Source organism: Pseudoxanthomonas sp. SORGH_AS_0997 (assembly GCF_031453535.1).
Classification (GTDB): Bacteria; Pseudomonadota; Gammaproteobacteria; order Xanthomonadales; family Xanthomonadaceae; genus Pseudoxanthomonas_A; species Pseudoxanthomonas_A winnipegensis.
The window spans coordinates 4,261,989-4,319,047 of the sequence record NZ_JAVIZI010000001.1 but is presented as its reverse complement, the minus strand read 5'-3'; the positions used below and the strand labels follow the sequence as shown (position 1 = coordinate 4,319,047).

53 protein-coding genes and 1 pseudogene (1 of these 54 only partly in view) are annotated in these 57,059 nt (G+C 70.5%); 37 read left to right on the top strand and 17 right to left on the bottom strand.

Translation table 11 applies throughout. The annotated features are described in order from the left end of the window. Window positions 1–70 precede the first annotated feature (70 nt). The 11 genes and pseudogenes from glnE to QE438_RS18815 all read right to left on the bottom strand — a co-directional run bounded on the left by glnE (window position 71) and on the right by QE438_RS18815 (window position 14,209). Window positions 71–2,902 carry a bifunctional [glutamate--ammonia ligase]-adenylyl-L-tyrosine phosphorylase/[glutamate--ammonia-ligase] adenylyltransferase gene (gene glnE, locus QE438_RS18865; RefSeq protein ID WP_306993421.1) on the bottom strand — a complete coding sequence of 944 codons (2,832 nt, stop codon included), beginning with the start codon at window positions 2,900–2,902 and terminating at the stop codon, window positions 71–73. A 189-nt stretch (window positions 2,903–3,091) separates the two neighbouring features. After that, window positions 3,092–3,820 (bottom strand): lipoyl(octanoyl) transferase LipB, encoded by a 729-nt coding sequence (lipB, locus tag QE438_RS18860; RefSeq protein WP_306993423.1) that lies wholly within the window; start codon window positions 3,818–3,820, stop codon window positions 3,092–3,094. Beyond that, window positions 3,808–4,086, bottom strand: coding sequence for a DUF493 family protein (locus QE438_RS18855; protein WP_130515636.1), 279 nt, complete (start codon window positions 4,084–4,086; stop codon window positions 3,808–3,810). The genes lipB and QE438_RS18855 overlap by 13 nt, the downstream gene beginning before the upstream one ends. 175 nt (window positions 4,087–4,261) lie before the next feature. Next, complete coding sequence (locus QE438_RS18850; RefSeq protein WP_306993426.1) at window positions 4,262–5,461, bottom strand: D-alanyl-D-alanine carboxypeptidase family protein; 1,200 nt, start codon at window positions 5,459–5,461, stop codon at window positions 4,262–4,264. Between the two features lie 71 nt (window positions 5,462–5,532). After that, entirely contained in the window at window positions 5,533–6,966 is a 1,434-nt protein-coding gene (locus QE438_RS18845) for a septal ring lytic transglycosylase RlpA family protein (RefSeq protein ID WP_306993428.1), read from the bottom strand. Beyond that, the gene (mltB, locus tag QE438_RS18840) at window positions 6,963–8,126 is read right to left on the bottom strand and encodes a lytic murein transglycosylase B (protein WP_306993430.1); all 1,164 of its coding nucleotides are present in this window, start codon (window positions 8,124–8,126) and stop codon (window positions 6,963–6,965) included. Before mltB ends, QE438_RS18845 begins: the two co-directional genes overlap by 4 nt. 130 nt (window positions 8,127–8,256) lie before the next feature. Continuing rightward, entirely contained in the window at window positions 8,257–9,372 is a 1,116-nt protein-coding gene (gene rodA / locus QE438_RS18835) for a rod shape-determining protein RodA (RefSeq protein WP_130530844.1), read from the bottom strand. A 170-nt stretch (window positions 9,373–9,542) separates the two neighbouring features. Next, a pseudogene (gene mrdA, locus QE438_RS18830) lies at window positions 9,543–11,378 on the bottom strand (penicillin-binding protein 2); the annotation flags it as partial. A 16-nt stretch (window positions 11,379–11,394) separates the two neighbouring features. After that, complete coding sequence (gene mreD / locus QE438_RS18825; protein WP_306993434.1) at window positions 11,395–11,874, bottom strand: rod shape-determining protein MreD; 480 nt, start codon at window positions 11,872–11,874, stop codon at window positions 11,395–11,397. Continuing rightward, entirely contained in the window at window positions 11,871–13,019 is a 1,149-nt protein-coding gene (gene mreC / locus QE438_RS18820; protein WP_306993436.1) for a rod shape-determining protein MreC, read from the bottom strand. Before mreC ends, mreD begins: the two co-directional genes overlap by 4 nt. 143 nt (window positions 13,020–13,162) lie before the next feature. Further along, window positions 13,163–14,209 (bottom strand): rod shape-determining protein, encoded by a 1,047-nt coding sequence (locus tag QE438_RS18815; protein ID WP_130515619.1) that lies wholly within the window; start codon window positions 14,207–14,209, stop codon window positions 13,163–13,165. Between the two features lie 302 nt (window positions 14,210–14,511). Here QE438_RS18815 and QE438_RS18810 point away from each other — a divergent pair, with 302 nt between their 5' ends. From QE438_RS18810 to QE438_RS18800, 3 genes are all read left to right on the top strand, one after another. Continuing rightward, complete coding sequence (locus QE438_RS18810) at window positions 14,512–15,444, top strand: carbohydrate kinase family protein (protein WP_130523238.1); 933 nt, start codon at window positions 14,512–14,514, stop codon at window positions 15,442–15,444. 536 nt (window positions 15,445–15,980) lie between these two features. Then, window positions 15,981–17,504: an oligosaccharide flippase family protein gene (locus QE438_RS18805; protein ID WP_306993438.1), complete on the top strand. Its 1,524-nt coding sequence runs from the start codon at window positions 15,981–15,983 to the stop codon at window positions 17,502–17,504. A 13-nt stretch (window positions 17,505–17,517) separates the two neighbouring features. Continuing rightward, a complete protein-coding gene (locus QE438_RS18800) occupies window positions 17,518–18,507 on the top strand; it encodes a glycosyltransferase family 2 protein (protein ID WP_306993440.1) in 990 nt (329 codons plus the stop codon). A 608-nt stretch (window positions 18,508–19,115) separates the two neighbouring features. Here the strand turns inward: QE438_RS18800 and QE438_RS18795 are convergent. The 5 genes from QE438_RS18795 to flgA all read right to left on the bottom strand — a co-directional run bounded on the left by QE438_RS18795 (window position 19,116) and on the right by flgA (window position 23,177). Then, a complete protein-coding gene (locus tag QE438_RS18795) occupies window positions 19,116–20,237 on the bottom strand; it encodes a porin (protein WP_165403053.1) in 1,122 nt (373 codons plus the stop codon). A gap of 590 nt (window positions 20,238–20,827) precedes the next feature. Next, window positions 20,828–21,556, bottom strand: coding sequence for a hypothetical protein (locus QE438_RS18790; RefSeq protein ID WP_306993442.1), 729 nt, complete (start codon window positions 21,554–21,556; stop codon window positions 20,828–20,830). A 197-nt stretch (window positions 21,557–21,753) separates the two neighbouring features. Continuing rightward, window positions 21,754–22,101, bottom strand: a complete 348-nt coding sequence (locus tag QE438_RS18785; protein WP_130515608.1) for a flagellar protein FlgN — start codon at window positions 22,099–22,101, stop codon at window positions 21,754–21,756. A gap of 1 nt (window position 22,102) precedes the next feature. Then, a complete protein-coding gene (gene flgM, locus QE438_RS18780) occupies window positions 22,103–22,414 on the bottom strand; it encodes a flagellar biosynthesis anti-sigma factor FlgM (RefSeq protein ID WP_130515606.1) in 312 nt (103 codons plus the stop codon). Between the two features lie 97 nt (window positions 22,415–22,511). Next, on the bottom strand, window positions 22,512–23,177 hold the full coding sequence (gene flgA, locus QE438_RS18775; protein WP_306993445.1) for a flagellar basal body P-ring formation chaperone FlgA: 666 nt from the start codon (window positions 23,175–23,177) through the stop codon (window positions 22,512–22,514). 540 nt (window positions 23,178–23,717) lie between these two features. On the opposite strand from flgA, the gene flgB reads away from it, so the two are divergent. From flgB to fliP, 32 genes are all read left to right on the top strand, one after another. After that, a complete protein-coding gene (gene flgB, locus QE438_RS18770; protein ID WP_130515602.1) occupies window positions 23,718–24,092 on the top strand; it encodes a flagellar basal body rod protein FlgB in 375 nt (124 codons plus the stop codon). A gap of 13 nt (window positions 24,093–24,105) precedes the next feature. Next, window positions 24,106–24,513, top strand: coding sequence for a flagellar basal body rod protein FlgC (flgC, locus tag QE438_RS18765; protein WP_306993446.1), 408 nt, complete (start codon window positions 24,106–24,108; stop codon window positions 24,511–24,513). Between the two features lie 29 nt (window positions 24,514–24,542). Beyond that, entirely contained in the window at window positions 24,543–25,238 is a 696-nt protein-coding gene (locus tag QE438_RS18760; protein WP_306993448.1) for a flagellar hook capping FlgD N-terminal domain-containing protein, read from the top strand. A 36-nt stretch (window positions 25,239–25,274) separates the two neighbouring features. After that, window positions 25,275–26,495 (top strand): flagellar hook protein FlgE, encoded by a 1,221-nt coding sequence (gene flgE / locus QE438_RS18755; RefSeq protein WP_306993450.1) that lies wholly within the window; start codon window positions 25,275–25,277, stop codon window positions 26,493–26,495. 353 nt (window positions 26,496–26,848) lie between these two features. Then, a complete protein-coding gene (locus QE438_RS18750) occupies window positions 26,849–27,595 on the top strand; it encodes a flagellar basal body rod protein FlgF (RefSeq protein WP_130515594.1) in 747 nt (248 codons plus the stop codon). Window positions 27,596–27,626: 31 nt separating this feature from the next. Further along, window positions 27,627–28,412, top strand: coding sequence for a flagellar basal-body rod protein FlgG (flgG, locus tag QE438_RS18745; RefSeq protein ID WP_130515592.1), 786 nt, complete (start codon window positions 27,627–27,629; stop codon window positions 28,410–28,412). A gap of 8 nt (window positions 28,413–28,420) precedes the next feature. Further along, window positions 28,421–29,194, top strand: a complete 774-nt coding sequence (locus QE438_RS18740; RefSeq protein WP_306993453.1) for a flagellar basal body L-ring protein FlgH — start codon at window positions 28,421–28,423, stop codon at window positions 29,192–29,194. Between the two features lie 11 nt (window positions 29,195–29,205). Then, window positions 29,206–30,318, top strand: coding sequence for a flagellar basal body P-ring protein FlgI (locus QE438_RS18735; RefSeq protein WP_130530823.1), 1,113 nt, complete (start codon window positions 29,206–29,208; stop codon window positions 30,316–30,318). A 441-nt stretch (window positions 30,319–30,759) separates the two neighbouring features. Next, the gene (gene flgJ, locus QE438_RS18730; protein WP_306993455.1) at window positions 30,760–31,926 is read left to right on the top strand and encodes a flagellar assembly peptidoglycan hydrolase FlgJ; all 1,167 of its coding nucleotides are present in this window, start codon (window positions 30,760–30,762) and stop codon (window positions 31,924–31,926) included. 19 nt (window positions 31,927–31,945) lie between these two features. Next, a complete protein-coding gene (gene flgK, locus QE438_RS18725) occupies window positions 31,946–33,415 on the top strand; it encodes a flagellar hook-associated protein FlgK (protein WP_309736066.1) in 1,470 nt (489 codons plus the stop codon). Further along, window positions 33,315–33,839 (top strand): flagellar basal body rod C-terminal domain-containing protein, encoded by a 525-nt coding sequence (locus QE438_RS18720; RefSeq protein ID WP_309736062.1) that lies wholly within the window; start codon window positions 33,315–33,317, stop codon window positions 33,837–33,839. The genes flgK and QE438_RS18720 overlap by 101 nt, the downstream gene beginning before the upstream one ends. Before the next feature lie 15 nt (window positions 33,840–33,854). After that, entirely contained in the window at window positions 33,855–35,057 is a 1,203-nt protein-coding gene (gene flgL / locus QE438_RS18715) for a flagellar hook-associated protein FlgL (protein ID WP_130530815.1), read from the top strand. Window positions 35,058–35,521: 464 nt separating this feature from the next. Next, the gene (locus QE438_RS18710) at window positions 35,522–36,676 is read left to right on the top strand and encodes a flagellin (RefSeq protein ID WP_130515582.1); all 1,155 of its coding nucleotides are present in this window, start codon (window positions 35,522–35,524) and stop codon (window positions 36,674–36,676) included. 214 nt (window positions 36,677–36,890) lie between these two features. Next, complete coding sequence (fliD, locus tag QE438_RS18705; RefSeq protein WP_306993460.1) at window positions 36,891–38,249, top strand: flagellar filament capping protein FliD; 1,359 nt, start codon at window positions 36,891–36,893, stop codon at window positions 38,247–38,249. A gap of 15 nt (window positions 38,250–38,264) precedes the next feature. Next, the gene (gene fliS / locus QE438_RS18700) at window positions 38,265–38,654 is read left to right on the top strand and encodes a flagellar export chaperone FliS (RefSeq protein ID WP_130523223.1); all 390 of its coding nucleotides are present in this window, start codon (window positions 38,265–38,267) and stop codon (window positions 38,652–38,654) included. Next, window positions 38,654–38,971, top strand: coding sequence for a hypothetical protein (locus tag QE438_RS18695; protein ID WP_130515577.1), 318 nt, complete (start codon window positions 38,654–38,656; stop codon window positions 38,969–38,971). The genes fliS and QE438_RS18695 overlap by 1 nt, the downstream gene beginning before the upstream one ends. Before the next feature lie 98 nt (window positions 38,972–39,069). Next, window positions 39,070–39,651, top strand: coding sequence for a PilZ domain-containing protein (locus QE438_RS18690; RefSeq protein ID WP_306993462.1), 582 nt, complete (start codon window positions 39,070–39,072; stop codon window positions 39,649–39,651). Between the two features lie 103 nt (window positions 39,652–39,754). Then, complete coding sequence (locus tag QE438_RS18685; protein ID WP_131660195.1) at window positions 39,755–40,384, top strand: response regulator transcription factor; 630 nt, start codon at window positions 39,755–39,757, stop codon at window positions 40,382–40,384. Window positions 40,385–40,747: 363 nt separating this feature from the next. Continuing rightward, window positions 40,748–42,142 carry an RNA polymerase factor sigma-54 gene (rpoN, locus tag QE438_RS18680; protein ID WP_306993464.1) on the top strand — a complete coding sequence of 465 codons (1,395 nt, stop codon included), beginning with the start codon at window positions 40,748–40,750 and terminating at the stop codon, window positions 42,140–42,142. A gap of 1 nt (window position 42,143) precedes the next feature. Next, window positions 42,144–43,658, top strand: a complete 1,515-nt coding sequence (locus QE438_RS18675; protein ID WP_306993465.1) for a sigma-54 dependent transcriptional regulator — start codon at window positions 42,144–42,146, stop codon at window positions 43,656–43,658. A 58-nt stretch (window positions 43,659–43,716) separates the two neighbouring features. Further along, the gene (gene fliE / locus QE438_RS18670; protein ID WP_130515570.1) at window positions 43,717–44,085 is read left to right on the top strand and encodes a flagellar hook-basal body complex protein FliE; all 369 of its coding nucleotides are present in this window, start codon (window positions 43,717–43,719) and stop codon (window positions 44,083–44,085) included. A gap of 118 nt (window positions 44,086–44,203) precedes the next feature. Beyond that, a complete protein-coding gene (gene fliF / locus QE438_RS18665; RefSeq protein ID WP_130533499.1) occupies window positions 44,204–45,919 on the top strand; it encodes a flagellar basal-body MS-ring/collar protein FliF in 1,716 nt (571 codons plus the stop codon). A gap of 13 nt (window positions 45,920–45,932) precedes the next feature. Continuing rightward, on the top strand, window positions 45,933–46,916 hold the full coding sequence (fliG, locus tag QE438_RS18660; protein ID WP_165394586.1) for a flagellar motor switch protein FliG: 984 nt from the start codon (window positions 45,933–45,935) through the stop codon (window positions 46,914–46,916). Continuing rightward, window positions 46,913–47,527: a FliH/SctL family protein gene (locus QE438_RS18655; RefSeq protein ID WP_130523217.1), complete on the top strand. Its 615-nt coding sequence runs from the start codon at window positions 46,913–46,915 to the stop codon at window positions 47,525–47,527. Before fliG ends, QE438_RS18655 begins: the two co-directional genes overlap by 4 nt. Further along, window positions 47,524–48,927 carry a flagellar protein export ATPase FliI gene (gene fliI, locus QE438_RS18650; RefSeq protein ID WP_307184050.1) on the top strand — a complete coding sequence of 468 codons (1,404 nt, stop codon included), beginning with the start codon at window positions 47,524–47,526 and terminating at the stop codon, window positions 48,925–48,927. The genes QE438_RS18655 and fliI overlap by 4 nt, the downstream gene beginning before the upstream one ends. Before the next feature lie 41 nt (window positions 48,928–48,968). Continuing rightward, the gene (gene fliJ / locus QE438_RS18645) at window positions 48,969–49,427 is read left to right on the top strand and encodes a flagellar export protein FliJ (RefSeq protein WP_130515559.1); all 459 of its coding nucleotides are present in this window, start codon (window positions 48,969–48,971) and stop codon (window positions 49,425–49,427) included. Next, window positions 49,424–51,028: a flagellar hook-length control protein FliK gene (locus tag QE438_RS18640; protein ID WP_306993469.1), complete on the top strand. Its 1,605-nt coding sequence runs from the start codon at window positions 49,424–49,426 to the stop codon at window positions 51,026–51,028. Before fliJ ends, QE438_RS18640 begins: the two co-directional genes overlap by 4 nt. A gap of 921 nt (window positions 51,029–51,949) precedes the next feature. Continuing rightward, window positions 51,950–52,462: a flagellar basal body-associated FliL family protein gene (locus QE438_RS18635; protein WP_130523213.1), complete on the top strand. Its 513-nt coding sequence runs from the start codon at window positions 51,950–51,952 to the stop codon at window positions 52,460–52,462. Continuing rightward, entirely contained in the window at window positions 52,462–53,469 is a 1,008-nt protein-coding gene (fliM, locus tag QE438_RS18630) for a flagellar motor switch protein FliM (RefSeq protein WP_306993471.1), read from the top strand. Before QE438_RS18635 ends, fliM begins: the two co-directional genes overlap by 1 nt. Further along, window positions 53,466–53,795, top strand: coding sequence for a flagellar motor switch protein FliN (fliN, locus tag QE438_RS18625; protein ID WP_130515551.1), 330 nt, complete (start codon window positions 53,466–53,468; stop codon window positions 53,793–53,795). The genes fliM and fliN overlap by 4 nt, the downstream gene beginning before the upstream one ends. Further along, entirely contained in the window at window positions 53,792–54,451 is a 660-nt protein-coding gene (gene fliO, locus QE438_RS18620) for a flagellar biosynthetic protein FliO (RefSeq protein WP_286576639.1), read from the top strand. Before fliN ends, fliO begins: the two co-directional genes overlap by 4 nt. Then, on the top strand, window positions 54,448–55,293 hold the full coding sequence (fliP, locus tag QE438_RS18615) for a flagellar type III secretion system pore protein FliP (RefSeq protein ID WP_306993474.1): 846 nt from the start codon (window positions 54,448–54,450) through the stop codon (window positions 55,291–55,293). The genes fliO and fliP overlap by 4 nt, the downstream gene beginning before the upstream one ends. Before the next feature lie 319 nt (window positions 55,294–55,612). Here the strand turns inward: fliP and QE438_RS18610 are convergent, their stop codons facing one another. Beyond that, window positions 55,613–55,954, bottom strand: coding sequence for a DUF559 domain-containing protein (locus QE438_RS18610; protein ID WP_306993476.1), 342 nt, complete (start codon window positions 55,952–55,954; stop codon window positions 55,613–55,615). A 289-nt stretch (window positions 55,955–56,243) separates the two neighbouring features. Here QE438_RS18610 and QE438_RS18605 point away from each other — a divergent pair, with 289 nt between their 5' ends. Continuing rightward, the gene (locus QE438_RS18605) at window positions 56,244–56,513 is read left to right on the top strand and encodes a flagellar biosynthetic protein FliQ (RefSeq protein WP_130515545.1); all 270 of its coding nucleotides are present in this window, start codon (window positions 56,244–56,246) and stop codon (window positions 56,511–56,513) included. 19 nt (window positions 56,514–56,532) lie between these two features. Next, window positions 56,533–57,059: the 5' portion of a flagellar biosynthetic protein FliR gene (gene fliR, locus QE438_RS18600; protein ID WP_306993479.1), read on the top strand. The gene runs 262 nt beyond the window's last position; only the first 527 of its 789 coding nucleotides appear in the window; it begins with the start codon at window positions 56,533–56,535; its stop codon lies off the right edge, out of view.

Below are 57,059 nucleotides of genomic sequence, written 5' to 3'. Positions count from 1 at the left end.
CTGGACAGCCGGACATGCGTCCGCCGAACAGCCCTTCCCGCATGCGCGGGATGATCGAATCTTTGAGCTTTCAGACGTCCTTGCCCGGCGCGAACGCCAAGCCATGGGCCCGACAGGCCGCCGTCACCGCCTGCCGCGCGTGCTCCAGCGCCGGCGTCGGCGCGGTCAGGCGCGGGCGGCGGTCCAGCGTGCACGACAGCCCGGCGGCGAGCAGGGTCGCGTGCGCTTCCAGCAGCGCCGTGCGCTCGCCGGCCTCAAGCAGCCCGGCATCGGCCAGCGCGGCGATCAGGTCGCGGGTGTTGCGGGGGGCCAGCACGGCCGTGTGCGCGACAGCATGTTCGAGCACGCGCGCCTGCAGCAGGAATTCCAGATCCACCAGGCCGCCGGCACCCTGCTTCAGGTCGAACCGCCCCGGCGCACTGCGATCCAGCTCGGCGCGCATGCGGCCACGCATGTGCACCACGTCCTGTTGCAGCGCCTCCGCTTCGCGCGCCCGGCCCAGCGTCTCGGCGCGGATGCGTTCGAAGGCCTCGAGCAGCGCCGCATCGCCGACCACCGGCCGCGCGCGCACCAGCGCCTGATGTTCCCAGGTCCAGGCGCGCTGGCGCTGGTAGTCCTCATAGCTGGCGCGCGAGGTCACCAGCAGGCCCTTGGCGCCGTCCGGGCGCAGGCGCACGTCCACCGCGTAGAGACGGCCGGCGCCGGTCATGGTTTCCAGCAGCGCGACGACCTTCTGCGCCACGCGTGCGTAGTAGCGCCCCGGCTCCAGCGCGCGCCCGCTCCCTGCCTGCGCCGGCTCGGAGAGCGCATCGGCCGGCGCGTCGTAGAGGAACACCAGGTCCAGGTCCGAGCCGAAGCCCATCTCCAGCCCGCCCAGGCTGCCGTAGCCGATCAGCCCGAACTGGCCGCCGGCGACCCGGCCGTGCGCCGCCTCGACCGCGGCCCGCGCCATCGCCAGCACCTGCACGCACACCGCATCGGCCAGCCAAGCCAGCTGCCGCGCCGAATCCTGCGGCGGCTGGCGCGCGTCCAGCGCCGCCAGCGCGATGCGGAAGCTGAAGGCCAGGCGCGTCTCGTTGAGCCGGCGCAGCGCCTGTTCGGGGTCGGCGTGCTGGCCCGCGGCCGCGCAGGCGGCCTGCATCGCGGCGCGATCGGGCAAGGGCCCGGCGGCGCGCGCGTCGAGCAGTTCGTCCAGCAGCAGCGGGTACTGGGCCACGCGCTCGGCCAGCCAGGCGCTGCGCGCGACCACATCGACCAGGCGCGCCAGCGCGCTGGGCACCTCGTCCAGCAGCGCCAGATAGCTGGTGCGGCGCAGGATCGACTGCAGCAGCGCCAGGCAGCGCTGCAGGGCGGCATCGGGCAGGTCGGAAGCCGCCGCGGCCTGCAGCATGGCCGGCAGCACGCGCTCCAGCCGCGTGCGCGCGCTGTCGGACAGATGCGCCACGCCCGGCGAGGCGAGGAAATCCTGCAGCCGCGACGCCGACTGCGCGGCATCGGCGAAGCCGGCATCCTCCAGCGCCTGGCTCGCATTGGCGCCATCGAGCATGCGCTGGAACGGCGCCAGCGCCGCGCCGTCCTCGGCGTCCTCCGGCGCGGCCATCAGCGGCGCGAAGGCCGCGCTCACCACCGCGCGCTGCGCCGCCAGGGCGGCGCGCAGCGCGTCGCCGTCCGCATGGCCCAGCCCGCGCGCGATGCGCAGCGCGTCCTGCGCGTTGTCCGGCAGCACGTGGGTCTGCGCGTCGCGCAGCATCTGCAGGCGGTTCTCCAGCACGCGCAGGAAGCGGTAGGCCTCGCGCAGCGCGGCGCCGGTCTCCGGCGCGAGCAGGCGCGCCTGCACCAGCGCCTGCAGCGCCGCGCGCAGGCCGCGCTGGCGCAGGCGCGCATCGCGGCCGCCGTGCACCAGCTGCAGCGCCTGGGCCAGGAACTCGATCTCGCGGATGCCGCCCGGCCCGCGCTTGATGTCGTCGGCCAGCTCGCGACGCGCGACCTCGGCGGTGATCATCGCCTTCATCGCGCGCAGGCCATCGAGCGCGGTGAAGTCCAGGTAGCGCCGGTACACGAACGGCTGCAGGGTGCGCAGCCAGGCCTCGCCGGCGGCGATGTCGCCGGCCACCGCGCGCGCCTTGAGCCAGGCGTAGCGCTCCCAGTCGCGGCCCTCGGTCTGGAAATAGCGATCCATCGCCGCGAACGACAGCGCCACCCGCCCGGCGCTGCCGTACGGCCGCAGGCGCAGGTCGACGCGGTGGCTGAAGCCCTCGGCGGTGTTCTCGTCCAGCAACCGCGCCAGCCGCTGCCCCAGGCGGGAGAAGTACTCCTCGGCCGCCAGCGTGCGCGGCCTCCCCGCCTGCGCGGAGACAGGCTCGGACTCGCCGCCGCCGGCGAAGGCGTAGACCAGGTCGATGTCGGAGGAGAAGTTCAGCTCGCCACCGCCGAGCTTGCCCAGGCCGAAGACCACCAGCCGCACCGGCTGGCCCTGGGCATCGCGCACCACGCCGTGGCGCTGGGCGAATTCGTCCTCCAGCGCGTCCAGCGCGGCATGCAGGCAGGCCTCGGCCAGGGCCGTGCTGCCGGCCAGGATCTCGTCGACATCGGCGCCCTCGACCACGTCGCGCCAGATCAGCCGGGTGGATTCGGCCGCGCGGAAGCGGCGCAGCAGCGCCGGCCACTGCGCGGCCGGCGCCTGCCGCAGGTCCGGCGGCGCGAAGGCGGTGGCCGCATCGTCGAGCAGCTCCTCGAGCAGCGCCGGCTGCCGGCACAGCGTGTCGATGGCGAAGTCGCTGACCAGCGCCAGCGCTTGGACCGCGGCCCGCGTCTGCGGTTGGGCCAGCGTGGCCTCGAGCTCGGGTGCCGCGGCGATCAGGCGGCGCAGGGACGCGGCGACATGGGCTTGCACATCGATCATGGGCGGCAAGTGTGCATCAGCCTGCGTTGCGCATGGCGCGCTATGCCCTGTGGGAGCAACGGTCTCTCAGATCGAGTCGCCGCCTCCTTGTAGAGCGGAGCTTGCTCCGCTGAGGCCTTCCCGACAATCCGGACGAAACGCAGCGGAGCAAGCTCCGCTCTACAGGTGGCAGCCGCAGGGCGGGTCGCGCTAGGCGGCGTGCGGAGCGGGCACGCTAGGCGGCAAGCCGTCCGCACGCGTCAGCGCCAGCCCGAACAGCGCGCCGATCTTCTCCAGCAGCACCGCCTTGACCGCCTCCATCGAGGACGGGCCGCCCAGGTCGGACAGGGCCACGGTCTGCAGTCCCTCGTAGCCGCAGGGATTGATGCGGTGGAACGGCTCCAGGTCCATGGCGATGTTGAAGCTCAGGCCGTGGAAGGTGCAGCCGCGGCGCACGCGGATGCCCAGCGCGCCGATCTTGGCGCCGGCCACGTACACGCCGGGCGCGCCGTCCTTGCGCTCGGCATGGATGTTCCATTCGGCGCAGGTGTCGATGATCGCCTGCTCGATGCGGCACACGTAGTCGCGCACGCCGATCTTCAGCCGCTTCAGGTCCAGCAGCGGGTAGAGCACGATCTGGCCCGGCCCGTGGTAGGTCACCTGGCCGCCGCGGTCCACGTGTAGCACCGGGATGTCGCCCGGCGCCAGCACGTGCTCGGGCTTGCCGGCCTGGCCCAGGGTGAACACCGGTGCGTGCTCGACCAGCCACAGCGCGTCGGGCGTGGTCTCGTCGCGCGCATCGGTGAAGGCCTGCATCGCGCGCCAGACCGGTTCGTAGGGCTGGCGACCCAGTTCGTACACGCTGGCCGGCAGCGGCGCGCGCGCGGCGATGGCCGCATCGCCCTGCGGCGAGGGGCAGGCCGCGGCTAGAGCGTCCACTTCACTTCCGGGTGGCCGCGCAGGGCCCGGTGGGCCGCGTCGTACTGCTCGCGCGAATCGGCGCGGAAGGCGATGCGCACCGAGACGTACTTGCCGTTGGCCGAGTGCTTCCAGCTCACGCGCTCTTCGAGCACGTCCACACCGGCGCCGGCCAGCAGGCGCGGCAGTTCGCGCTCCAGTTCGATGCCGGCCCGGCCCATGGCGCTGAGCTCGAAGGTGCCGGGAAACTGGAAGCCGTGTTCGGGATTGTCCGAGGTGATGTCCATCGGCGGATTATCGGGTCGGACCCGCGCAAACCCAAGTCCACCGCGGCCCAGACGCGAAGAAGCCGGCTTGCGCCGGCTTCCTCGTTCCAACATGCGGTCTCATCGTCGTGCCGCGAACGCGGGACTCTCAGACACAGGCGCCCAGCTCACACGTTTGCGGGCGCCACGGGTCTGGTCAGACCGATTCCCACCACATCCAGAACGCATCCCACAGCCGACGGAAGAAGCCGCCCTCCTCGACCGCATTGACCGCCACCAGCGGCGCCTGCGCGATGACCTTGCCGTCCAGGCTGACCTTGACCGTGCCGATCTGCTGACCCTGCTTGATCGGCGCCACCAGCTGCTTGGGCACGTCCATCGACGGCTTGAGCTGCTCATAGCGGCCGCGCGGCACGGTCACCAGCAGCGGCGCGGCGACGCCCAGCTGCACCTGGCGCTGGTCGCCCTTCCACACCTTCTGCGTGGCCAGCACCTTGCCCGGCTCGTACAGGCGATGGGTCTCGTAGAAGCGGAAGCCCCAGTTGAGCAGGGCCAGCGAGTCCTCGGCGCGCTGCTTCTCCGACACATCGCCCATGATCACGGTGATCAGGCGCTGGTCGCCGCGCTTGGCCGAATTCATGATGCAGTAGCCGGCCTGCGAGGTATGCCCGGTCTTGATGCCGTCCACGCTCGCGTCGCGCCACAGCAGCAGGTTGCGGTTGGGCTGGGTGATGCCGTTGACCGTCAGTTCCTTGATGCTGTTGTAGGCGTAGGTGTCGGGGTAGTCGCGGATCAGCGCGCGGCCCAGCAGGGCCATGTCGTAGGCGCTGGAGTAGTGGCCGTCGGCGGCCAGACCGTGGACGTCGACGAAGTGGGTGTCCTTCATGCCGATGCGCTGGGCGTAGGCGTTCATCAGCTCGACGAAGGCCTCGGCGCTGCCGGCCGTGTGCTCGGCCAGGGCGATGGCCGCGTCGTTGCCCGACTGCACCACCATGCCCTTTTCCATGTCCTCCAGGCGCGCGGTCTGGTTGACCGGGAAGCCGCTGTAGCTGCCGTCGGTGCCGGCGCCGCCCTCGCGCCAGGCGCGCTCGCTCATCATCACCTGGTCGTCGCGGGTGATCTTGCCGGCCTTCAGTTCGGCGGCGAGCACATAGGAGGTCATCACCTTGGTCATGCTGGCCGGGGCCAGATGCTCATGGATGTTGTTGCCGGCCAGCACCTGGCCGCTGGCCGCGTCCATCACGATCCAGGCCTTGGCCACGGCCGGCGCCGGCGCATCGGGGATCTTGATGTCCGGCGGCGGCGCGGTGACGGCGTCGGAGGGCGGCGGCGTCTGGGCGATGGCCGCGCCGAAGGCGACGGTCGCCAGGGCGGCGAAGGCGAAACGGAACTTCATGGAAGACTTACCTTTGCAAAAGCGAAGACGAAGGAGAGACGCCGGCCGCGACCCGCGCGGCGGCGTGCGGATCACTCGCGCACGACCTGCGGCCGCGCGAAGCCCAGCCCGGCGATGCGCGCGGCCAGGGCGTCGGCCCCGTCATTGTCCGCTGCGCCGACCCGCACGCGCCACAGGGTCCGACCGCCGGCGATGACATCGCTCAGCGTCGCGGTGGGGATGCCGGCCGCCACCAGCCGGGCCAGGGCGCGCTCGGCATTGTCGCGGCTGGCGAAACTGGCGACCTGCAGCAGCACGGCCATGGCCGACTGGCCATAGGTGCCATTGCCGGCGCTGGCGGTCGAGGCGACCGGCCGGGCCGGCGCTGGCGCCGGGCGTGCGGCAGGCGCCGCCTCGGCCGCGCCCTTGCCGGCGGCGACAGGCGTCGCCACGGCGACCGCGGTCGCCGGTGCGGGTGCCGGGGCACCGGGCTTGCCAGTGGCCACGTGCACGCCCCGGCTCTTCATCCAGGCCTCGAAGCGGTCGGCACTGGCCGGCTCCTTGGTATTGGGAATGGTGTAGTAGCGCAGCGAGGGATCGCTCGGCACCGCCTTGGTGGCCACCGGGGCGGCGCGCGCTGCGGCCACGGCAGCGGCCGCATTGGCGGCAGGCGCCGGCTGTGTCGTGACCGCCGCGGTCCGCGACGACGCCGGCAGGCCGCCGACCAGCTGATCCATGGCCGAGGGCCTGACCGCGGCCGGCTTGCCGGTGGCGATGGTGGTGGGCACGCCGGTCGCCACGGTGGTGGCCACCGGCCTGCGCACGGTGTTGCGGCTGGCCAGCAGCGCCGGCAGCTTGGGATCGTCCGGATGCAGCGCCTTGACCTCGACCCGGCCCGTACCGCGCCCGGTGATGCCCAGCTTGACCGCCGCGGCGTAGCTCAGATCGATCACGCGACCATCGTGGAACGGCCCGCGGTCGTTGATGCGCACGATCACGTTCTTGCCGTTGTCCAGGTTGGTCACCAGGGCGAAGCTGGGCAGCGGCAGCGTCTTGTGCGCGGCGGTGAACTGGTACATGTCGTAGACCTCGTGGTTGGAGGTCTTGCGGCCATGGAACTTCTGCCCGTAGTACGAGGCCAGGCCGGTCTCTTCGTAATCGGCGGCGGTGTCGAGCACCGTGTAGTTCTTGCCCAGCACGCTGTAGGGCGACTTGTTGCCGTAGTCCGACAGCGGCTCGGCGGCGATGGTCGGCTCGGCGATGCAGTCCACGTCGGGGACTTCGGTGGGCGTGCTGTCCGACACGCCGGGCTTGTACAGCCCGCCGGCGGTGTAGTCGCCGCGCGTGGACGGGTCTTCGACCGCCGGGGCGTAACGCCCCAGGCAGCCGGCGGCGACCGCGGCCGGGGCCTTCTCGCCCTTGGGAACGATGATGGTGGCCTCGCCCGGCTTGGCGCCCTTGCTGCGCGGCGCGCTGCTGCACGCCGCCAGGGTCGCCACCAGCGCCAGGAGGAGCCAGCTTTTCATGCCGGCGGCAGCGGGCGGCCGGCGATCGCTTCGGAAAGTTGCCATACGGCCATCGCGTACATTTTGGAGTTGTTGTATCGGGTAATGGCGTAGTAGTTACGGAAGCCCAGCCAGTACTGCGGGCCGCTGCTGGTGGACAGGGTCACCGGCGTGGCGGTCTCGCCGGCCGGCACCGGCGCCAGCGGGGTGTAGCCGCGCGTGGCCAGCTCGCCCAGCGTCCAGGTCGGGGTCCAGTCGTCGGGGTTGAACTCCACCGCGCCCGGCGCCAGCCTGGCCTGCACGGCCACCGGGCCGCCGCGTTCCCAGCCGTAGGCGCCGCCCTTCTTGACGAAGTAGTTGGCCACCGAGGCGAAGACATCGTCCAGGTCGGTCAGCAGGTCGATGCGGCCATCGCCGTCGCCGTCCACGCCGAAGTCGCGATAGCTGGAGGGCATGAACTGCCCCAGCCCCATCGCCCCGGCATAGCTGCCGGTAAGCGTGGACAGGTCCAGCCGCTGCTCCTTGGCCAGGGCGAACAGCTGCGCCAGCTCGTCGCGGAAGAACAGCTCGCGGCGCGCCTCGTACTGGGCGCGGTCGGGATTGCCGCTGCGCGGATAGCGGAAGGCCAGCGTGTAGAGCGCATCGATCACCGGCGTCTTGCCGGTGTAGCCGCCGTAGCTGGTCTCCACGCCGAGGATGGCCACGATGATCTCGGCCGGCACGCCGGTGCGCTGCTCGACGCGGCTGAGCTGGGCGCGATGCTCGGCCAGGAAGGCCTGCCCGGCGCTGATGCGCGAGGCGGTGATGAAGCGCGGGCGGTATTCGTTCCAGCCGATGGTGCGCTCGGCCGGCTTGGACATCAGCTTGATCGTGTCCTCGCGCCAGTTGGCGCGGGCCAGCGTGGCCTCGATGAAGGCCGGATCCAGGCCGAAGCGCGCGGCGGTGTCGCGGATGAAGTTGGCCCGCGCCACCTCGAACGGCACCGGGGTCAGGTCCACCGGCGCCGCGTCGGCGCGGCGCTCGACCGAGGTCTCCGCGGGCGCAGGACCGGTCTGCACCGGCGCGGCCGGCGTGGGACGCGGCTGCGGGGCGGTCTGTTTCGGCGGGGTCGAAGGCCTTGGCTGGGTCGCACAGGCGACCAGGCCGAGCGTGAACAGGCAGGCAAGTGCGCGTCGGATCATCGGCGCCGAGATTAGCACGCGATAACGGGAAATGAACCCTGTCGCGTCAGTCACTTGCCCGATTTTGTTCATGTGCCGTCGCGGGATTGCGACGGGCATCTAAGGCCCGTGATCGGCGCCCAGGCCGGCCCTAGCGGTTGACGGGCCGGTGCGAGCGCACCGCCATCACCAGCCCCAGTCCGGCCAGCAGCGACACCGCCGAGGTGCCGCCGTAGCTCATCAGCGGCATCGGCACGCCCACCACCGGCAGCAGGCCGGAGATCATGCCGCCGTTGACCAGCACATAGACGAAGAACGCCAGCCCCAGCGAGCCGGCCAGCACCCGCGAATAGGTATCGCGCGCCTGCATGGCGATCCACAGGCAGCGCCCGACGATCACCAGATACAGCGTCAGCAGCGTGGCCACGCCGATCCAGCCGAACTCCTCGCTCAGCACCGAGAAGGCGAAGTCGGTGGTCTGCTCGGGGATGAAGTTCAGATGCGACTGGCTGCCCAGGCCCCAGCCCTTGCCGGTCAGGCCGCCCGAGCCGATGGCGATCTTGGACTGGATGATGTTCCAGCCCGCGCCCAGCGCATCGCTCTCGGGGTTGAGGAACATCATGATGCGGTCCTTCTGGTAGGGCCGCAGCAGGAAGAACCAGGCCAGCGGCGCGGCGCTGGCCACGCCGGCCACGCCGATGCCGACCCACCACCACGGCAGCCCGGCCAGCAGCAGCGCGAACGCGCCGGAGGCGGCGATCAGCACGCCGGTGCCGAAGTCCGGCTGCAGCATGATCAGCCCGGTGGGGATGCCGATGATCGCCGCGGCGATCAGCACGGTGGTGAAGCGCGGCGGCAACGGCACGCGGTACAGGTACCAGGCCACCATCATCGGCATGGTGATCTTGAGCAGCTCGGCCGGCTGCAGGTAGAACACCTTCAGGTCCAGCCACTGGCGCCCGTACTTGCCGGTGCCCAGCACGAACACCGCCAGCAGCGGCAACATGGACAGCGCGTAGATCAGCGGCGTCCAGGCGCGCAGGCGCGGCATCTGCACGCGCGAGAGCGCCCACATCGCGCCGGCGCCGATGACGAAGCGCATGCCCTGGGCGATCACCAGATGGGTGCCGCCGGTGGCGCCGCCGGCGCTCTTCATCACCGCCAGGCCGAAGCACATCACGCCGGCCAGGGCCAGGCACAGCACCCAGTCCAGGCTGCGCGCGAAGCGCCAGACCAGATCGCCCAGGTAGCGCAGCAGGCCGGTCATGGCGCGGCCTGCGGTTCGCGCGGCGCCTCGGCCGGCACCGGCGCGACGGCCGGTGGCGGCGGCGGAGTCGGTCCGGGCGCGCCCGGAATCTCGGACGGGGCCGGCGGCGCGGCGCCGGTGTCGGTGCCGTCCTCGGGCACGACGATGTCCGGCGCGTCCGGCGTGTCGCCCGGCATCTTGCCCAGCAGCCAGGCGTCGAAGATCTTGCGCGCGATCGGCGCGGCGGTGCTGGCGCCGTAGCCGCCGCCCTCCACTGCGATGGCCAGGGCAATGGTCGGCGCCTGGGCGGGAGCGAAGCCCTCGAACAGCGAGCGGTGACGCAGGTGCATGGGCAGGCTGCGCGGATCCACCGCGGCCAGTCCCTTGCGGCTGACCACCTGCGCGGTGCCGGTCTTGCCGGCCATCTGGTACGGCGCGCCGACGGCGATGGCATAGCCGCTGCCGCCCGGGCGCATGGTGTCCATCATGCCCTCGCGCACCCACTGCAGATTGTCCGGGCGATCGCTGATCGGCTTGGTCGGGCCGGGCGCGATCGGCTGCCAGGGCTGGTCGAAGCCGTTGCGCGTGTCCATCACCAGGCGCGGGGTGCGCAGCTGGCCGTCGGCCACGCCGGAGATGGCGCGCACCAGCTGCAGCGGGGTGACCTTCCAGTCGCCTTGGCCGATGGCGATGTTGACCGTATCGCCGGGATACCAGGCCTCCTTGCGGCTCTTCATCTTGTAGGCCGGCGACGGCACGATGCCGCCGATCTCCCCGGCCAGGTCGATGCCGGTGGGCGCGCCGAAGCCGTACTTGGTCATGTACGCGTCGACCTGGGTGATGCCCATGTCCACGGCGAGCTTGTAGTAGTAGGTGTTGACCGACTGCGCGATGGACTTGCGCAGGTCGGTCCAGCCATGGCCGCCGCGGTGCGAGTCGCCCCAGCCGCGGCTGACGCCGGGCAGGTAGAACATGCCGGTGGACAGGATCTTGTCCTGCGGCCGGCGCGTGCCGCTGTCCAGCCCGGCCAGGCCCATCAGCGGCTTGATGGTCGAGCCCGGCGCCACGCCGCCCAGCACCAGCCGGTTGAACTGCGGGCGCGAGGGGTTCTCGTTGAGCGCCTTGAAGTCGCGGGTGGAGATGCCGTTGACGAACAGGTTGGTGTCGTAGCTGGGCAGGCTGACCATGCCCAGAATCTGCCCGGTGCGCGGGTCCATCGCCACCGCCGCGCCCTCGTATTGGCCGAAGGCCTCGGTCATGGCCTGCTGCAGCTTGATGTCGATGGACAGCTTCAGGTCGGTGCCGGCCTGGGCCGGCACGCGCCCGACCACGCCCAGGGCGCGGCCTTCCACGTTGGTCTCGACCTTCTCGTAGCCGACCTTGCCGCGCAGCTGCTGCTCGTAATAGCGCTCCAGGCCGGTCTTGCCGACATGGGTCAGCGCCGAGTTGCCTTCACCGAGCTGCGCCAGGTCGGCCTCGTCCACGCGCCCGACGTAGCCGATGACGTGCGCCAGCAGCGGGCCGTAGGGGTAGTGGCGGGTCAGGTAGGGCACCACTTCCACGCCCGGGAAGCGCCAGCGATCCACCGCCAGCGCGGCGATCTCCTCCTCGCTCAGCTTGGGCTTGATGGTGATGCCGCGAAACCCGCGGCTGACCTTGCGCACGGCCAGGAAGTGCTTGACCTCCTCCGGATCCAGCGCCACCACCTTGCCCAGCGCGTCCAGCCACTCGGCCGGATCGCCGGCCTGGTCGGGCACCACGTCCAGGCGGAAGGCCGGGATGTTCTCGGCCAGCAACACGCCGTTGCGGTCGTAGATGCTGCCGCGCGCCGGCACCACCGGGCGCAGCTTGATGCGGTTGGCCTCCGAGCGCGTGGCGTACTCGGCGTGATCGAGCACCTGCAGCTTGAAGTACCACGCGCCCAGCCCGGCCAGGCAGACGAACACGCCCAGGAAGCCCAGCGCCGCGCGCCGGCGGAACTGGTCGGCCTCGGCATGGGCATTCTTGAGCGGGCGGCGACGCGACATGGTCAGGGTTGCCCGCTCAGGAACGCCGGCCCAGGCGCAGCGCGTCGAGCAGCACGAACACCGGCGGCCACAGCGCCATGCCGATCAGCGGCGCCCACCAGTAGGCCCAGGGTAGCAGCGGCTCGCCGATGGCCAGATGGATCGCACTGGCGACGATGCGGTCGTTGAGCAGCAGGCCGCCCAGCGCCAGCGCCTGCTGGGAGAGCGGGAAGAAGCGCAGCCGCGCGCGGAAGCGCTGCAGGATGAAGGCCATCACCACCAGCCGCAGCGCCTGTTCGCCCAGCAGGCCCCCAAAGCTGATGTCGGCGATCAGCCCGACCACGAACACGAAGCCCAGCCCGACCCGCTCGGGTTGCTCGATCACCCAGTAGGCCAGCACCAGCGCCAGCCAGTACGGCCGCAGCGGCTGCAGCAGCGGCGGCAGCGGCAGCAGGGCCAGCAACAGCGCCACCAGCACGCTCACCGGCAGCACCCAGCCCTTGCGCTGGCGGCTCATGGGCGGGGCTCCTGCGCAGAGGCGGGGGCCGGGGAAGAGGCAGAGGCGTCAGGCGCCGGGCTCGGGGAGCGTGCGCCTGCGGCCGGGGCAGAAGCGGAGGCGCCGGGAGTTGGGGTTGCGGGCTGGGCGCCAGGTGCCGGGCGAGGCGCGGAAGCGGCAGATGCCGAGGGCTGCGAAGTGGTCGCGCCTGCCACGCCACCGCCGTCGTTCTTGCCGCTGACCTTGCCGTTGCCTTTCGCCGGCTCCTGGCCCCCGGCCTCCGGTCCCTCGCCTGGCATCCCGACATTGGGAACCGCCGGCACCGCCGCGGCGGCCTTGAGCAGCAGCACATTGCGCCCGCGGTCCAGGTGCGCGGCCGGACGCAGCTCGCCGACCAGGAAGGTGCGGCTGTCGTCGGCGTGCAGGTCGGCCACGGTGCCGACTGGGAAGCCGGGCGGGAAGCGCCCGCCCAGTCCGGAGGTCACCACCACATCGCCGTCCTTGATGTCGGCGTTTAGCGGCACATTGACCAGCTGCAGCTGGTCGCTGCGGCCGTTGCCGGAGGCCAGCAGGCGCACGCCGCTGCGCTGGACCATCACCGGCACGGCGTGGTCCGGGTCGGTCAGGAGCAGCACGGTGGAATAGGTCGGCATCACCTGCACGATCTGGCCGAGCAGGCCGCCGGCGTCGATCACCGGCTGGCCCACGTGCACGCCGTCGCGGCTGCCGGCGTCGATCACCAGGCGCTGCCGGGTCGGGTCCAGGTCGATGTTGAGCACCGCGGCCAGCTGTACGTCCAGGCCGCGGTTGCCGGCCGCGCCCAGCAGGGCGCGCAGCTGGGCGTTGTCGGCCACCGCCGCGCTCAGCCGGGTCAGGCGCGCGTTGGAGATCAGCAGCTCGTCGCGCAGGCGGCGGTTTTCCTCGGTCAGCTGGCCCAGCGTGGCCGCGTCATCCTGCAGGCGCGCGCCCAGCTTGCCGGGCAGCCCGGCCACCCACCACAGCGGTTGCGCGGCCAGGCCCAGCTGCTGCCTGGCCTGGGCCAGCCAGCCGCCGCGGTGGTCCAGGATCACCAGCGCCACGCCCAGCGCCAGGTACGCCAGCAGCCGCAGGGAGCTGGCGATCTCGCCCGGACGGGGGGCTACGGGAGGGCCGGCGTAGGAAGGCATGAACTCGGCAGGGGCCAGGGGTCGGAGGCCAGGGATCAGGAAACAGCGAACGCGGGCGGCACCGACGGCGCGCGCAAGGGAAACGAACGATCAGGCGCCTTGCACTGGCCGCTGGCCCCTGGACTCCGCTCCCTGCGCTGCTCTCATTCCGGCGCGAAGAACTCGTTGCCGTGCATGTCCACCAGCTCCAGCGCGCGGCCGCCGCCGCGGGCCACGCAGGTCAGCGGATCGTCGGCGACCTGCACGTGCAGGCCGGTTTCCTCGGAGATCAGCTTGTCCAGGTCGCGCAGCAGGGCGCCGCCGCCGGTCAGCACGATGCCGCGCTCGGCCACGTCGGCGCACAGCTCCGGCGGGGTCTGCTCCAGGGCCAGCTTGACCGCGCTGACGATGCCCGACAGCGGCTCGTGCAGGGCCTCGAGGACCTCGTTGGAGTTGATCCGGATCATCTTGGGCACGCCCTCGGCCAGGTTGCGGCCGGAGATCTCCATCTCCTCCACCACCGGCGGCGGGTAGGCGCAGCCCAGCTCGACCTTGATCCGCTCGGCGGTGGCCTCGCCGATCAGCATGCCGTGGTTGCGGCGCACGTAGTTGGTGATCGACTCGTCGAACTTGTCGCCGCCGATGCGCACCGACTGCGAGTAGACGATGCCGTTGAGCGAGATCACCGCCACCTCGGTGGTGCCGCCGCCGATGTCGATGACCATCGAACCGCGCGCCTCGGTCACCGGCAGGCCCGCGCCGATCGCCGCGGCCATCGGTTCCTCGATCAGGTAGACGTCGCGGGCGCCGGCCTCCTCGGCCGATTCCTTGATCGCGCGGCGCTCGACCTGGGTGCTGCCGGCCGGCACGCACACCAGCACGCGCGGCGAGGGGCGCAGCACGCGCGACTTGTGCACCTTCTTGATGAAGTACTTGAGCATCGCCTCGGTGTAGGTGAAGTCGGCGATGACGCCGTCCTTCATCGGGCGGATGGTGGTGATGTGGCCGGGGGTGCGGCCCAGCATCTGCTTGGCCTCCGAGCCGACCGCGGCGACCGAGCGGGTGCCGCCGATGGCGCGGTCCTGGCGCACGGCGACCACCGAGGGTTCGTTGAGCACGATGCCCTGGCCGCGCACGTAGATCAGGGTATTGGCCGTGCCCAGGTCGATGGACAGGTCGTTGGAGAACATGCCGCGCAGCTTTTTGAACATCGGGGGACCAGATCCTTCGAAAGAAGTGCGAATGCCCTGCGCCGCTGGCGAAAAAATGGGCAAAAAAGGGGTCGGCTAGCCTAGCAATCCCCCCTGCGCCATACAAGGAAAATCGCTGGCTGAACAAGGCCCTCGGCCACCTTCGGCGGGTCGGCCGCTGCACGCGCGTCTGGCCCTGCCCGGCCCCAGACGATACCCTTGTCGCCGTTTGCCGCCCCGGTCGGGTCGGTTCCTCTTATCCCGAGCCTGCCGCGTGCGACCCGCGCCGGCCGGCCGCGCCAACGCCAGCCAGACACGAGCCAATGTCCGCACTGATCTGTGGTTCCCTCGCCTACGACACCATCATGGTGTTTCCGGACCAGTTCAAGAACCACATCCTGCCGGACAAGGTGCACATCCTGAATGTGTCCTTCCTGGTCCCGCGCATGCGCCGCGAGTTCGGCGGCTGCGCCGGCAACATCGCCTACAACCTGCATCTGCTGGGCGGCAAGCCGCTGCCGATGGGCACGGTGGGCCAGGACTTCGGGCCGTACCGGGAGCATTTCGAGTCGCTCGGCATCGATCTGTCCTGTGTGAAGGTGATCGATGAGCTGTTCACGCCCCAGGCGTTCATCACCACCGATCACGACAACAACCAGATCACCGCCTTCCATCCGGGGGCGATGATGCGGTCCTACGAGAACCACGTGAAGGACGTGCCCGGGGTGACCATCGGGCTGGTCGGGCCCGACGGGCGCGAAGGCATGCTGCAGAACTCCCAGGAGTTCGCCGAAGGCGGGATCCGCTTCATCTTCGATCCGGGCCAGGCGATGCCGCTGTTCAACGGCGAGGAGCTGCGCACCTTCATCGAGCAGGCCAACTACGTGGTCGTCAACGACTACGAGTCCAATCTGCTGCAGGAGCGCACCGGCTGGAACGAGCAGGACATCGTCTCGCGGGTGGAGGCCTACATCACCACGCAGGGCCCCAAGGGGGCGCTGGTGCATACGCCGGGCAAGACCTACGACATTCCGCCGGCGCACGAGCGCCGGGTGGTGGACCCGACCGGCTGCGGCGATGCGTTCCGCGCGGGGCTGATCTTCGGCATCGAGCGTGGCTGCGACTGGCTGACCATCGGCCGCATGGGCAATCTGATGGGCGCGCTCAAGGTCGAGCATCCGGGCACGCAGAACCAGCGTTTCGACTTCGACGAGTTCAACGACCAGTTCAAGCAGCAGTTCGGCTACGCGCTGTAGGGGCTGCGCTGGTCGCGGCCTGGGTGTGAAGGGGCGGCCTTTGGGCCGCCCTTTGTTTTGGTTCTTCCTTCGGCTTGGGGATCGCGGCGGTTTAGAGCGCTCTGGCTTCGGAAGGGCAGCAGTCCGGCGGGCGGGGGCCGCTTATCCCTCAATCAGGGCATCCTGCCCTGATTCGGGCGCTCGGCGTCCTGCCTCGCGAGGCGCGGCCCCCGCCCGCCGGCCCGCAGCCGCGCGCGTCAGGTCACAGGACTTCGGTTTAAGCCCCCTCCCTTGCGCGCAGCGCAGGGGAGGGATGGGGAGGGGTTGGGGCTTTACCGGGCGAGCCACCGAAGCAAGAGCAAAAGCAAAAGCACCCCTCCCCGGCCCTCCCCTTCGCCTGCGGCGAAAGGGAGGGGGCTGGGCGCGTACGCGGACCTCACGCTGCCTCGGCCAAGAACCCCTTTTTGTCAGGACGTTACAGATTCGTGCGACGGCGTCCTAAAAAGACCGGTCCGCGCGTTATGTTCTCTCGCAGCTTTCGGCCACACCTGGATTCCATGACCCGCTCCCCCTCCGTGCGCATGAATGCGCTGGCCAACTATCTGGGGCAGGGTGTCTCGACGCTGGTCGGCATCGTGTTCGTGCCGTTCTATCTGAAGTACCTGGGGGCCGAGGCCTATGGCCTGGTCGGGTTCTTCGTGGTGCTGCAGCTGTGGCTGGGGCTGCTGGACGTGGGGCTGTCGCCGATGCTCAACCGCGAGGTGGCGCGTGCGCGCGCCACGGCGGAGGGCTTCACGGACTTCCGCCGGATCCTGCGCAGCGTCGAGCTGATCTTCGCCGGCATCGCGCTGGTGACCGGGCTGGCGATGAGTGCGGCCAGTCCGCTGATCGGCGCGCACTGGTTCAAGGTGCAGACGCTGGACCCGGGCCAGGTCAGTCTGTGCGTGGCGCTGATGGGCTGGATGATCGGCCTGCGCTTCTTCGCCTCGATCTACCGCACCGCGCTCAACGGCATGGAGGCGCAGGTCTCGCTCAACGCCATCAACATCGTGCTGGCGCTGGTCAAGGCGCTGGGGTCGCTGGCGGTGCTGAAGTTCGTCAGCCCCACGCCGCTGGCGTTCTTCCTGTTCCAGCTGGTGGTGGCCGTGGTCGAGCCGCTGGTGCTGGCCTGGCGCAGCTACCAGGTGTTTCCGGCCACGGCCATGCGCATCGGCCTGCGCTTCGCCCGGGCGCCGCTGGTGGCCGCCCTGCCCTTCGGCCTGAGCGTGGCCTATACCTCGGTGCTGTGGATGCTGCTGTCGCAGCTGGACCGGCTGCTGCTGTCCGGCCTGCTGCCGCTGACCGACTACGGCTATTTCTCGCTGGTCACCGCGCTGTGCGGGGCGGTGATCCTGGCGGCCTCGCCGATCAGCAGTGCGCTGATCCCGCGTCTGACCTATCTGCACTCGCGCGGGGAGATCGGGCCGCTGGTGCGCCTGTACCGCAGCGCCACCCAGCTCACCGCGGTGGTGATGATTCCCCTGACCGGCATGGTGGCGGTGTTCGGCGAGGAGCTCATGTACGCCTGGACCGGCAACCTGGCCGCGGCGCAGTGGGCCGCCCCGATCCTGTTCTGGTACATGGTCGGCATCGCGTTCCTCACCTTTACCTCCTACCAGTACTACCTGCAGTACGCCTTCGGCGACCTGCGCCTGAACCTGCGGGTGAGCACGGTGCAGGCCGTGCTGGGGGCGCCGCTGATCGCCTGGTCGGCCTACCGCTACGGGGCGATGGGCACGGCGCTGTCCACCTGCGCCGTGCAGGTGGTGACCTTTGTGGCCTATCCGCCGGTGGTGCAGCGGCGGCTGGTGCCGGGCCTCTATGGCGCCTGGATGCGCCAGGATCTGCTGCCGATCGCCGCCTGTGCGCTGGTGACGCTGGCCGTGCTGTACGGGCTCGGGCGGCACTGGGTCATGGGCCTGGGTCGGCTGGAGATCTTCCTGGCGCTGAGCGCGATGGGCCTGTGCGTGATGGCCGCCGCGGCGCTGGGCAGTTCGGTCCTGCGCGCGCACCTGGTTCGCAAACCCCTCCCCCACGCATAGGCAGCCCTCCCCCATGGCCCCTCTGGTTTCGATCGTCATTCCCGCCTACCGCGCGGCCGAGTTCATCGGCCGTGCGGTGGCCTCGGTGCAGCAGCAGACGCTGCAGGATTTCGAGATTCTCATCGTCGACGACGCCTCGGGCGACGACACGCTGGCCACGGCTCAGGCGTTGGCCGCGCAGGACGCGCGCATCCGGGTCTTCACGCAGGCGCGCAACGGGGGCGTGGCGGTGGCGCGCAACACGGGCATCGATCAGGCGCGCGGGCGCTATCTCGCGTTCCTGGATGCCGACGATGCGCTGCTGCCGGAGCGGCTGGAGCGGCTGGTCGCGCTGGCCGATGCGCAGGCGCTGGACGTGGTCGGCGACAACCAGTGGCTGCGCGATGTGCATCTGGATCGCAACGTCGGGGTGATGGCGTTCAATCCGGGAGACGCGCCGATGCGGCTGGATGCGGCGACGTTCCTGCGCAATTCCGACAACGTGCCCAAGGTGCGCGAAATCCTGTCGGGGCGGATCGCCGCCTATTTTCCGGTGATCAAGCCGATCGTGCGCCGCGAGTTCCTGCAGGCGCGTGCGCTGCGCTACGACCCGGCCTGCAAGATCGGGGAGGACTTCGATCTGCACATCCGCTGCCTGCTGGAAGGCGCCAGCGTGGTCATCGTGCCGGAGGCGTACTACGTGTACACCCTGCCGTACAGCGAGGTGTCCAGGACGCGCTCGCCGCATTCGCGCACGGTGATGAATCTGCAGCCGGTGCTGCGCAACGTGGACCATCTGCTGCACGCCTATCGCGATCGTCTGTCGCCCGAGCTGCGGCGGGCGCTGGCGCGCTGCAAGCAGGGGGCGCAGGGGCTGCAGCAGTTCGAACAGATCAAGGCCGATCTCTACGGGGGCCGCGCCGCGGCGGTGCTGGACCTGGCCACCACGCCGCGGCTGTGGGGTTACGCGGCGCGCTCGACCTCGATCAAGCTGCGCAACCTGTCGTCGCGGTTGGCTTCTTGAGCGGCAGCGCGGGGGCGAGGTAGCCACGCTGCTCGCTTTCGGCGGACCAAGTGGCGTCGGCGCTTTGACTTCGGAAGGGCAGCGGTCCGGCGGGCGGGGGCCGCTTTTCCCTCAATCAGGGCATCCTGCCCTGATTCGGGCGCTCGGCGTCCTGCCTCGCTAGGCGCGGCCCCCGCCCGCCGGACCGCTGCCTCGAGCGTTAAGTCACAAGGCTCCGGGTTGCGTGGTTGTTCGAGCCGCCCTTCCTGGCGCACAACGCGATCAGCTACGGGAAGTTATCGACTTGAGGCCCCCTCCCTTGCGCGCAGCGCAGGGGAGGGATGGGGAGGGGTTGGGGCTTTACCGGGCAAGCCACAGAAGCGAAGAGCAACAGCACCCCACCCCGGCCCTCCCCTTCGCCTGCGGCGAAAGGGAGGGGGCAAAGCGCTTGCCCACGCCTTGGGGTGGAAGGAGGTGCTGATCCATGCGTCGAGGCTAGGCGGCGAAGTCGGCTCACCGACCTGCTCGCGTGCCATCAGCTGATTCGCGTCTGCGCACTCCGTGAGGAACAAAAAAAGCGGGCCCGAAGGCCCGCTCTCTTCCACGTCGAAGAACGCGGCGCGGCGTGCTTAGAACATCACCTGCGCGCGCACTTCGAAGGCGTTGGGGTCGACTTCCACGCCGGCGCGGCGGCTGTAGGCCTTGATGTAGTTGGCCTGCACCTTGAAGTGCTTGGAGTAGTAGTAGTTGGCGCCCACGGTCCAGTCGTGCTGGTAGCCGCCTCGGATGCCTGCGTCGTTGAGGTCCAGGTCGCTGTAGCGCAGCAGCAGTTCCACGGCGCCGGCGGGGTTCTTGGGCACGACGTTGCCGAGCGTGCCGTTGTACGGGCGCGACTCGCCGGTGACGATCCAGCTGCCGTAGACGGTGTTGCCCTGGGCGTGGAAGTCGCTGTAGCCATCGCGCGCGACCTGTTCCTCCAGGTGCTCGGCCAGCACGGTGAACGGGCCGGCGATGCGGATGAACTCCAGGCCGCCGCGTTCGATATGGGTGGTGCCCGGCAGGGCGCCGCTGTCGATCAGGCGCGTGTCGGTCAGGCCGGCCTCGATCTTGGTGCGCACGCGGGTGGAGGTGGCGTCCGGGTTCTCGACCGAATAGCCCACGCCCAGGTGGATGACATCGCCCTCGGCCTTGTGCGGCGTCCAGGCGAAGTGCCCCGCCATCGTCGTGCCGGAGTTGGTGCCTTCCATCGTCGCGCCGGACAGCGCCTGCAGCTGCACGTTCCAGGTCTTGCGGGTCAGCGACCACTCCACGCCGGTGCGCCGGCCTTCGTAGATGGCCTGGGTGGCCAGCGGCGCTTCCAGGAAGGAGATGGTGCGCGAGGCGCCGACCGAGTCCAGGCCGATCGGGGTCTTGAAATAGCCCACGCGGATGGCGCCGTAGTCCTTGCCGAACCAGGCCTTGGTCTGGAAGCGCGCGGCCACGTCAAGCCACAGGTGCGACTGGTAGTCGTACTGGGCGCCGATCTCGAACACGCCATCGAGCTTGTAGAACGCGCCGAACTCCTTGCGCCGCATGTCGTCGGCGTTCTCGAAGCGCGCGTCGTCGCCGCTGAAGTGGTTCTGGTCGTAGGCGAAGTTGCCGGTGATGCCCAGCTGCCCGCCGTTGTCGAATTTGTAGCTGGTCGGCCAGTCCGCCGCGCTCGCAGCGCCCGCGGCGCACAGAAGACCTGCGGTGAGCAGTGTCCGCTTCATGTTCTCTCCCAATGTGCTTGTGCATGCCCAGGCGCGGCGTTTGGCCGCGTGGCATGCGGGTGTGACGGCTTTGTCAGCCAGATGACGTGTGCAGGACTTTAGTCGCCCGCGCCGGCCGGGCTGTATAGCCCAATCGTCGAAAGCGCGGGTCGCGGGCAGGCCGTGGGCCCGCGACATCGGGCCGCGATGCGCCTGAACGGGGACGCGGCGTGGCAGGAACGGGGCGAAATGGCGAGGGCATCGCCAGGCACGCGGATCAAGGGCGGCTCCCGGGCAGATCGAGGCCGGCCAGTGCATCACGCCGCGCGCGGCGCGGTGATAAGCATCGACCATGAGCAGATGCCGCAGGCGCATCAGCGCCCTTCGCACTCACCGCCTTCAACCCCGACGCCAGCGAAGCCCCCACTCGCGTCATTCCCGCGAACGCGGGAATCCAGGGACTTTTGCGAGGGCTCGCACCGGAGGGCGAAGGCACTGGATGGTCAGACATGCGCCTGCCAAGAAGCACTTCACGCTTTCGCGGGAATAAGGGCTGGCCGGATGGCTTGCTTCTGACGCCAGCCAGCAGATCCCCGCCAACGACCAATCGCCTACTTCCCGCCCCACCCCGGCATCTGCGCCGTATCCAGGCCGCCGGTCTCGAACTCGGCCGTGCGCGTGCCGCCGGCCTTGACCGGGAACTCGATCTTCAGTGTCTTGGCCTGCGCGGCCAGCTTCCACAGGCCCTTGTAGTCCTCGATGAACATGGCAATGGCCTCGTCGGTGTCCGGGCGCCAGGCGTCCATCGCCTTGGGCTTGCCGTCGTCGACGCTGACCTTGACCTTGCAGCCCTTCAGGCACGGGAAGTCGCCGGCCTTGAGCACCAGATAGGCGCTGCGCTTCCACTCGGGATGGTCGCGGAACACCAGCTGCACGTCCTGCTTGCGGCCGCTGCCGTCGGTGTCCAGCGGCTCGGCGCTCATGATCGAGGCCGAGACCTGGGCGCCCTTGCCGATCATCACCTGGTTGTAGTTCCACAGGTTGGCCAAGCGGCGCTGTTCGCGTGCGGCGTCGGCCTTGGACTTGGCCTGGTCGTACTGCGCCTGGATCTTCTGCGCGGCCGGGCTGTCGGGATACTGCTGCAGCAGCGCGCTGCCGTGGGCGCGGGCCAGGTCCCAGTTCTGCGCGGTATACGCCTGGTCGAACTGCGCGGCCAGCGCGTCGGCGGCCTTGGCCTGCGCGGCGGCCTGCTGGGCGGCCTGTTCGCGGCGCTGGGCCTCCTGGTCGGTGCAGCCTGCCAGGGCCAGGGCACACAGGGCGACGGACAGCACGGCTTTCATCACGGGCGACTCCTCAACGGCGGGCGGGTTCGGGCCCGCCGGCGCGCTTGGGAAGCCGCTTGCACCGGTTCAGTCAGTCGGTGACCAGCGAAGCCAGGCGGCGCGTGGCGAGGCACACGGCGCACAGCGTACAGGGCGTGGCTGCGCCTGCCGAGCGCGGTGGGGCGCGCCCGTGGACAGGCACGGCCGCAGGCCGCTCAGACGACGGCAAGGCTGCGCCCGTGGGCGCGCGTGCCGGCCAGGCCGGCGGCGTTGTAGGTGCCGGTGGATTCGACGCGGCCGAGGTGGCGCAGCGCCCAGTCCACTTCGCGGCGGCGGCGCGCCAGCAGCACGCCGTTGGCCTGGTTGAGCCGACGCAGATCGTCCAGGCGTTCGGCGGCGGCGGCCGGCGGCGGGTTGGCCTCGGCCTGGCGCAGCGCGCGCACCTTGGCCTCGGTGGAAGCCAGCAGGGCCATCACATCGTTGTCCAGCAGCGCGCGGCGTTCTTCCTGCAGCGCCTGCTCCAGCGCGCCCAGCGGGCCGTGGTCGAGCGTGGCGGTCGTCATGTCAGCCTCCCAGCTCGCGGTCCAGGTCGAGCATGCGCGAGGCGATGGCCTGCGGGTCGATCGTGTAGCGGCCGTGGGCGATGGCGTCCTTGAGCGCGGCGACGCGGCCCATGTCGATGCCCGCCGGTGCCGATCCCAGTTCACGTCCCATGGCCTTGAGTCCTTCTGCGTCGCCGGTCAGGCTGAGGCGATCGGTCTCGGCCGTGGCGGAAATGGGTTCGTTGCGCGCGCCACCGACCCGCGTGGCCGCCAGCGAGGCGGCGACGGTGGCGGCGTGTGCGGCCGGCGGCAGTCCGTCGATCTTGTAGCTCATGGGGCACTCCTGAAGTGCTTCAGTCGAACCCGGTAACGGCGTCCCAGGCAGGAACTTGAGACCTGGGTGACATATTTTGTCACGTGCCTGTTCAGCTTCACTGGACGACGTCCACTTCGCCGGGGACCAGCGATACGCGGCCGCGTACCACCTTGCTGGAGGCGCTGTTCTGCACGGCCACGCGCTGGCCGGCCTGGGCGTTGCCCAGGGCCACGCCGGGCATGCGGATCTCCGCCCCGGCCACGCGCGAGACCAGCACGACCGGGTCGCCGCGGTGCAGCGGCTGGCCCTGCTGCAGGTCGCCGGCGGTGACGATGTCGCCGGCCGACAGGGCGCGGGCGGCGATGGCGCCGGTCAGCTGCTCGGGGCTGGCGAAGGCCGCGCCTTCGGTGGTGCCCAGATCGCGGCGCTGGACGACCAGGTTGGCGTTGGCCACCGGTTCGCCCGGGCGCACCGGGCCGCCGGCCACGACCACGTCGGCCTCGCGGCGCACGGTCACCGGGACGAAGATCTTCCAGCCCGGGGCATCGTCGCAGCGCACCTGGGCCATGCGCGTGCCCTGGGCCACGGCCTGCAGGGGCTGGGTGCAGGCCACCAGCCGCAGGGCGTTGTCCAGACGCGCCTCGCCCTGCGCCTGCGGGCCGCCGACCGCCTGCAGCGCCGCGGCGCGCACGGCGTCGAGCGACTGCAGATCGGCGGCACGGCCATCGCCGGGCGCCAGCGCGGCCAGGGACAGGACGACGGAAGCGAGGCATCGGTTCATGGCGGGGTGGGTGCAAGTCCTGTGCCGGTGGGGGCGTGGCCATGCCCTTTCAGTCCTCTGGGATCGCCCCCTCCCTTTCGCGAAGCGAAGGGGAGGGATGGGGAGGGGTGCCTTTGCTTTTGCTTTTTTCGTGATGGGCGAGAAGGAGCAACGGCAACAGCAACAGCAAAATCAAAAGCCAACCCCTCCCCAGCCCTCCCCTGCTTCGCAAGGGAGGGGGCCAAGCAGCATCGCTGGGGAAGGAGACCAAGGCCCGCATCGCGAGACGCGCGCGAGGGAGATGAGAAGCGCGAACTGCGCAATGCGTCGCAGGTGCCGGATTTTTGGCAAGGCGGCGGCGAGCGCGTCGCCTGACACGCGCTCGCCGCTGCGCGCCCGTACCGAACGCGCCGCCGCACCAAACCCAATTAGTGCTCGCGCGCGTAGGCGCGTGAGACCCCGCACACCAAAGCCGTCGGCATCCCGACACCCGCGCCTGCGCGCCGGGCGTGGCACGCCGCTTGCCTTGCCCTGGACGTACATCCGTCCCCGGAGCGTCCCATGTCCGACTTCCTTGGTATCCACGGCACTGCGCTGGCCATCCGCGAGCAGCGGCTGCAGCTGTTGGCCTCGAATATCGCCAACGCCGACACCCCCGGCTACCAGGCGCAGGACCTGGACTTCAACGCGGCCCTGGGCGCGGCCCTGCAGGCCCCGGCCGGCGCCAACGCGCTGGAGGGCGGCAACGCCATCGGCCAGGCCGGCGCGGCGGCGCATTTCTACCGCCCGTCCAGCCAGCCCAGCCTGGACGGCAACACCGTGGACGGCGATCGCGAGAACGCCGCCTACGCCCAGGCCACGCTGGAGTACCGGGCCTCGCTGTCGTTCATCGAATCCAAGGTGCGGTCGATGCTGACCGCCATCACCGGCCAGTAAGCGAGGTCCCGCCATGAGCAACCTGCCCATCTTCGACGTCGCCGGTTCGGCGATGAACGCCCAGTCGGTGCGGCTGAGCACCGTGGCCTCCAACCTGGCCAACGCCGACTCGGTCTCCGGCGACCCGAGCAGCGTGTTTCGCGCCAAGCAACCGGTGTTCACCACCGAACAGGTCGGCAACAACCCGGCGCTGGTCGGCGTGCGCACGGCCGCCGTGCAGGACTCCAACGCCGCGCCGATCAAACGCTACGAGCCGGACAACCCGCTGGCCGACGGCAATGGCTACGTCTACGCGCCGGACATCGATCCGGTGGCGCAGATGGTCGACCTGATCTCGGCCACGCGCAGCTACCAGGCCAACGTGGAGGTCTTCAACAGCGCCAAGGACACAGCCACCGCCACCTTGAACATGGGCCGCTAAAACGGATCTTCCCAGGACAACACGCACACATGGTCACCACCACCGCCAGCACCGACAAGCTCACCGCCCTGGGCCTGAGCAACACGGCCAAGTCCACCAGCGACAAGAACGCCTCGACCGGCGCGCTCGGCCAGGCCGATTTCCTCAAGCTGATGACCGAGCAGCTGAAGAACCAGGACCCGCTCAAGCCGCTGGACAGCCAGCAGTTCCTGGGCCAGCTGGCGCAGTTCTCCACGGTGCAGGGCATCGAGGGCATGCAGACGGCGATGGGCTCGATGGCCAGCGTCATGGAGTCCGACCAGACCCTGCGCGCGGCCTCGCTGGTCGGCCACGACGCGATGGTCACCGCCTCCTCGGTCGCCCACACCGCCGGCACCACGCTGGACGGCGAGATCACCGCCGCCACCGCCGGCCCGGTCACCCTGCAGGTCACCGACGCCAACGGCAACGTGGTGCGCACCCTGCAGGTGGAGGCGGCGGCGTCCGGCGCCACCGCGTTCCACTGGGACGGCCTGACCGACAGCGGCACGGCCGCCGGCACCGGCACCTACACCCTCAAGGCGGTGACCGGCTCGGTGGCCGCCGCCGACATGAAATCCGCCACCGCCCTGGACATCGGGGTGATGGCGCATGTGGACAGCGTCTCGATCGAGTCCACCGGACTGACCCTGAACCTGGCGGGCGTGGGCGGCTTCCCGCTGTCCTCGATCCGCCGCGTCAGCTGATCCCTCTCACCGTCACGCCTCCACGGAGAACCTTCCATGAGCTTCCGCATTTCCTTAAGCGGCATGAACGCCGCCTCGTCCGACCTGAACGTCGTTTCCAACAACATCGCCAACAGCAACACCACCGGCTTCAAGAGCAGCCGCGCCGAGTTCGGCGACGTGTTCGCCGCCTCGGTCTATGGCGTGTCCAGCAACGCCACCGGCGCCGGCGCGCGCCTGCAGCGGGTGGCCCAGCAGTTCACCCAGGGCAACATCGACTTCACCGGCAACTCGCTGGACATGGCGGTCTCCGGCCAGGGCTTCTTCACCCTGTCCGACAACGGCACCACGGTCTATTCGCGCGCCGGCAACTTCAGCACCGACGCCAGCGGTTACGTGGTCAACCCGTCCGGCCAGCGCCTGCAGGTGTTCGCGCCCAACGACGACGGCACCACCTTCAACACCGGCAAGCTCAGCGACCTGCAGCTGGCCACCGGCGATGCGCCGCCCAAGGTCACCACCAAGGTCCAGGCCAGCGTGACCCTGCCCGGCAACGCCACCGCGCCGACCAACAGCCCGTTCAACGCCGCCGACCCGACCACCTACAGCCAGACCACCTCGCTGACGGTGTACGACTCGCTGGGCGCGGCGCACACCCAGTCGCTGTACTTCAGCAAGACCGCCAACGCCAACGAATGGACGGTGCAGACCCAGATCGACGGGGTCAGCGTGGGCGGCGCGCAGACGCTGACCTACGATTCCAGCGGTGCGCTGGTCAGCCCGGCCAACGGCCAGCTCGCCCTGCCCGCCTACACCCCGCCCGGCGGCGCCGGCGCGATGGCGCTGAGCCTGGACCTGAGCAAGTCGGCGCAGTACGGGCAGAAGTTCGCCGTGTCGGCGCTGAACCAGGACGGCTACGGCACCGGCAGCCTGTCGGGCATCTCGGTGTCGTCCGAGGGCGTGGTCCAGGCCAGCTACTCCAACGGCGTGACCAAGGCGATCGGCCAGGTCGCCCTGAGCAGCTTCGCCAGCCCGCAAGGCCTGCAGCAGAAGGGCGACAACGCCTTCGCCGAGACCTTCGCCTCGGGCCAGGCGGTGCGCGGCGCGGCCGGCACCTCGGACTTCGGCCTGGTCCAGGGCGGCGCGCTGGAGGCCTCCAACGTCGACCAGACCGCCGAGCTGGTCAACATGATCAGCGCCCAGCGCAACTTCCAGGCCAACGCGCAGATGATCCAGACCCAGGACCAGATCACCCAGACGATCATCAACCTGCGGTAATCGCTCTTGCCCCCTCCCTTGCGAAGCAGGGGAGGGCTGGGGAGGGGTTGGCTTTTGTTGTTGCTGTTGCGTTGGATGTTGCTGTTGCTGCCGTACAAAGCAAAAGCACCCCTCCCCAGCCCTCCCCTTCGCTGCGCGAAAGGGAGGGGGCCGAAGCCAAAGCGAAGCGCCGGCCTGTGCCGGCGCTTTCGCTTTGGCGGCTGCAAGCCGCGTCGGAACGACTCCTTGCCGTGCGCTTCTTGCGGCTCGAATTCCTCGCGGCTCCCGCCTCTTACGGATTGCGATTCTCGCTCGCTCCTCACTGCTCTCCACTCACTCCTCGCCCCCCGGCACACCACTTGCATGCTCCGGGCATGGACAGAGCCCTCTACATCGCCATGACCGGCGCCAGCGCGACGCTCAAGTCGCAGGCGACCGTGTCCCACAACCTGGCCAATGCGCAGACCGTCGGCTTCCAGGCCACGCTCGATGCGACCCAGGCGATGCCGGTGACCGGCAACGGGCTGGCCTCGCGCGTGGCCACCGCCCAGCGCTTGGTCGGCGTCTCCGATGCCAGCGGTTCGCTCAGCACCACCGGCAACGGCATGGACGTGGCGCTGCAGCCAGGCCACTGGTTCGCCGTGCAGGACAAGGCCGGCGGCACCGCTTACACCCGCGCCGGTGACCTGAAGATCACCCAGAACGGCCTGCTCACCACCGCCTCCGGCCTGCAGCTGCTCGATGCCGGCGGCGCGCCGATGGTGATCCCGCCCAACGACGGCATGGACATCGGTGCCGACGGCACGATCTCGGTCATCCCACAGGGCTCGCCCGCCTCGTCGATGACCCAGATAGGCCGCCTGCAGGTGGTGCGCACCAGCACCCTCGACCTGGCCCGCGGCGAGGATGGACTGATGCGCCAGGCGCCGGGCGCGCCGGCGCCGACGCCGGCCGCCGGCGCGGTGCTCTCCACCGGCGTGCTGGAGAACAGCAATGTCGATGCCACCGGTTCGCTGGTGTCGATGATCGAGCTGGCGCGCCAGTTCGAGATGCAGGTACGCGTCTTGCACAGCGGAGACGAGACCGCGCAGAGCGCCAATTCCCTGCTGCGTTCGAGCTGACCCTCACTCTTTCCCGTAACGGAGAACCGCCATGACCCAGGCGCTTTGGATCGCCAAGACCGGCCTCGACGCGCAGCAGACGCGCATGGCGGTCATCTCCAACAACCTCGCCAACATCAACACGACCGGCTTCAAGCGCGACCGTGCCAATTTCGAGGACCTGCTCTACCAGACCCAGCGCCAGCCCGGCGGCGCGACCTCCGAACAGACGATGCTGCCCTCGGGCATGTCCACCGGCACCGGCGTGCGCGTGGCCACCACGGCCAAGTCCTTCACCCAGGGCAACCTGAGCCAGACCGGCAACGCGCTGGACGTGGCGATCAACGGCCGCGGCTTCTTCGAGGTGCTGCTGCCCGATGGTTCGTCGGCTTATACCCGCGACGGCGCCTTCCAGGTCAACGCCGAGAACGAGGTGGTGACCAACGAGGGTTATCCGGTGCAGCCGGGCCTGCAGATCCCCGAAGGCGCGCAGAGCATCACCATCGGCAGCGACGGCACCGTCAGCGTGCAGCTGGCCGGCCAGGCCGCGGCCACGCAGGTGGGCCAGCTGACCGTCACCGACTTCGTCAACCCGGCCGGCCTGCAGTCCAAGGGCGGCAACCTGTACACCGAGACCGGCGCCTCCGGCCCGGCCCAGACCGGCACGCCGGGCGAGAACGGCGCCGGCCTGCTGATCCAGGGCTCGCTGGAAGGCTCCAACGTCAACAGCGTCGAAGAGCTGGTGTCGATGATCGAGACCCAGCGCGCCTACGAAACCAACGCCAAGGCCATCAGCACCGTCGATTCGATGCTGGGCTTCCTCAACCAGAACCTGTGACCGCCGCCATGCGTGTGCTCCTTTCTTTCGCCCTGCTCTGCGCCCTCGGCGCGCTCACCGGCTGCGCCACGGTGGTCGGCGACGTGCGTCCCTTCTCCGACCAGCTGGCACCGCAGCAGGCGCTGGACAAGAACACGCTGCTGGGCCGCTCGCCGGGCCAGTACACGCAGTTGCCCTCGCCGCAGCCGGGCTATGCGCAGCCGACGCCGGGCGATGGCGGGGGCTCGATCTTCGCCACCGCCGCCGACGGCAGCGGCAACCGCGGCATTCGCCTGTTCCAGGACAACAAGGCGCGCGAGGTCGGCGACCTGCTGACCATCGTGCTGGTGGAGAGCACCAGCGCCAAGTCCAACGCCAAGACCGGCATCAGCAAGAACGACAGCATCGCCATGGGCGCGCCGACCGTGCTCGGCCAGAGCGTGACCTACAACGGCAAGAACATCCTGCAGGCCGAGGTGGACGCCAAGCGCGGCTTCAACGGCGCCGGCGACACCCAGCAGAGCAACTCGCTGGATGGCGACATCACCGTGACCGTGGTCCAGCGCCTGGGCAACGGCAACCTGCGCGTGGCCGGCGAGAAGCAGGTGCGCCTGAACCAGGGCGACGAGCTGGTGCAGGTGCAGGGCATCGTGCGCGTGGCCGACATCGGCCCGGACAACCGCATCACCTCCGACCGCGTGGGCGATGCCCGCATCGTGTACGGCGGCCGTGGCGCCGTGGCGCGTTCCAACGCCATGGGCTGGCTGAGCCGCTTCTTCAATTCCGCCGCCGCGCCCTACTGAGTAACGCCGCCATGCGTGCTTCGAATTCCCGTCTTGTCACCGCCGTGCTGGCCCTGGCCGCGCTCATCGCCGCTCCCGCCCAGGCCGAACGCATCAAGGACCTGGCCCAGGTGGCCGGGGTGCGCGGCAACCAGCTGGTCGGCTATGGCCTGGTCGTGGGCCTGGACGGCAGCGGCGATCGCACCAGCCAGACGCCCTTCACCGTGCAGAGCCTGAAGACCATGCTCGACCAGCTGGGCGTGACCCTGCCGCCGGGCACCAATCCGCAGCTGAAGAACGTCGCCGCGGTGGCCATCCAGGCCGAGCTGCCGCCGTTCGCCAAGCCGGGCCAGACCATCGATGTGACCGTGTCCTCGATCGGCAACGCCGGCTCGCTGCGCGGCGGCGCGCTGCTGATGGCGCCACTGCGCGGTGCCGACGGCCAGATCTATGCGATGGCCCAGGGCACGCTGGTGGTCAGCGGCTTCGGCGCCTCGGGCAAGGATGGCTCCAAGATCTCGGTCAACGCGCCCAACGGCGGCTCGATCCCCAACGGCGCCACGGTCGAACGCCCCGCCCCCGGCGGCGGCGCCGACAACGGCCTGGTCACGCTGAACCTGCACGAGGCCGACTTCACCACCGCCTCGCGCATCGTCGATGCGGTCAACCGCACCTTCGGCAACGGCCGCGCGCAGGCGGTGGATCCGGTGACCATCCAGATCGCCGCTCCGCCGGGCAACCGCATCGGCTTCATGGCCCAGCTCGAGTCGCTGGACGTCAGCCCCGGCGCGGCCGCGGCCAAGGTGGTGGTCAATGCACGCACAGGCACGGTGGTCATGGGCGGCAACATCGCCGTGCTGCCGGCGGCGGTCTCGCATGGCTCGCTGACCGTGTCGATCAGCGAAAACACGCTGGTCAGCCAGCCCGAACCCTTCTCGCGCGGCGGCCAGACCGCGGTGGTCCCGCAGTCCACCATCAGCGCCACCGCCGAGGGCGGCAAGATGTTCATGTTCCAGGGCGGCACCTCGCTGGAATCCATCGTCCGCGCGGTCAACGCCGTAGGCGCCGCACCCGGCGACCTGGTGGCGATCCTCGAAGCGCTGAAGCGCGCCGGAGCGCTGCGAGCGGAGCTGGAGATCATTTAAGGGGTGAGGGGCCAGGCCCAAGTGGCGGCAACTCAATGCCGCGGATTGAACTGCTGACGCACGCAATCAACTCGCCCAAAGCGACGCTTCCGCCCCCTCCCTTTCGCGCAGCGAAGGGGAGGGCTGGGGAGGGGTCGCTTTTCGCTTGATGCAACAGCAAAAGCAAAAGCCAACCCCTCCCCAGCCCTCCCCTGCTTCGCAAGGGAGGGGGCAGACCCTGCGGTCGGAGACGCCGCTGCCCGAATCCCGAATCCCGAATCCCGAATCCCGAATCCCGAATCCCGATTCCCGATTCCCGATTCCCGATTCCCGATTCCCGAATCCCGATTCCCGATTCCCGATTCCCAGCTCCAATCCCCCGCCGACCTTTTGACACCCCCCGGCACAGCTCTTGCCTAGGAAGGAACGACACCGCTTTCCCGGCCCGCCCGACCTACCGCCATGACCCTGCAGCTGCCCGGCACCACTGCACTGCCCCTGACGAAGTCGCATACCGCTTCGCCCGAGCAGATCAAGAAGGCCTCGAAGGAACTGGAAACCCAGTTCGCCTCGATGCTGGTCAAGTCCATGCGCGGCACCACCGGCGGCGATCCGCTGGCCGGCGGCGATACCACCTACCGCGACATGTACGACCAGCAGCTGGCCAAGGAGCTGACCAAGGGCCGCGGCCTGGGCCTGCAGGCGGTGATCGAGAAGCAGCTGAGCCGCGACAACGGCGGCAGCGCGGCCGGCCAGGCGCTGGACACGACGCTGCCGGCGGCCCGCGGCGCGCAGGGCGCGCCGATGCGGCTGGACACTTCTGCGCGCGCCAGCGCCTTCCCGCTGTCCGGCGTGCTGCCGCTGCGCGCGCCCAATGCGTCCTCCGGCGCGACGCCGGTGGCCGGCGTCGGCGGCCTGTCGCTGGCGGCCTCCCATGCCGGGGTGTCGCTGCAGGCGCTGCCGGCCACGGCGACGCCGCTGCCGCCGCCGATCGACGAGGACTGCCAGCTGGACTGCAGCAGTCCGGAGGCCTTCGTCCAGTCCATCTGGCCGCACGCGCAGAAGGCCGCGCAGGCCCTGGGCGTCCCGGCCAAGGCGCTGGTCGCCCAGGCCGCGCTGGAGACCGGCTGGGGCCGGCGCCTGGCCGGCAAGGGCGGCGTGACCTCGAACAACCTGTTCGGCATCAAGGCCGGCGCCAGCTGGGACGGCGACAGCGTCAACGTCGCCACCACCGAATACAGCAACGGCGTGCGCCGCTCCGAGCGCGCCAACTTCCGCGCCTACGGCTCGGCCGCCGAGAGCTTCGCCGACTACACGCGCCTGCTCGGCAACGAGCGCTACGCCGGGGCGCGCGGCACCGGCCAGGACACGCACCGCTTCGCCACCGCGCTGCAGCGCGCCGGCTATGCCACCGACCCGCACTACGCCTCCAAGCTGACCGCGATCGCCAACGGCGCCACGATCAACCGCGCGCTGGCCAGCCTGCCCGGCGGCGGCGAACTGGGCCGCTACGGCAACGACGCGCAGCTGGCCTCGGCCCAGCCGGCCGCCTCCGCCTCCGGCGCCGGCGTGGACACCTCGGTGTTCGCCGCGCTCGGCGACCGCTATCGCGCCGTGGCGCGCTACTGACCTCTGACAGGACCGCGCCATGACCAGTCTGCTTTCCACCGGTAGCTCGGCCCTGTTGGCGTTCCAGCGCGCGCTGGGCACCGTCAGCAACAACGTGGCCAACGCCACCACCGAGGGCTACAGCCGCCAGCGCGTGAGCCTGGCCGCGCGCGTGGGCAACAACATCGCCGCCGGCGTGGGCAACAGCGGCCAGGGCGTGGATGTGGCCGCGCTGCAGCGCCTGGCCGACGGGCTGGTGTTCGCCCGCCAGGTGGACAGCAGCGGCGAGGTCGGGCGCCTGACCAGCCTGTCGTCGATGGCCGGGCGGGTCGATACGCTGCTGTCCGATTCGAGCACGGGCCTGTCCACGCCGATGTCGGCCTTCTTCGATGCCGCGCGCGGGGTGTCCAGCGACCCGACCAGCACCAGCGCGCGCGAGGCCTTGCTGGCCGCGGCCCGGTCGCTGGCCGGCCGCTTCAATTCCCTCGATGGCCAGCTGTCCACCATCGACGACGAGACCAACCAGAACCTCTCCGACAAGGTCGGCCAAGCCAACCAGCTGGCCAAGGAGATCGCCGACCTCAACAAGACCATCGCCTCCTCCGGCGCCAACGCCTCCTCCGAACTGCTGGACGCGCGCGATCTGCGCGTGACCAAGCTGGCCGGGCTGATCGGGGCGACGACGGTCCAGCAGACCGACGGCTCGCTGAGCGTGTTCACCACCGGCGGCCAGCCGCTGGTGATCGGCGCCAAGGCCAGCACGCTGACCGCGCTGCAGGACCCGGACCAGCCCGGGCGGCTGCAGGTGGGCCTGGATGCCGGCAACGGCACGCCGGTGCGCCTGCCCGATGCCTCGATCTCGGGCGAGCTGGGCGGCCTGCTGCAGTTCCGCACCAACGTGCTCGACCCGGCGCGCAACGAACTCGGCCGCCTGGCCACCGGTGTGGCGCTGGCCTTCAACCAGGCCCAGGCCAACGGCGTGGACTACAACGGCCAGATCGGCGCCGACCTGTTCAAGCTGGCCGCACCGGCGGTGGCGTCCAACGCGGCCAACACCGGCTCGGCGAGCTTCGCCGTCACGGTCGGCGACGTCTCCCAGCTCACCGGCAGCGACATCGTGCTGCGCTACAGCGGCAGCGGCTGGACCGCCCAGCGCGCCGACACCGGCGCGACGGTGGCCGATGAGCGGCGACGGCTCGGCCGGCAACCCGTTCGTCGTGCAAGGTGTCTCGCTGGTGCTGTCCGGCGCGGCCACGGCCGGCGACAAGTTCACCGTGCGCCCGACCACCGGCGCGGCCGGCAGCCTGACGGTGGCGATGAGCGACCCGACCGGCATCGCCGCGGCCGGCGCCATCAGCGCCAGCGCCGCCACCAGCAACCTGGGCAAGGCCTCGGTGGCGAGCACGGCGGTGACCAGCGCCAGTGCCTTCGCCTCCTTCAGCGGCGCCCAGATCGAATTCATCGACGACACCACCTACACCATCAACGGTGGCAGTCCGCAGACCTATAGCGGGGGCGCCATCAGCGATCCGGCCGGCGGCTGGTCGATCACCCTCAAGGGCACGCCCACGGCGGGCGACAGCTTCAGCCTGGCGCCGACGCCGGCGCGCTCGTCCAGCAATGCCAATGCCCAGGCGTTCTCGACCCTGGATACCAAGCAACTGCTCAGCGGGGGCACCCAGTCGCTGACGATGGCCATGAGCCAGCTCACCGCCAAGGCCGGCACCGAGGCCAGCCACGCGCAGATGAGCCTGGAGGCGCAGCAGACCATCGATGCGCAGGTCAGCGCCGAGCGCGAGTCGGTCAGCGGCGTCAACCTCGATGAGGAAGCGGCCGACATGATGAAGTTCCAGCAGGCCTACCAGGCCGCCGCGCAGGTGCTCAAGACCGCCGACACCCTGTTCCAGACCCTTCTGTCCGCCGTGGCGCGCTGAACCCGGAGCCTGTTCATGACCCTTCGCCTTTCCACCAACGGCATGCACCAGCAGAGTCTGGCCGCGATGCTGGCCCAGCAGTCCAAGGTCTCGCGCACGCAGCTGGAGCTGACCACGCAGAAGAAACTGATCACCGCCGCCGACGACCCGGCCGGCATGGCCCAGGCCCAGCGCCTGGACCATGCGCTGTCCACGCTGGACCAGCAGGACAAGGACGCGGCGCTGGTCGAGCACCGGCTGCGCTCGCAGGAGCAGGCCCTGAGCGATGTCGGCACGCAGCTGGACCGCGCGCGCGAGCTGACCATCCAGGCCAACACCGCCACCGTCTCGGACAGCGACCGCGCCTCGATCGCCGACGAGCTGCGCCAGATCCGCGCGGCGATCCTGGCCATCGCCAACCGCGACGACGGCACCGGCAAGCAGCTGTTCGCCGGATCGCGCGATGGCGTGATCCCCTTCGCGCAGAACGCCAGCGGCCAGGTCACCTATGTCGGCGACGACGGCCAGAACCAGGTCGAGGTGGCGCCCAACCTCAAGGTGGCCGACACCGATCCGGGCAGCGACCTGTTCCTGCGCGTGCGCACCGGCGATGGCATCAGCGTGGCCAGCGTGGGCGCCGGCAACACAGGCACCGGCGTGCTGGGCAACAGCTCGGTGATCGACAGCGGCGCCTGGAACGGGCAGTCGGTCACCGTGAAGTTCACCGCCGCCGACAGCTACCAGATCCTGGACGGCAGCGGCGCGGTCGTCTCCACCGGCACCTACACCGCCGGCAGCGCGATCAGCGGTGGCGGCATCCAGATGACCCTCAGCGGCGCGCCCGCGGCCGGCGACACCTTCACCGTGGGCAAGGCGCCCAACCGCGACATCTTCAGCACGCTGGACAGCCTGGCCACCGCGCTGGAGACCCCGGCCACGACCGATGCGCAGAAGGCCGCGCGCAGCAACGCGCTCAACGGCGCGCTGAGCGACATCGCCAGCGCGCAGGACCACTTCCTGCTGTCGCGCTCGCAGACCGGCTCGCGCCTGGCCGCGCTGGACGATGCCACCGACGCGCGCAGCGCCTACGGCGTCAGCCTGCAGAGCACCCTGTCCAACCTGCGCGACGTCGACCCGGCCGAGGCGGCCAGCCGGCTCTCGCTGCAGCAGGTCGCGCTGGAGGCGGCGCAGAAGACGATGCTCGCGGTGCAAAGCAAGTCACTGTTCGATTTGATGTAGGTCACAGAACGCGACAGTCGTTCGGCTGCTCGGTGGGAGCCGCCATGGCGGCGATGGGGCTGTCCAGGGAGAGCCTGGTCGCCGCCATGGCGGCTCCCACCAAGCCAGTGCGGTTCTGTGTTTTCGCACAAGAAGCTTCGAGGTCAAGAGCGCGGGAAACAGCGCAAAACAAGGGATTTTTGATCCGGACTCAAGTCCGCGCTCGGGTCGCCGTTACAGGAGGCAAGCGCGTTGGCGTCGCGGCATGACCCACATGACACGTCCGGTTCGCGCTACTGCTTGTGCACGTGTTTGGCATGTCGCGCTGGGAAGAAAGCTCGGATTTCTTTCGACCCAGGGCTAAAGGCGGCGCCGAGCGCGCCGATAACCCTATCAGCAGCGGAGAGGGCCAATCCCGGCCACACCCTGCGGAACCGGCCCCAACCCTCTCAGTCGCCGCCGGACCCTCAACTAGGAGACTTCTCATGTCGTCTGTCATCAATACCAACGTGAGCTCGCTGAACGCTCAGCGCAACCTGACCGCGTCCAGCAGCGACCTGGCCACCGCCATGCAGCGTCTGTCCTCGGGCCTGCGCATCAACAGCGCCAAGGACGACGCGGCTGGCCTGGCCATCAGCCAGCGTATGACCGCCCAGATCCGTGGCCTGGACCAGGCTGCCCGCAACGCCAACGACGGCATCTCGCTGGCGCAGACCGCCGAAGGCGCGCTGAGCGCCATCGGCGACAACCTGCAGCGCATCCGCGAACTGGCCGTGCAGTCGGCCAACGCCACCAACAACTCGACCGACCGCGCCGCGCTGGATCTGGAAGCCCAGGCCCTGAAGGACGAAATCGACCGCGTCGCCACCAGCACCAAGTTCAACGGCGTGAACCTGCTGGACGGCTCGTTCACCGCGCAGGCCTTCCAGGTCGGCGCCAACGTCGGCGACACGATCTCCATCGCCAGCATCGCCAACGCCACCAAGGCCTCGCTGGGCGGCACCTGGACCTCGACCACCTACACCGCCGACAGCGCCGCGCTGACCTACACCGACGCCGCCGCCGCGACCTCGGTGACCATCAACGGCGTGGCCGTGTCCATCGCCGCCGCGTCCGGCCGCACCGCCGCGCAGGCCGCCACCGCGTTCGAGTCGGCGTTCAACACCGCCAAGGCGTCCAACACCGCGCTGGCCAACGTGTCCTTCGACGATGCGACCGGCAAGTTCACGGTCACCGGCCAGGGCTCGACGGCCACCTTCACCGCGCTCACCAACGCCGGCGGCGTCAGCGGCACCACGACCGCAGCCGCGACCTCGGTCAGCCACACCGGCCTGACCGACCTCAAGCTGACCACCGCGGCCGATGCCAACGATGCGATCAACCTGATGGATGCGGCCCTGGCCTCGGTCAATACCGCCCGCGCCAACATGGGTGCCATCCAGAACCGCTTCAGCTCGGTGGTGTCCAACCTGTCGACCACCTCGGAGAACCTGTCGGCGGCCCGCAGCCGCATCCAGGACACCGACTACGCGGCCGAGTCGGCCAAGCTGACCCGCAACCAGATCCTGCAGCAGGCCGGTACGGCGATGCTGGCCCAGGCCAACCAGTCGGCCCAGTCGGTGCTGAAGCTGATCTCGTAATCCCAAGCGTCACCAGGACGCGACCTTCCGGTCGCGTCCTGTTCCAAGCCCGCGCGCCGCGCCGGCTTGGAACAGGACGAGATGCGTCTTTCCACGGCGACCCCACGGCCGCCAGCACGATCGCCCACCCGTTCTTCCCGCCCCGCGAGGACCGCGCCATGCGCAACGCCGACACGCTGCCCACCGCGCCGAGCGCCCTCGCCGGAGGCCGCGCATGACCACCATCGGCAGCACCAGCAGCTCCTCGGGCATCGACCCGGCGACGATGGCCGCGCAGCTGGTCGCCGCCGAACGGGCGCCAACCGACACCCGCTACGCCGCGACGCAGACCAAGATCACCGCCCAGGTCTCGGCCGTGGCCACGCTGCGCTCGGCCTTCTCCAACCTGGACTCCTCGCTCACCGTCCTGCAGGGCGGCAGCACCGCCAACGCGCGCGCGGTCAGCCTGTCGGCCAACACCGGCTTCAGCGCCACGGCGGCGGCCGGCGCGGCGCGCGGCAGCTACAACGTCGAAGTGCTGTCGCTGGCCGCGGCGCAGAAGCTCGCCTCCAGCGGCTTCAGCGGCGACGGCACCGCGGTGGTCGGCACCGGCAACCTCAGCATCAGCTACGGCGGCAAGACGCTGTCGGTGGACATCACCACGGCCAACGGCACGCTGTCGGGCATCCGCGATGCGATCAACACCGCCGCGGGCGGCTCGGGCATCTCGGCGAGCATCGTCAACGGCGACGATGGCGCGCATCTGGTGCTGACCTCGCTCGACGGCGGCACGGCCAACCAGATCTCGGTCACCGCCAGCGGCGGCGACGGCGGCCTGGCCGCGTTCTCCTACGACGGCAGCGCCGGCAGCGGCATGAACCAGCTGGTGGCCGCCAGCGACGCCCAGGTCAAGGTCGACGGGGTGCTGCGCACCAGCTCGAGCAACACCATCACCGACCTGGTCCAGGGCGTGACCCTGAATCTCAAGGCGGCCGCGCCGGGCACGGTCATCTCCATGGACGTGGCCACCGACACCTCGGCGCAGCTGAGCGCGGTCAAGGACTTCGTCGACAAGTTCAACGCCGCGCTGTACGCCATCGCCAGCACCACCAACTACAACGCCAGCACCAAGGTCGCCGCCGCGCTCAACGGCGATGCGATGGTGCGCGGGGTGACCAGCCAGCTGCGCAACACGCTCAGCGCCAACGTGGTCGACCTCAAGTCGCTGGGCATCAGCATCGGTACCGACGGCACGCTGACCCTGGACCAGACCCAGTTCAACGCGGGGCTGTCCAAGGACCCCGCCGCGCTGAGCCGCGTGTTCGGCAGCGGCAGCGACACCATGGCCGGCAAGATGGCCACGACCATGGGCGCGATGATCGACAGCGGCGGCCTGCTCAGCACGCGCAGCGACAGCCTCACCGCACAGACCAAGAAGCTCGATGCGCAGAAGGAGGCTCTGGACACGCGCATGGCCGCGGCCGAGGCCCGCTACAAGGCGCAGTTCACCGCACTGGACACGATGATGACCAAGCTGCAGAGCACCAGCGACTTTTTGACCCAGCAGCTCAACAAGAGCAGCAGCGAAGACTAATCGACGAGCCTTGCCATGAATGCCCGCAGCCTAGCCAATCAGTACAAGCAGACCGGCGCCAGCAGCGCGACGCTGGACGCCAGCCCGCACCAGCTGATCGCGATCATGCTGTCCACCGCGCGCGAGCGCATCCGCCTGGCGATCGCCTCGCTCGAACGCGGCGACGTCACCCGCAAGGCGCATGCGATCACCGACACCTGCGCCATCATCGGCGGGCTCAACGGCTCGTTGAACATGGACGCCGGCGGCGAGATCGCCGCGGGCCTGGCCGCGCTGTACGACTACTGCCAGCGCCGCCTGCTGGCCGCCAACCTCAACAACGACCTGGCCCCGCTGCAGGAAGTGGACGGCCTGCTGGGCGAGATCGAGGCCGCCTGGCGCCAGATCGCGCCGCAAGGCGCGTGATGGAGATCGCGCAGCCGCCCCCGTCGGCCCTGGCGCAGGTGCCCGCGCTGCCGATCGAGCAGATCCGCCACGCCATCCACCTGGAGACCTGGGAGGCGGCGGACGAACTGCTCAGCCGCTACCAGCACCAGTTGGTCCTGGCGCTGTCGCGGATCGACCTGAAGACCGCCGACCGCGGCCCGTGGCTGGCCCTGCTGGCCGACTACCAGCTGCTGATGGACGAACTGCGCGCCGGCCGCGACGCCGCCAGCGCCGAACTGGCCCGCCTCGGCGCCGGCCGTCGCGGCGCCAATGCCTGGATGCGTGCGCTGAAGTAGCGCCCCGCGCCGGCGCAGCTGACGCGCCGCCGCTGTCCTATCCGCATCCTGCACGCGACTTGCGGCATCCTGCCGCCTTCGTCCCCCGAGTCCGCGCGATGACCGACCCCGTGCCCGCGACGCCCGAACAGGCGCACGCGCTGCTGTTCGACGAGATCCTGACGCTGGAGGAGACGCGCGCGTCGGCCTTCGTGCCGCAGGCGCTGGCGCCCTCGGCCGTGGATGGACTACTCGGCCGGGCCGAGTCGCTGCTGCGCGCGCTGGCGGTGATCGACGATGGCATCGGCCGCGGCGACGACCCGGACCAGCCGCCCGACCCGGCGCTGCTGCGCCTGGAGGCCAAGCTGGATCTGCTGACCCTGCTGGTGGCCGACCTGGCCGGCGGACAGGCCGCCCAGGACGCACAGCGCGCGCTGCGCTGGTCGGCGCGCGGCGTCGAACTGGTGCTGGACCAGGCCGCGCAGCCCGGCACGCAGGGCGTCTTCCGCGTGCGCGCCTCGGACTGGCTGCCCTCCCCGCTGGTGCTGCCCGCGCAGGTGGTGGCGGCCGCGCCCGAAGCGGGCGGCACGCGCGCCTGGCTGGCCTTCGCGCCGAGCTCGCCCACGCTCGAGGCGGCGCTGGAACGGCACGTGTTCCGCATCCATCGACGTGACATCGCGCAACGTCGGCGTGGGACCTAGGCACGCTTGCGACGTGATGCAAGCCCTTTTCAGCCGCGACGTGGTTCGTTAAGGTGCGACGCGCAGGGGGTTACACGGAAACAAAACGAAGGAGCGGCGCGTGCTGTCCGTCCTGATATGCGATGACCACGCGCTGGTGCGAGCCGGCGTGCGACGCCTGCTGGAAGCCATGGAAGGCGTCGAGATCGTGGGCGAAGCCGCCAACGCCGACGAGGTGGTGATCCGCACCAAGCAGCTGCTGCCCCATGTCGTGGTGCTCGACCTCTCGCTCAAGGGCCGCACCGGCTTCGACGCGCTGGCCGAACTGCGCCGGCTGCATCCCGACGTGGCCATCGTGGTGCTGTCCATGCACGAGGATGTGCTGCACGTGCGCGAGGCGCTCACGCGCGGCGCGCTGGGTTATGTGGTCAAGGATTCCTCGCCGGCGGAGCTGGAGATCGCGCTGCGCGCCGCGGCGGCCGGCCGGACCTTCCTCAGCCCGCAGGTGTCCGCGCCGCAGCTGCGCGGCTATCGCGCCCCGCGCGAGCCGGGCGATGTGGAGAGCCTGCCGCGCCGGCAGCGCGAGATCCTCGACGCGCTCGGCGCCGGGCGGACGACCAAGCAGATCGCCGCCGACCTCAGCATCAGCGTCAAGACCGTAGAGACCCATCGCGCGCGGATGATGGAGGCGCTGGGCTGCCGCAACGCCAGCGAGCTGCTGCGCGTGGCGATGCGTCACCACGATCGTCCCTGATCGCGCGTCGGAAGGCCGTCGCCGCCCCGTGGCACGGCGCGTGCTGACACGCTCCGCAGCCCGCGCATCGGCGACCACTTTTCGACGCCCTGCCCGGGTGCGTTGCCGCAAGGTGTCGGCACATGGCGCACAGTCCGCCAAAAACCCGGCTTGTGATCCGTGTCGCACGTGACGCATTGGGTCAACTTTCTACGTTCAGCTGGCTTTCACGTCAGATTTACGACGCAAAGTGGGGGACGCCCCTACAAGACGACAGGATTACCCTGAGTCCCTACAGGGTTTGCCCCGATTCGGAAGTCGGCGCGTCAATTCCACGATAGCTCCACACACCGGCACTGGGCCGGATGCCACGGAGAGATCAACGTGAAAGGCACCCTGACCGCCAAGATGGCGCAAGGCGTCAACCTGACGCCGCAACTGCTCCAGTCCATCCGCCTGCTGCAGCTCACCAGCCAACAGCTGGAGCTGGAGCTGGCCCAGACCCTGGAGCGCAACCCGCTGCTGGAAACCGACGAGCCCGAGGCCGAGGCGCAGACGCTCGAAGCCGATGACGCAGCCCAGCTGGAAGCGGCCGCGTGGGACGAACTGCCCGAGCCCGCGTTCATGGCCGGCCTGTCCGGCAACGCCGGCGGCACCCTGGACGAAGACGCCACCGCGCGCATCGCCGCCGGCGAGTCGTCGGACATGCGCGTGCGCCTGCTGACCCTGCTGGCGGTGAGCTGGGACGCCGCCGACCTGGCCATGGCCACCTGGTGGCTGGACCGCTGCGACGACCGCGGCTATCTGGAGCAGCCGCTGGACGCGCTGCTGGCCGAAGGCGGGCAGCGCTTCGACCTGGACGCGCTGCAGCTGGTGCGCCAGCGCCTGCTGCACGGCGAATGGGCCGGCATGGCCGCCACCGACCCGGCCGAGTGCCTGCGCGCGCAGCTGCGCACGCTGGCCGACAGCCCGGCCCGCACCCTGGCCGCGCGCATCCTGGCCGATCACCTGGACCTGCTGGCCGCGCACGACGATGCCGCGCTGGCCGCCGCCACCCAGGCCAGCCTGGACGAGGTGCGCGCCGCGGTGGCGCTGGTGCTGTCGCTGCGCGCCCATCCGGTCGAGGCCCCGGCCGCGACCGAGGACAGCCACATCCTGCCCGACGTGGTGGCCTGGTTCGCCGGCGGCGCCTGGCGCGTGGCGTTGGGCCGCTACACCACCCCGCGCGTGCGCATCAGCGCCCACTGCGAGCGCGCCCTGGCCGGCAACGGCGGCGAGAACGCCGTGCTGCGCGGCCTGCTGGACGAGGCGCGCTGGCTGGTGCGTGGCCTGAACATGCGCAACGACACCTTGCTGCGCACCGCCCAGCTGCTGGTCGAGCGCCAGCGCGGATTCCTGGAGCAGGGCGAGGAAGCCATCCTGCCGCTGACCCTGCGCGAGGTGGCCGACGCCATCGGCGTGCACGAGTCCACCGTCTCGCGCATCGTCGCCGGCAAGTACATGCAGACCCCGCGCGGCACGATCGAACTCAAGCGCCTGTTCGCCGTGCGCCTGGAAGGCGCCGACGTCTCCGGCAGCGCCGTGCGCGCCATGGTCAAGCGCCTGATCGAGGAAGAACCCCGCACCGCGCCGCTGGCCGACGACGTCATCGCCAGCCTGCTGGCCCGCCAGGGCGTGCGCATCGCGCGCCGCACCGTGGCCAAGTACCGCGACCAGCTGGCCATCGGCCCGGCCAAGGCCCGCCAGCTGTCCCGTCCTTCCATTTCGGTTGCCGCCTGACATGAACACCGCCCGCATTCTCGTCATCGACCAGGACATGGACCGCGCCGAGCGCGTGGCCACGCTGCTGGAATTCATGGACTACACCCCGCGCATCGTCGCCGAGGTCGCCGACCTGGACCTGGGCCGCGCGCGTCCCAACGACTGGATGGCGGTGATCGTCGGCGACGTCGAGGCGTCCGCGCTGGTCACCTTCACCAGCTGGCTGTCGACCCAGCCGCTGCACCCGCCTGTGCTGGAGCTGCCCGGCCACGCGCCGGACGCGGCCTGGCGCGCGCCGCTGCATCGGCAGACGGTGTGGCCGCTGGACTTCCCGGTGCGCCGCACCCAGCTGCAGGACGCGCTGTCCAAGGCCGCGGTCAAGCACGCCGAGGCGGAGGCCCGCGTCGGCCGCGCCCAGTCCGGCCCGACCGGGCGCAGCGCGGCGGCGATCGAACTCAACCGCATGATCGACCAGGTCGCCCCGCACGACACCACCGTGCTGATCCTGGGCGAGTCGGGCACCGGCAAGGAAGTGGCCGCGCGCGCCCTGCACGATCGCTCCTCGCGCCGCGACAGTGCGTTCGTGGCGGTCAACTGCGGCGCGATCCCGGCCGACCTGCTGGAGAGCGAGCTGTTCGGTCACGAGAAGGGCTCCTTCACCGGCGCGCTGACCCAGCGCAAGGGCCGCTTCGAGATGGCCGAGGGCGGCACGCTGCTGCTGGACGAGATCGGCGACATGTCCCTGCCGATGCAGGTCAAGCTGCTGCGCGTGCTGCAGGAGCGCTGCTTCGAGCGCGTCGGCGGCACGGCCACCATCAAGTGCGACGTGCGCGTGATCGCCGCCACCCACCGCGACCTGGAAGCGCGCATCGGCACCGGCCAGTTCCGCGAGGACCTGTTCTACCGCCTCAACGTGTTCCCCATCGAGATGCCGGCGCTGCGCGAGCGCATCGAGGACCTGCCCGAGTTGGTCGACGCCATCACCCGCCAGCTGCGCGACAACGGCCGCGGCCATGTGACCCTGTCCGACGAGGCCATCGCCACGCTCGCCCGGCATCGCTGGCCCGGCAACGTGCGCGAGCTGTCCAACCTGATCGAGCGCCTGTCGGTGCTGCATCCGGCCGGCACCGTGCGCGCGGCCGATCTGCCGGCGCGCTATCGCAGCGCCGCGCCGGGCGAAGGCCTGGAAGACGCACCGGCGCTGCAGCGGATCGCCCAGCCGCAGAGCGCGGTGGCGGCGCTGGTCAACGCCACGCCGGTGGCCAAGGCCGCCGCTCCCGCTGCCGCGGTGGCGATGCCGGCGCCTGCCGCGCCGGCCGGCGAGGCCGTGCTGCCGGCCGCGGGCATCGACCTGCGCCACCACATGGCCAGCATCGAGCTGGACCTGATCCGCGCCGCGCTGGCGCAGACCGGTGGCGTGGTCGCCCATGCCGCACCGCTGCTCGGCCTGCGCCGCACCACGCTGGTGGAGAAGCTGCGCAAGTACGGCATCGACCGCGAAGCCGAAGGCGTCGCAGTGGCGGCGGGTTTCTGACTTGGGGGATGGCACGCGTCTTGCCTGATCCCGTCAAGCACCCAACGGCAACACGGCCATGACCGACGCCATCTCCTCGATCCTGTCCCAGATCCGCGCGCACGAGCTGCGCACGCGCGAAGGCGTCGGCAACGCCATCGACGTGAACGGCCTGGGCAACGTCGGCGGCGTGGCGGGAAGCAACGCGGTCAACCCGGCCGGCACCGGCGGCTTCGGCCAGCTGCTGTCCCAGGCCATCGACAACGTCAGCGCGACCCAGGCCAACGCCAGCGCCATGCAGACCGCCTTCGAACTGGGCGATCCGCGCGCCGACCTGGCCCGCACGATGGTGGCCATGCAGCAGTCGCAGGTCGCCTTCCGCGCCACGGTCGAAGTCCGCAACCGCCTGGTCCAGGCCTACCAGGACGTGATGAACATGCCGGTGTAGCGCCTGCGCACCCGGCGCTCGCTTCGTGCAAGACCGCATTCGCTTTCCCCGCCTGACCGGCGATCCGCGCCTCCTGATCCTCTGACCTTCGACTCCTGACCTGCGGCCCCAGACACCCATGAGCGCCACCGCCCTTCCCAAAGCCGCCAATGCGCTGCGCGACCTCGGTCGCTTCCAGGACATCCCGGTGGTCCGCCAGCTGGCGGTGTTCATCCTGGCCGCGGCGGCCATCGCGCTGGGGCTGTGGCTGTTCTTCTGGACGCAGAAGCCGGACTACGTGGCCGTGCAGGCCGGGCTGGACGCCAAGTCCACCGCGCAGGCCTCCGAGGCGCTGCGCGGCGCGCAGATCCCGTTCAAGCTCGACGCGGCCACCGGCGCGCTGACCGTGCCAGCCGACCAGGCCGGCGCGGCGCGCATGACCATGGCCAGCGCCGGCATCACCAGCAGCGGTCCGGCCGGGTTCGAGTCGCTGCAGGGCGACCAGGGCTTCGGCACCAGCCAGTTCGTCGAGAACGCGCGCTATCAGCACGCCATGGAGATCGAGCTGGCCCGCACCATCGCCCAGCTGCGCCCCGTGCGCGAGGCGCGCGTGCACCTGGCCATGCCCAAGCCCTCGGCCTTCACCCGCCAGAACGAGCCGGCCAGCGCCTCGGTGGTGCTGCAGCTGGGCGCCGGGCAGACCCTGGAGCAGAACCAGATCGACGCGATCGAGCGCCTGGTCGCCTCGTCGGTGCCCGACCTGTCGCCCGAGCACGTGACCGTGGTCGACCAGTTCGGCCGCCTGCTCTCGCAGGACGATCCGGACAGCGCCGAGGCGGTCAACGCCAAGCAGTTCGAACAGCAGCGTCGCCAGGAAGCCCTCTACGTCCAGCGCATCGAGGAACTGCTGGCGCCGATGACCGGCCCGGGCCGGGTCAGCGCCAAGGTCAGCGTGGACATGGACTTCGCCCAGACCGAGCAGGCCAGCGAGACCTACGGCCCGCAGCCGGCGATCGTGCGCAGCGAGCAGCTGAGCGAGTCGGGCAACCTGTCGGCCTCCAACGCCAACGCGCAGGGCGTGCCGGGCAGCGCCAGCAACACGCCCAACGCCAACAACACGGCCGCGCCCGCCAACGGCGCCAACCCGGCCAACGGCGCCGCGCCGCAGCAGGCCAATGCCAACGCCGGCAACAACCAGGGCTCGCGCAGCACGGTGCGCAACTACGAGATCGACCGAACCCTGACCCACACCCGGCAGGCGACCCCGCGCATCCGCCGCGTCACCGCCGCGGTGCTGGTGGATAACGTGCCGGCCGGCAGCGCCAGCGCCGGCAAGCCGGCCGCCACCCGCGCGCTCAACGACGGCGAACTCAAGCGCATCGAGACCCTGGTGCAGCAGGCCATCGGCTACGACCAACAGCGCGGCGACGTGGTCTCGGTGGTCAACGCCCCGTTCGCCCCGGCCGCGGTGGAGACGCCGCAGGACGCGCTGCCGCTGTGGCAGGACCCGCGTGCGCTCAACATCGCGCGCATGGTGCTGGGCGGGCTGGCGGTGCTGGGGCTGATCTTCTTCGTGCTGCGCCCGGCCTTCCGCGCGATGCTGTCCCCGCGCGTGGCCGTCGGCAATGCGCTGGTGCCCGCCGGCGTCGGCGGCCAGGTCATGCCCACCGTCACCGCCGAGATGGTCGACGACGACGAGGTGCCGGTGAAGCTCTCGCCGGCCTATTCGCCCAAGCCGGTGCTGCCGCCGGGGCCGGGCTTCGAGCAGAAGCTGCAGACCGCACGCGAGGTGGCCAGCACCGATCCCAAGCGCGTGGCCCAGGTCGTGCGCGAGATGGTGAACTCCGATGGCTGATCAGGATGCGCCGCTGACCGGCACCCAGCGCGCGGCCGTGGTGCTGCTGTCGCTGGGCGAGGCCCAGGCCGCCGAGGTGCTCAAGCACATGGAGGCCAAGGAAGTGCAGAAGCTCGGCGTGGCCATGGCCAGCGTCGGCGACATCCCGCACTCGCTGGTACAGCAGGTGATCGCCCGGTTCGTCGACACCCTGGAGCAGCCGGCCAAGATCGGCGACGGCGCCGACGAGTACGTGCGCGCGGTGCTGATGCAGGCCCTGGGCGAGGAGCGCGCCAGCGGCCTGATCGACCGCATCCTGTCCGGGCGCAACACGCCGGGCCTGGAAGCGCTGAAGTGGATGGAGCCCAAGGCCATCGCCCAGCTGGTGCGCAACGAGCACCCGCAGATCATCGCCATCGTCATGGCGCATCTGGAAGGCGACCAGGCCGCCGAGGTGCTCAAGCACATCCCGGCCGAGCTGCACGGCGATCTGCTGGTGCGCATCGCCACGCTGGACGGCATCCCGCCGCATGCGCTGGCCGAACTCAACGATGTCATGGCGCGCCAGTTCAGCGGCAGCCAGGGCAAGCCCTCGGCCATCGGCGGGGCCAAGGTGGCGGCCAACATCCTCAACTTCGTCGAGGCCGGCCAGGACGAGTCCCTGCTCAAGGCCATCGCCGCGGTCGACGACGGGCTGGGCACCGAGATCCGCGACCTGATGTTCGTGTTCGACAACCTGGCCAATCTGGACGACCGCACCATGCAGGCGATCCTGCGCGAGGTCTCCACCGACAAGCTGGCCCTGGCCATGCGCGGCGCCGATGTGCGCGTGCGCGAGAAGATCACCAAGAACATGTCCCAGCGCGCCGCCGAGATCCTGCTCGACGACATGGAGGCCCGCGGCCCGGTGCGCCTGGCCGAAGTGGAGGCCGCGCAGAAGGACATCCTGGACCAGGTGCGCAAGATGGCCGAGGCCGGTGACATCTCCATCAGCACCCGCAGCGAGGCGCTGGTGTGATCGACGCCTTCGCCCCGGCCGCCGACGCGGTGCGCTGGACCGCCCCGGGCCTGGGCCCGCGCCGCGACGCGCCCGAACTGCCCAAGCCGCCGACCGCCGCGCAGATCGATCAGATCCGCAGCGACGCCCAGGCCGAAGGCCACGCCGCCGGCTACGCGGCGGGACTGGCCGCGGGCCAGGCCGAGATCCAGCGCCGCATCGAACAGATCCAGGCCGTGCTGGACGGCTTCACCCGGCCGCTGGCGCGCCTGGATGGCGAGGTGGCCGACGCGCTGGCCGACCTGGCCACGCGCATCGCCGGCGTGCTGGTCGGCCGCGCCTATGCCGCCGATCCCAGCCTGCTGGCCGACCTGGTGCGCGAGGCGATCGACGCGGTCGGCAGCGGCAGCCGCGAACTGGAACTGCGCCTGCACCCGGACGACTTCGGCGTGCTGGCCCCGCATCTGGCGGGCCTGAGCGGCGTGCGCCTGACCGCCGACGCCGGCCTGGGCCGCGGCGAGCTGCGCCTCAACAGCGAGGGCGTGCGCATCGACGGCACGCTTCATGCACGGCTGCAGTCGGTGCTGGAGGCCACCCTGGCTTCCGGCGAAGGACATGCGCCCGCGCCATGAACGCCCTGCCCCACGACGCCGTGACCGATGGCCTGCAAGGCACCCGCAATCTGCGCCTGGCGCAGCGACTGCGCCAGGCCGATCCGGCCAACGAATCGATGGGTCTGGTGCGCGAGGGCGTGCTGCGCCGCGCGGTGGGCCTGACCCTGGAAGCCTCCGGCTGCAGCGCGCCAATGGGCTCGCGCTGCCGCGTGGCCACCTCCGGCGGGCGCTGGGTGGATGCCGAGGTGGTCGGCTTCTCCGGCGAGCGCACCTTCCTGATGCCGACCGGCGACCTGCAGGGCCTGCTGCCCAATGCGCGCGTCATCGCCACCCGCACCAAGGGCGAGGTCGCGGTGGGCGAAGGCCTGCTGGGCCGGGTCATCGACAACGACGGCGCGCCGCTGGACGGCAAGGGCCCGATCCGCGCCGAAGGCTATGTCGCCCTGGCCGGCGTGCCGATCAATCCGCTCTCGCGCCAGCCCATCGTCGAATCGCTCGATGTCGGCGTGCGCGCCATCAACGCCATGCTGCCCATCGGCCGCGGCCAGCGCGTGGGCCTGTTCGCCGGCTCGGGCGTGGGCAAGTCGACGCTGCTGGGCATGATGACCCGCTACACCTCGGCCGATGTCATCGTCGTGGGCCTGATCGGCGAACGCGGCCGCGAAGTGCGCGATTTCGTCGAGGCCACCCTCGGCGAGGAAGGCCTGCGTCGCGCGGTCGTGGTCGCCGCGCCGGCCGACCGGCCGCCGCTGGCGCGCCTGCACGGCGCGCTGCGCGCCACCGCGATCGCCGAGTGGTATCGCGATCAGGGCCTGCACGTGCTGCTGCTGATGGATTCGCTGACCCGCTTCGCCCAGGCCCAGCGCGAGATCGGCCTGTCGGTCGGCGAGCCTCCGACCACGCGCGGCTATCCGCCCAGCGTGTTCGCCAAGCTGCCGGCGCTGGTCGAGCGCGCCGGCATGGGCGCCGACGGGCGCGGCTCGATCACCGCCTTCTACACCGTGCTGACCGAGGGCGACGACCAGCAGGAGCCGATCGCCGACGCCTCGCGCGCGATCCTGGACGGCCACATCGTGCTGACCCGCCGCATCGCCGACGCCGGCCAGTACCCGGCCATCGACATCGAGCAGTCGGTCAGCCGCGTGATGCAGGACATCACCGACGCGCCGTGGCGCGAGCACATCCGCAAGCTCAAGCGCCTGATGGCCGCCTACTCGGCGCAGCGCGACCTGATCGCCATCGGCGCCTACCAGCGCGGCAGCGATCCCAACGTCGACGAGGCGATGGCGCGCTGGCCGGCGATCCAGAACTTCCTCGGCCAGGACGTGCGCGAAGCCTCCGACGTGCAGGCCAGCCGCCAGTCGCTGCATCGCCTGCTGGACGACACGCCCGGCCAGCCTTTCCCGCTCAAGCAGTAACCGCTGCTCCCCCCTCGCAATCCACGCAAGAGAACGCCCCCATGCGCTCACAACGCCTCGAACCGCTGATCAAGGTGACCCAGCAGCGCCAGGACGACGCCGCCCGCGCGGTGGCCGAGCGCGAGCGCGTCGTGCACGAACAGCAGGAGCGCCTGGACGCGCTGCGCCGCTACGCCGAGGAGTACGCCGCCTCGCCGGCCAACGCCACCATGTCGCCGGCGCTGCTGGTCAACCGCGTCGCCTTCCGCGAACGGCTCAATGCCGCGGTCGTGCAGCAGGCCGGCATCGTCAGCCAGAGCCAGCAGGTCACCGACGTCGAACGCGCGCGCCTGCTGCTGGCCAGCCGCGAGACCCTGGTGCTGGAGAAACTCGCCGACAGCTACCGCGCCCAGGAGGCGCAGGTGCAGCAGTCCAAGGCCCAGCGCGAGCTGGACGAGATCGGCAACCGCGGCGTCGCCGCGCGGGCCGCCGCGCTGCAGGCCGAAGGAGAAGGCGCGTGATCGCCGGGGGCGCAGCGTTCTTGAGCGGCGCGGGCCTGGCCTCGCCGGGTGCGTCGGCCTCACCGGCCGCTTCGGCGGCGACGGCCGGCGACGGCCGCAGCTATGCCGATTTCGCCGCCAGCGCGGCCACTGCCGCGACCGGGAGCGCCACGCCGGCGGCCGCTGCCGGCGCTGCCGGCGCTGCGGCGCAGAGTGCTCCCGCCAATGCCACCTCTTCGCAGCCCGCCAACCCCAGCGCCGCCGCCGCGCCGGCGGCGGGCAGCGCCACGCCGCCCGCCGGCGGGAGCGACACCATGCAGCCCAACCCCGCCAATGCCACGCTTCCGCTGCCTGCCGCCAATGCCGGCGCCGCCGGGCTCGCGGCCGCCGCGCACCAGATCCGCCGCGGCGCGGACCCCGAAGCGGCCATCCCGGATGCCACGCAGTCGATGCAGGCCGCGCTGACGCCCCAGATCGCAGACAGCGTCGCGGCGCCGCTGACTACTTCCACGGCCACCAGCAAGGACGACGCCCAGGCCGCGCCCGTGCCGTCGAGCGATCCCCAGCAGCTGCTGGCCTTGCTGGCCGGCAGCCTGGCCATCACCGCGCCGGTCACGCCGGCGGCCAACGCCTCCACGCTGCCGGCGGCGGACGCCAGCGTCACCGGCGCGGCCAGGGCCGTGAATCCGGCGCTGCTCGCCGGCAATGCCGTCGGCGCCAACGCTGCGTCCACCGCTGCCACGCCCGCGGCTGCGACCGCTCCTGCGCCCACCGGCGATGCCCAGCCGTCGCTCGCCACCGGCGTCGCGTTCACCGCGCGGGCCCAGCCGCTCACCGACGCGGCGACGCTGCCGACGGCGGATGGCAGTGCCACGAGCGCCACCAAGGGCGCGACCGCCGCGCTGATCGCCGGCAACGCCGCCGGCGCCCTGCAGCAGTCGCCAGGCCTGGTCTCGACCGATGCGCTGGCCGCCCTGCTCGATCCCAAGGCCGCCGCCACTGCCGCGCCGGCCGACGCGCTGAAGCTGGCGGTCGGCGCCGCGCTGGAGCGCGAGGGCGCCAACGGCTTCGCGCTGCCGGACAGCAAGGACGACAGGTCCGACGCGCTGAGCTTCGGCGGACTGGTCCAGAGCACGCCGAGCCTGGATCGCCCGCTCACCGCCAATGCCGTGACCGCCACGCCGATGAGCATGCCGGCGCAACTGGACGACGGCTTCGACGACAGCTTCGGCACGCGCATCGCGTGGATGGCCGAGCAGAAGCTGGGCCACGCCGAGATCCGCCTCAACCCGGAGCACGCCGGCCCGATCGACGTGCGCATCCAGCTGGACGGCACCCAGGTCAATGCCGCCTTCCACAGCGCCAACGCCGATGTGCGCCAGGCCCTGGAAGCCAGCCTGCCGCGCCTGCGCGACCTGCTCGGCCAGCAGGGCCTGCAGCTGGGCAACGCCGACATCGGCCAGCGCCAGCAGTCCGGCCAGCAGCAGGATCAGGGCGCCGCGCCGCGCTCGCAGGGGCAGTCCTTCGGGAGCGATGCGTTCGGCAATGGGCGCGCCACAGCGCAGGCCTCGGTCGCTCCGGTGGTTGTGCGTAGCCGGGGCCTGCTCGACGAGTACGCCTGATCGCTGCGCGCACTCATCGCCATGGCGCCGGCAGAGGACAGCCGCGGCTCCCGTTGAGACGGGAGGCCAGCGCCTTGACCCTTCGCGTGTAAAGCCACTGGGTTCCCGCTTTCGCGGGAACGACGGTAGGGAGGTTTTGCTAGTAGTGACGATAGGGAGGCTAGCTGCTAGGTGCGGCGCGCGCCTTGAAGCCACCTACTCGCCGAAAGCCAATCCCACTCCGCGCGATGAATTCAAAGCCCGTCATCCCCGCGAACGCGGGGATCCAAGGACGTCCGTGCAGGCCGAGCAACGTCCATGGGTTCCCGCTTTTGCGGGAACGACGGTAGGGAGGTTTTGCTACTGGTGACGATAGAGAGGCTAGCTGCTGGGTGCGGTGCGGGCCTTGAGGCCATCTGCTCGCCGAAAGCCAATCCCCACTCCACGCGATGAACTCAAAGCCCGTCATCCCCGCGAACGCGGGGATCCATGGACGTCCGTGCAGGTCGAGCAGCGTCCATGGGTTCCCGCTTTCGCGGGAACGACGGTAGGGAGGTTTTGCTACTGGTGGCGATAAGGAGGGTAGCTGCTAGGTGCGGCGCGCCTTGAAGCCACCTGCTCGCCGAAAGCCAATCCCACTCCGCGCGATGAGTTCAAAGCCCGTCATCCCCGCGAACGCGGGGATCCAGGGACGTCCGCGCAGGCCGAGCAACGTCCATGGGTTCCCGCTTTCGCGGGAACGACGATAGACGTTTCGTGGGGGCGCCAAGGCGCCTCGGCGCCGGCGGATCGTTGGGCGCGAACCCATGGCCGCGACGGAATTCCGCCGCCAACAAGGCGCATCGGACGTTCCCCGCAGGCTCACCCAGGCATCCGACGCACGGCACGCCGCTTGCATCACGCGGGGCAGTCTCCCCTTTCGTCGATACCGGAGTGGTTCCCGTGGCTTCCAAACCCGCAGCAGCGGCCGATGCGCCCAAGAAGAAGAGCAAGCTGCCCCTGATCCTCGGCGCCGTGGTGCTGCTCGGCGGCGGCATGGCGGGCGGCTGGTTCATCCAGCAGCGCGCCGGCGGCGGCCACGCCGCGGCGGAAGGCGCGCCGGCGGGCGAACACGGCGCGAGCGCCAAGGCCAAGGCCGGCGCGACCTACTTCGCGCTGGACCCGGCCTTCGTGGTCAACCTGGCCGATACCGACGCCACGCGCTATCTGCAGGCCGACGTGCAGGTGATGACGCGCGACCCGGAAACGCTCAAGGCGCTGCAGGACCAGGCGCCGGCGATCCGCAACCGCCTGCTGCTGCTGTTCGGCCAGCAGACCGCCGCCGGCCTGGCCCAGCGCAGCGGCAAGGAGCGCCTGCAGGAGGCCGCCCTGGTCGAGGTCAAGAAGGTCCTGGCTGGCGAAGGCGGTCCCAACAAGCCCGAAGCGGTCCTGTTCACCAGCCTGGTCGTGCAGTGATGAGCAACGAACTGCTGTCCCAGGACGAGATCGACGCGCTGCTGCACGGCGTGGACAGCGGCGCGGTCGGCACCGGCCAGGCCGCCGCGCCCGGCGAGGTGCGCCTGTACGACTTCAAGCAGGCCGGCCGCGCGATCCGCAACCGCCTGCCCGGGCTGGACGCGCTCAACGAGCGCTTCGTGCGCAACTTCAGGACCGGGCTGTTCAACCTGCTGCGCCGCGCGCCGGAGCTGACCTACCGCGGCACCGACGTGCTGCGCTTCGACGAATACGCCAATGCGCTGCCGATGCCGGCCAGCGTCACCCGCGTGCACATGGCCCCGCTCAAGGGCACCGCGCTGGTGGTGTACGAACCGCGCCTGGTCTTCAGCACGGTGGAGAACTTCTTCGGCGGCGCCGGGCGCCTGCCCACGCGCATCGACAACCGCGAGTTCACCCCGACCGAGCAGCGCGTGATCCAGCTGATGCTCAAGCAGACCCTGGCCGACCTGGCCGAGGCCTGGACGCCGCTGGCGCCGGTGGCGCTGTCGGTGCTGCCGCCCGACCCCAACCTGGCCACCGCCGACCTGATGGACGGCCGCGACTACATCGCGGTCAGCCGCTTCTCGGTGGCGCTGGAAGGCGGCGGCGGCGATCTGCACCTGGCCATGCCCTACAAGATGCTCGAGCCGGTGCGCGAACAGCTGGAGGTCTCGACCAAGCGGCCCAAGGCCGAGGCCGACGCCGGCTGGTCGCGCGCGCTGCGCGCCGGCCTGCAGGACGCCGACCTGGAGCTGAGCCTGTCCATCGCCCACCGCCAGATCAGCCTGCGCGATCTCTCGCGCCTGCGCGTGGGCGACATCATCCCCATCGAGCTGGCACGCCCCGTGCATCTGGAAGTCGAGCGCACGCCGATGTTCGCCGGCGAGTTCGGCGTCCACAACGGCTTCAACGCCTTCAAGGTCACGCAGGTGCAGTTCCCGCGCGTGCCCTCCTCCAACGATTCCCCCGAGTCCGACCTCCTATGAGCACCGATCCCGCCGCGCCCGCCGCCTTCGATTCCCTCACCGCCGAACCCGGCGCCGTGGCGGGCGATCTGAACCTGGACGTCATCCTGGACGTGCCGGTGCAGCTGTCGCTGGAAGTCGGCCGCACCCGCATCCCGATCCGCAACCTACTGCAGCTCACCGCCGGTTCGGTGGTCGAGCTCGAACGCGCCGCCGGCGAGCCGATGGACGTCTACGTCAACGGCACGCTCATCGCCCAGGGCGAGGTGGTGGTGGTCAACGACCGCTTCGGCGTGCGCCTGACCGACGTGGTCAGCCCGGCCGAACGCATCAAGAGGCTCAAGTGAGCACGGCGGCGTCCGCATCGGCGTCGCTGGCGGCGCCGGACGCGGTCGTCGCTCCCGCCGACACGCTGCCGGCCACGGCCGCCGCCAGTCCGCAGATCGACGGCCACGCTCCGACGAGCACGGCGCCGGCCGCGGCCACCAGCGTCCCGGCCTCCACCGCGCCGGCGACGACCGATCAGGCGTCCGCCGCCGCGCTGCCGACCAATGTCGAGGCCGAGGCCGCAGCCGCGTCCACGGCGCAGCCGGCCAAACAGTTCACCGTGCCGGGCCGCCTGGCCGCGCAGGCCACCACCACCCAGCTCGGCGCGCCGGTCGGCGCCCCGGCCAGCGGGACCGGCGCCGGCAGCATCGGCGGCGCGGTGCTCGCCCTGGTGCTGGTGGTCGGCCTGATCCTGCTGCTGGGCTGGCTGGCCAAGCGCATGCCCGGCATCGGCGGCGCCAGCAATCCGGCGCTGAAGGTGGTCGGTTCGCTGTCGCTGAGCCCGCGCGAGCGCGTGGTGGTCGTGGCGGTCGGCGACACCCAGCTGGTGCTGGGCACCGGCGCCGGCGGCACGCGCGTGCTGCACCAGCTCGACACCCCGCTGCCGCTCCCCCAACACAAAGCGCCGCCTGCCTTCGCCCAGGTGCTGGCGCAGCACTTCGGTAAGAAATCATGAGCCTGTCGCGTTCGCGCCTGATGCCGCTGCTGGCGGTGCTGCTGCTCGGCCTTGGCCTGGCCTTGACCGGCAGCGCCCTGGCCCAGCAGGCCGCCCCGCAGGCCGCACCGGCGCAGGCTGCCGCCGCGCCGCAGAACAACCTGCCCAGCGTTACCGACCTGGCCGGCCAGCCGCTGCCCCAGGTCAACGTCGGCCAGGTCGGCGGCGAGAAGGTCAGCATGCCGCTGCAGGTGCTGCTGCTGATGACCAGCATCACACTGCTGCCGGCGGCGCTGCTGGGCATGACCGCCTTCACTCGCGTGATCATCGTGCTGGGCCTGCTGCGCCAGGCGCTGGGCACCGGTCAGACGCCGTCCAATCAGGTGCTGCTGGCGCTGGCGCTGTTTCTGACCTTCATGATCATGACGCCGGTGTTCGACGCGTCCTGGACCCACGGCATCGCGCCGTACCTGGACAAGACGATGGACTTCAAGTCCGCCTGGAGCGCGGCGATCGAGCCGTTCCGCGGCTTCATGCTGGCCCAGGTGCGGCAGAACGACCTGATGACCTTCGCCAACCTCTCGCATACCGGGCCGTACGCCAACCCGCAGGACGTGCCGTTCGGCGTGCTGGCCGCGTCGTTCCTGACCAGCGAGCTGAAGACCGCGTTCGAGATCGCCTTCCTGATCTACATCCCGTTCGTGATCATCGACCTGGTGGTGGCCAGCGTGCTGATGTCGATGGGCATGATGATGCTCTCGCCGATGCTGATCTCCGCCCCGTTCAAGATCCTGCTGTTCGTGCTGGTCGACGGCTGGGTGCTGGTGGTGGGGTCGCTGGCGTCCAGCTTCAATCCGTTTTGATGGGGCCTGTTGGCTCGCGCGCTGCGATCCATGTGACTGTTTAGGGCCATTGGCCTCCAGCTCGCCTTCGTTCTGGAGTTCGAGCTCCGGCTCTTCTGACAGGTCCCCGCGAAGAGCCACCCCTCCCCATCCCTCCCCTTGGCCTGCGGCCAAAGGGAGGGGGCAAAAGCAGGGCCAAGCACTATCTCCGCGACAGCAATATCAAGCGACTCTGTTGCCGTCCCCATGACCCGCCCCCTCCCTTTCGCGAAGCGAAGGGGAGGGCTGGGGAGGGGTTACGCCGTTGCCGTTGCCGTTGCAGTTGCTGTTGCCACCCGCATCAGCCCTCCAACCCCAGCGCCCGCAGGATGTCCTCCAGCACCGCGTCGGTCCGCTGCAGCACGTCGTCGTTCCAGTAGCGCAGCACGCGATAGCCCGCCGCATTGAGCGCCCGCGTCTTCGCCGCATCGGCCTGGAGCTGTTGGGCGTGCTGCCCGCCGTCGAGTTCGATGATCAGCCCCATCGCTGGTGCCGCGAAATCGGCGATGTAGCCGGCGATCGGCATCTGGCGCCTGAACTTCACTCCGGCCAGTCGCCCGCCGCGCAAGCGTTGCCAGAGTCGGTGTTCGGCGTCGGTCGGCGCGTTGCGCAGCTGGCGTGCGCGGTGGCGCAGGGCATCCATGCCTGAGCTCCTTGGGTGGTCGCTACAGAATGCGACGTAGGAAAAGCGAAAAAGCGGAAAAGCTCACCCCTCCCCAGCCCTCCCCTTGGCCTACGGCCAAAGGGAGGGGGCAAGTCATGAGTTCAGCCCAAATCCGCACGGCCGTGCTTTTTGCCCACTCCCTTTCGCGAAGCGAAGGGGAGGGCTGGGGAGGGGTGAGCTTTTGCTCCTGCTTTCCAGGCACGCGCCTTGCAGCCTTGCCGGCATTCGCCGGAAACCCGGCGCCCGACGCGCTTCGCCCGATACGGCCATGACCCCCGAAACCGCCCTCACCGAAATCTCCCGTGGCCTGGAAATCGCCCTGGTCCTGGGCGCGCCGCCGCTGTTGATGGTGCTGGTGGTCGGCGTGGTGGTGGGCATCGTGCAGGCGGCCACGCAGATCAACGAGGCCACCATCGCCTTCGTGGTCAAGGCGCTGGCGCTGGTGGCCACGCTGGCGATCGCCGGCAACTTCCTGCTGGGGCGCCTGACCGCCTTCACCATCGACCTGTTCCACCGCATCCCGCAGCTGATCGGCTGAAGCCTCAAGGCGCGCGACGATGGATGCCGTCACTCTGACCACGTCCACCGGCGTGGACCTGTTCGGCCTGCTGGCCACGGTGCTGTGGCATGGGCTGCGCATCGGCGCGGCGTTCCAGGTGCTGCCGGTGATCGGCGGGCGCACGCTGCCGGCGCGGGTGCGCCTGATCCTGGTGGTGGCGCTGTCGGCCACGCTGTCCACGGTGCTGCCCGCCGCGCCGCCGCTGGCGATCGACTCGGCCACGGTGCTGGGCGTGCTGCGCGAGTTCACCCTGGGCCTCGCCATCGGCCTGGTGCTGCGCCTGGCCTTCGAGGCCGGGCAGCTGGCCGGCGAACTGGTGTCCCAGGGCATGGGCCTGTCGTTCGCGACCATGGCCGACCCGCTGTCCGGCGCGTCCTCGCCGGTGCTCTCGCAGTGGTTCTTCCTGGTGTTCTCGCTGCTGTTCTTCAGCTTCGACGGGCACCTGGCGCTGATCAACCTGCTGGCCGGCAGCTATGCCAGCCTGCCCATCGGCGCGGCCCTGCCCGATCCGCATGCGGTGCTGTC

Coding starts and splice junctions, on each gene's coding strand:
- glnE (WP_306993421.1), bottom strand. CDS start 2,902: ATGATCGATGTGCAAGCCCATGTCGCCGCGTCCCTGCGCCGCCTGATC.
- QE438_RS18855 (WP_130515636.1), bottom strand. CDS start 4,086: ATGGACATCACCTCGGACAATCCCGAACACGGCTTCCAGTTTCCCGGC.
- QE438_RS18850 (WP_306993426.1), bottom strand. CDS start 5,461: ATGAAGTTCCGTTTCGCCTTCGCCGCCCTGGCGACCGTCGCCTTCGGC.
- QE438_RS18845 (WP_306993428.1), bottom strand. CDS start 6,966: ATGAAAAGCTGGCTCCTCCTGGCGCTGGTGGCGACCCTGGCGGCGTGC.
- mltB (WP_306993430.1), bottom strand. CDS start 8,126: ATGATCCGACGCGCACTTGCCTGCCTGTTCACGCTCGGCCTGGTCGCC.
- rodA (WP_130530844.1), bottom strand. CDS start 9,372: ATGACCGGCCTGCTGCGCTACCTGGGCGATCTGGTCTGGCGCTTCGCG.
- mreD (WP_306993434.1), bottom strand. CDS start 11,874: ATGAGCCGCCAGCGCAAGGGCTGGGTGCTGCCGGTGAGCGTGCTGGTG.
- mreC (WP_306993436.1), bottom strand. CDS start 13,019: ATGCCTTCCTACGCCGGCCCTCCCGTAGCCCCCCGTCCGGGCGAGATC.
- QE438_RS18815 (WP_130515619.1), bottom strand. CDS start 14,209: ATGTTCAAAAAGCTGCGCGGCATGTTCTCCAACGACCTGTCCATCGAC.
- QE438_RS18810 (WP_130523238.1), top strand. CDS start 14,512: ATGTCCGCACTGATCTGTGGTTCCCTCGCCTACGACACCATCATGGTG.
- QE438_RS18805 (WP_306993438.1), top strand. CDS start 15,981: ATGACCCGCTCCCCCTCCGTGCGCATGAATGCGCTGGCCAACTATCTG.
- QE438_RS18800 (WP_306993440.1), top strand. CDS start 17,518: ATGGCCCCTCTGGTTTCGATCGTCATTCCCGCCTACCGCGCGGCCGAG.
- QE438_RS18795 (WP_165403053.1), bottom strand. CDS start 20,237: ATGAAGCGGACACTGCTCACCGCAGGTCTTCTGTGCGCCGCGGGCGCT.
- QE438_RS18790 (WP_306993442.1), bottom strand. CDS start 21,556: ATGAAAGCCGTGCTGTCCGTCGCCCTGTGTGCCCTGGCCCTGGCAGGC.
- QE438_RS18785 (WP_130515608.1), bottom strand. CDS start 22,101: ATGACGACCGCCACGCTCGACCACGGCCCGCTGGGCGCGCTGGAGCAG.
- flgM (WP_130515606.1), bottom strand. CDS start 22,414: ATGAGCTACAAGATCGACGGACTGCCGCCGGCCGCACACGCCGCCACC.
- flgA (WP_306993445.1), bottom strand. CDS start 23,177: ATGAACCGATGCCTCGCTTCCGTCGTCCTGTCCCTGGCCGCGCTGGCG.
- flgB (WP_130515602.1), top strand. CDS start 23,718: ATGTCCGACTTCCTTGGTATCCACGGCACTGCGCTGGCCATCCGCGAG.
- flgC (WP_306993446.1), top strand. CDS start 24,106: ATGAGCAACCTGCCCATCTTCGACGTCGCCGGTTCGGCGATGAACGCC.
- QE438_RS18760 (WP_306993448.1), top strand. CDS start 24,543: ATGGTCACCACCACCGCCAGCACCGACAAGCTCACCGCCCTGGGCCTG.
- flgE (WP_306993450.1), top strand. CDS start 25,275: ATGAGCTTCCGCATTTCCTTAAGCGGCATGAACGCCGCCTCGTCCGAC.
- QE438_RS18750 (WP_130515594.1), top strand. CDS start 26,849: ATGGACAGAGCCCTCTACATCGCCATGACCGGCGCCAGCGCGACGCTC.
- flgG (WP_130515592.1), top strand. CDS start 27,627: ATGACCCAGGCGCTTTGGATCGCCAAGACCGGCCTCGACGCGCAGCAG.
- QE438_RS18740 (WP_306993453.1), top strand. CDS start 28,421: ATGCGTGTGCTCCTTTCTTTCGCCCTGCTCTGCGCCCTCGGCGCGCTC.
- QE438_RS18735 (WP_130530823.1), top strand. CDS start 29,206: ATGCGTGCTTCGAATTCCCGTCTTGTCACCGCCGTGCTGGCCCTGGCC.
- flgJ (WP_306993455.1), top strand. CDS start 30,760: ATGACCCTGCAGCTGCCCGGCACCACTGCACTGCCCCTGACGAAGTCG.
- flgK (WP_309736066.1), top strand. CDS start 31,946: ATGACCAGTCTGCTTTCCACCGGTAGCTCGGCCCTGTTGGCGTTCCAG.
- flgL (WP_130530815.1), top strand. CDS start 33,855: ATGACCCTTCGCCTTTCCACCAACGGCATGCACCAGCAGAGTCTGGCC.
- QE438_RS18710 (WP_130515582.1), top strand. CDS start 35,522: ATGTCGTCTGTCATCAATACCAACGTGAGCTCGCTGAACGCTCAGCGC.
- fliD (WP_306993460.1), top strand. CDS start 36,891: ATGACCACCATCGGCAGCACCAGCAGCTCCTCGGGCATCGACCCGGCG.
- fliS (WP_130523223.1), top strand. CDS start 38,265: ATGAATGCCCGCAGCCTAGCCAATCAGTACAAGCAGACCGGCGCCAGC.
- QE438_RS18695 (WP_130515577.1), top strand. CDS start 38,654: ATGGAGATCGCGCAGCCGCCCCCGTCGGCCCTGGCGCAGGTGCCCGCG.
- QE438_RS18690 (WP_306993462.1), top strand. CDS start 39,070: ATGACCGACCCCGTGCCCGCGACGCCCGAACAGGCGCACGCGCTGCTG.
- QE438_RS18675 (WP_306993465.1), top strand. CDS start 42,144: ATGAACACCGCCCGCATTCTCGTCATCGACCAGGACATGGACCGCGCC.
- fliE (WP_130515570.1), top strand. CDS start 43,717: ATGACCGACGCCATCTCCTCGATCCTGTCCCAGATCCGCGCGCACGAG.
- fliF (WP_130533499.1), top strand. CDS start 44,204: ATGAGCGCCACCGCCCTTCCCAAAGCCGCCAATGCGCTGCGCGACCTC.
- fliI (WP_307184050.1), top strand. CDS start 47,524: ATGAACGCCCTGCCCCACGACGCCGTGACCGATGGCCTGCAAGGCACC.
- fliJ (WP_130515559.1), top strand. CDS start 48,969: ATGCGCTCACAACGCCTCGAACCGCTGATCAAGGTGACCCAGCAGCGC.
- fliM (WP_306993471.1), top strand. CDS start 52,462: ATGAGCAACGAACTGCTGTCCCAGGACGAGATCGACGCGCTGCTGCAC.
- fliN (WP_130515551.1), top strand. CDS start 53,466: ATGAGCACCGATCCCGCCGCGCCCGCCGCCTTCGATTCCCTCACCGCC.
- fliP (WP_306993474.1), top strand. CDS start 54,448: ATGAGCCTGTCGCGTTCGCGCCTGATGCCGCTGCTGGCGGTGCTGCTG.
- QE438_RS18610 (WP_306993476.1), bottom strand. CDS start 55,954: ATGGATGCCCTGCGCCACCGCGCACGCCAGCTGCGCAACGCGCCGACC.
- QE438_RS18605 (WP_130515545.1), top strand. CDS start 56,244: ATGACCCCCGAAACCGCCCTCACCGAAATCTCCCGTGGCCTGGAAATC.